Source organism: Shewanella sp. 10N.286.48.B5, from assembly GCF_002874355.2.
Lineage (GTDB): Bacteria > Pseudomonadota > Gammaproteobacteria > Enterobacterales > Shewanellaceae > Shewanella.
Map to the genome: position 1 here is coordinate 3229601 of NZ_MCVG02000001.1, position 57671 is coordinate 3287271.

45 protein-coding genes and 1 pseudogene (1 of these 46 cut by a window edge) are annotated in these 57671 nt (G+C 42.3%); 19 read left to right on the forward strand and 27 right to left on the reverse strand.

Annotated features, from left to right (window positions below; translation table 11 throughout):
- From BCU57_RS13800 to BCU57_RS13820, 5 genes are all read left to right on the forward strand, one after another.
- Positions 1–148 carry the 3' portion of a hypothetical protein gene (locus tag BCU57_RS13800; protein WP_102436628.1) on the forward strand. Its footprint begins 239 nt before the window's first position, so 148 of the gene's 387 nt are visible here — the last part of the coding sequence; its start codon lies beyond the left edge, outside the window; its stop codon occupies positions 146–148.
- Between the two features lie 87 nt (positions 149–235).
- Positions 236–1033 carry a response regulator gene (locus BCU57_RS13805; protein WP_102436626.1) on the forward strand — a complete coding sequence of 266 codons (798 nt, stop codon included), beginning with the start codon at positions 236–238 and terminating at the stop codon, positions 1031–1033.
- A 241-nt stretch (positions 1034–1274) separates the two neighbouring features.
- Complete coding sequence (locus BCU57_RS13810) at positions 1275–1547, forward strand: HU family DNA-binding protein (protein ID WP_102436624.1); 273 nt, start codon at positions 1275–1277, stop codon at positions 1545–1547.
- A 289-nt stretch (positions 1548–1836) separates the two neighbouring features.
- The gene (locus BCU57_RS13815; RefSeq protein WP_102436622.1) at positions 1837–2526 is read left to right on the forward strand and encodes a TorF family putative porin; all 690 of its coding nucleotides are present in this window, start codon (positions 1837–1839) and stop codon (positions 2524–2526) included.
- 293 nt (positions 2527–2819) lie between these two features.
- Positions 2820–2996, forward strand: a complete 177-nt coding sequence (locus tag BCU57_RS13820) for a PA3496 family putative envelope integrity protein (protein WP_198589898.1) — start codon at positions 2820–2822, stop codon at positions 2994–2996.
- A gap of 66 nt (positions 2997–3062) precedes the next feature.
- Here the strand turns inward: BCU57_RS13820 and BCU57_RS13825 are convergent, their stop codons facing one another.
- The 7 genes from BCU57_RS13825 to metB form a co-directional block, all read right to left on the reverse strand.
- Positions 3063–3455: a hypothetical protein gene (locus BCU57_RS13825; protein ID WP_102436620.1), complete on the reverse strand. Its 393-nt coding sequence runs from the start codon at positions 3453–3455 to the stop codon at positions 3063–3065.
- Positions 3456–3524: 69 nt separating this feature from the next.
- Complete coding sequence (locus BCU57_RS13830) at positions 3525–4892, reverse strand: alanine/glycine:cation symporter family protein (protein WP_102436618.1); 1368 nt, start codon at positions 4890–4892, stop codon at positions 3525–3527.
- 303 nt (positions 4893–5195) lie between these two features.
- A complete protein-coding gene (locus BCU57_RS13835) occupies positions 5196–5453 on the reverse strand; it encodes a cysteine-rich CWC family protein (protein ID WP_102436616.1) in 258 nt (85 codons plus the stop codon).
- Between the two features lie 112 nt (positions 5454–5565).
- Positions 5566–6609: a c-type cytochrome gene (locus BCU57_RS13840; protein ID WP_102436614.1), complete on the reverse strand. Its 1044-nt coding sequence runs from the start codon at positions 6607–6609 to the stop codon at positions 5566–5568.
- A 9-nt stretch (positions 6610–6618) separates the two neighbouring features.
- Positions 6619–7302, reverse strand: coding sequence for a c-type cytochrome (locus BCU57_RS13845; RefSeq protein WP_102436612.1), 684 nt, complete (start codon positions 7300–7302; stop codon positions 6619–6621).
- 338 nt (positions 7303–7640) lie between these two features.
- A complete protein-coding gene (locus BCU57_RS13850; protein ID WP_102436610.1) occupies positions 7641–10034 on the reverse strand; it encodes a bifunctional aspartate kinase/homoserine dehydrogenase II in 2394 nt (797 codons plus the stop codon).
- 62 nt (positions 10035–10096) lie between these two features.
- Positions 10097–11257: a cystathionine gamma-synthase gene (metB, locus tag BCU57_RS13855; protein ID WP_102436608.1), complete on the reverse strand. Its 1161-nt coding sequence runs from the start codon at positions 11255–11257 to the stop codon at positions 10097–10099.
- A gap of 207 nt (positions 11258–11464) precedes the next feature.
- Here metB and metJ point away from each other — a divergent pair, with 207 nt between their 5' ends.
- Both metJ and BCU57_RS13865 read left to right on the forward strand, forming a co-directional pair.
- Entirely contained in the window at positions 11465–11779 is a 315-nt protein-coding gene (gene metJ, locus BCU57_RS13860) for a met regulon transcriptional regulator MetJ (protein ID WP_076538901.1), read from the forward strand.
- A gap of 150 nt (positions 11780–11929) precedes the next feature.
- Entirely contained in the window at positions 11930–12670 is a 741-nt protein-coding gene (locus BCU57_RS13865; RefSeq protein WP_102436606.1) for a sulfite exporter TauE/SafE family protein, read from the forward strand.
- Positions 12671–12731: 61 nt separating this feature from the next.
- On the opposite strand, the gene BCU57_RS13870 is transcribed toward BCU57_RS13865, so the two are convergent.
- Both BCU57_RS13870 and BCU57_RS13875 read right to left on the reverse strand, forming a co-directional pair.
- A complete protein-coding gene (locus BCU57_RS13870; protein ID WP_413211437.1) occupies positions 12732–13925 on the reverse strand; it encodes a conjugal transfer protein TraF in 1194 nt (397 codons plus the stop codon).
- Between the two features lie 118 nt (positions 13926–14043).
- Complete coding sequence (locus tag BCU57_RS13875) at positions 14044–14949, reverse strand: LysR family transcriptional regulator (RefSeq protein ID WP_102436602.1); 906 nt, start codon at positions 14947–14949, stop codon at positions 14044–14046.
- A 137-nt stretch (positions 14950–15086) separates the two neighbouring features.
- On the opposite strand from BCU57_RS13875, the gene BCU57_RS13880 reads away from it, so the two are divergent.
- From BCU57_RS13880 to BCU57_RS13890, 3 genes are all read left to right on the forward strand, one after another.
- Complete coding sequence (locus tag BCU57_RS13880; protein ID WP_102436600.1) at positions 15087–15806, forward strand: SDR family oxidoreductase; 720 nt, start codon at positions 15087–15089, stop codon at positions 15804–15806.
- A gap of 349 nt (positions 15807–16155) precedes the next feature.
- Positions 16156–16533, forward strand: coding sequence for an ABC transporter transmembrane domain-containing protein (locus BCU57_RS13885; protein ID WP_241903466.1), 378 nt, complete (start codon positions 16156–16158; stop codon positions 16531–16533).
- A 21-nt stretch (positions 16534–16554) separates the two neighbouring features.
- On the forward strand, positions 16555–17622 hold the full coding sequence (locus BCU57_RS13890; RefSeq protein ID WP_241903465.1) for an ABC transporter transmembrane domain-containing protein: 1068 nt from the start codon (positions 16555–16557) through the stop codon (positions 17620–17622).
- A gap of 94 nt (positions 17623–17716) precedes the next feature.
- On the opposite strand, the gene BCU57_RS13895 is transcribed toward BCU57_RS13890, so the two are convergent.
- From BCU57_RS13895 to BCU57_RS13920, 6 genes are all read right to left on the reverse strand, one after another.
- Positions 17717–18706, reverse strand: coding sequence for a lipid A deacylase LpxR family protein (locus tag BCU57_RS13895; RefSeq protein ID WP_241903464.1), 990 nt, complete (start codon positions 18704–18706; stop codon positions 17717–17719).
- Positions 18707–19057: 351 nt separating this feature from the next.
- Complete coding sequence (locus tag BCU57_RS13900; protein ID WP_102436596.1) at positions 19058–20563, reverse strand: EAL domain-containing protein; 1506 nt, start codon at positions 20561–20563, stop codon at positions 19058–19060.
- A 74-nt stretch (positions 20564–20637) separates the two neighbouring features.
- A complete protein-coding gene (locus BCU57_RS13905) occupies positions 20638–20811 on the reverse strand; it encodes a hypothetical protein (protein WP_413211438.1) in 174 nt (57 codons plus the stop codon).
- Between the two features lie 174 nt (positions 20812–20985).
- The gene (locus tag BCU57_RS13910; RefSeq protein WP_102436594.1) at positions 20986–21951 is read right to left on the reverse strand and encodes a pseudouridine synthase; all 966 of its coding nucleotides are present in this window, start codon (positions 21949–21951) and stop codon (positions 20986–20988) included.
- 177 nt (positions 21952–22128) lie between these two features.
- Entirely contained in the window at positions 22129–22731 is a 603-nt protein-coding gene (locus BCU57_RS13915; protein WP_102436592.1) for an LON peptidase substrate-binding domain-containing protein, read from the reverse strand.
- Between the two features lie 338 nt (positions 22732–23069).
- A complete protein-coding gene (locus BCU57_RS13920; protein WP_102436590.1) occupies positions 23070–24125 on the reverse strand; it encodes an alpha/beta hydrolase in 1056 nt (351 codons plus the stop codon).
- Between the two features lie 158 nt (positions 24126–24283).
- On the opposite strand from BCU57_RS13920, the gene BCU57_RS13925 reads away from it, so the two are divergent.
- The 3 genes from BCU57_RS13925 to BCU57_RS13935 all read left to right on the forward strand — a co-directional run bounded on the left by BCU57_RS13925 (position 24284) and on the right by BCU57_RS13935 (position 28580).
- Positions 24284–24745, forward strand: coding sequence for a YhcH/YjgK/YiaL family protein (locus BCU57_RS13925; RefSeq protein WP_102436589.1), 462 nt, complete (start codon positions 24284–24286; stop codon positions 24743–24745).
- A 366-nt stretch (positions 24746–25111) separates the two neighbouring features.
- A complete protein-coding gene (locus BCU57_RS13930; protein ID WP_102436587.1) occupies positions 25112–27475 on the forward strand; it encodes an aminotransferase class V-fold PLP-dependent enzyme in 2364 nt (787 codons plus the stop codon).
- A gap of 178 nt (positions 27476–27653) precedes the next feature.
- Positions 27654–28580: a manganese-dependent inorganic pyrophosphatase gene (locus BCU57_RS13935; RefSeq protein WP_102436585.1), complete on the forward strand. Its 927-nt coding sequence runs from the start codon at positions 27654–27656 to the stop codon at positions 28578–28580.
- A gap of 115 nt (positions 28581–28695) precedes the next feature.
- On the opposite strand, the gene BCU57_RS13940 is transcribed toward BCU57_RS13935, so the two are convergent.
- Entirely contained in the window at positions 28696–29013 is a 318-nt protein-coding gene (locus tag BCU57_RS13940) for a GRAM domain-containing protein (RefSeq protein ID WP_102436583.1), read from the reverse strand.
- A 166-nt stretch (positions 29014–29179) separates the two neighbouring features.
- Here BCU57_RS13940 and BCU57_RS13945 point away from each other — a divergent pair, with 166 nt between their 5' ends.
- The 3 genes from BCU57_RS13945 to BCU57_RS13955 all read left to right on the forward strand — a co-directional run bounded on the left by BCU57_RS13945 (position 29180) and on the right by BCU57_RS13955 (position 31247).
- Complete coding sequence (locus tag BCU57_RS13945; RefSeq protein ID WP_102436581.1) at positions 29180–29542, forward strand: DUF4156 domain-containing protein; 363 nt, start codon at positions 29180–29182, stop codon at positions 29540–29542.
- Positions 29543–29622: 80 nt separating this feature from the next.
- On the forward strand, positions 29623–30636 hold the full coding sequence (locus BCU57_RS13950; RefSeq protein WP_102436579.1) for an aldo/keto reductase: 1014 nt from the start codon (positions 29623–29625) through the stop codon (positions 30634–30636).
- A 23-nt stretch (positions 30637–30659) separates the two neighbouring features.
- Complete coding sequence (locus BCU57_RS13955; RefSeq protein ID WP_241903463.1) at positions 30660–31247, forward strand: protein tyrosine phosphatase family protein; 588 nt, start codon at positions 30660–30662, stop codon at positions 31245–31247.
- 47 nt (positions 31248–31294) lie between these two features.
- Here the strand turns inward: BCU57_RS13955 and BCU57_RS13960 are convergent, their stop codons facing one another.
- The gene (locus BCU57_RS13960) at positions 31295–32314 is read right to left on the reverse strand and encodes a hypothetical protein (RefSeq protein ID WP_102436575.1); all 1020 of its coding nucleotides are present in this window, start codon (positions 32312–32314) and stop codon (positions 31295–31297) included.
- 308 nt (positions 32315–32622) lie between these two features.
- Here BCU57_RS13960 and BCU57_RS13965 point away from each other — a divergent pair, with 308 nt between their 5' ends.
- On the forward strand, positions 32623–34557 hold the full coding sequence (locus BCU57_RS13965) for a B12-binding domain-containing radical SAM protein (protein ID WP_102436573.1): 1935 nt from the start codon (positions 32623–32625) through the stop codon (positions 34555–34557).
- Positions 34558–35018: 461 nt separating this feature from the next.
- Here the strand turns inward: BCU57_RS13965 and BCU57_RS13970 are convergent, their stop codons facing one another.
- From BCU57_RS13970 to BCU57_RS13995, 6 genes are all read right to left on the reverse strand, one after another.
- Positions 35019–37691 (reverse strand): TonB-dependent receptor domain-containing protein, encoded by a 2673-nt coding sequence (locus BCU57_RS13970; RefSeq protein WP_102436571.1) that lies wholly within the window; start codon positions 37689–37691, stop codon positions 35019–35021.
- A gap of 161 nt (positions 37692–37852) precedes the next feature.
- Entirely contained in the window at positions 37853–40687 is a 2835-nt protein-coding gene (locus tag BCU57_RS13975) for a hypothetical protein (protein ID WP_102436569.1), read from the reverse strand.
- Between the two features lie 455 nt (positions 40688–41142).
- Entirely contained in the window at positions 41143–41412 is a 270-nt protein-coding gene (locus BCU57_RS13980) for a hypothetical protein (protein ID WP_102436567.1), read from the reverse strand.
- A 138-nt stretch (positions 41413–41550) separates the two neighbouring features.
- On the reverse strand, positions 41551–42777 hold the full coding sequence (locus BCU57_RS13985) for a TonB family protein (RefSeq protein ID WP_241903462.1): 1227 nt from the start codon (positions 42775–42777) through the stop codon (positions 41551–41553).
- Positions 42774–43148 (reverse strand): BlaI/MecI/CopY family transcriptional regulator, encoded by a 375-nt coding sequence (locus BCU57_RS13990; protein ID WP_102436565.1) that lies wholly within the window; start codon positions 43146–43148, stop codon positions 42774–42776. Before BCU57_RS13990 ends, BCU57_RS13985 begins: the two co-directional genes overlap by 4 nt.
- Before the next feature lie 401 nt (positions 43149–43549).
- Complete coding sequence (locus BCU57_RS13995; protein ID WP_241903461.1) at positions 43550–45106, reverse strand: ammonia-forming cytochrome c nitrite reductase subunit c552; 1557 nt, start codon at positions 45104–45106, stop codon at positions 43550–43552.
- Between the two features lie 871 nt (positions 45107–45977).
- Between BCU57_RS13995 and BCU57_RS14000 the strand changes: the two are divergent.
- Both BCU57_RS14000 and BCU57_RS14005 read left to right on the forward strand, forming a co-directional pair.
- Positions 45978–46139, forward strand: a pseudogene (locus BCU57_RS14000) (ISAs1 family transposase); the annotation flags it as partial.
- A 334-nt stretch (positions 46140–46473) separates the two neighbouring features.
- A complete protein-coding gene (locus BCU57_RS14005; RefSeq protein WP_102437645.1) occupies positions 46474–50415 on the forward strand; it encodes a rhombosortase-dependent M36 family metallopeptidase in 3942 nt (1313 codons plus the stop codon).
- A 112-nt stretch (positions 50416–50527) separates the two neighbouring features.
- Here the strand turns inward: BCU57_RS14005 and BCU57_RS14010 are convergent, their stop codons facing one another.
- The 4 genes from BCU57_RS14010 to BCU57_RS14025 all read right to left on the reverse strand — a co-directional run bounded on the left by BCU57_RS14010 (position 50528) and on the right by BCU57_RS14025 (position 57473).
- A complete protein-coding gene (locus BCU57_RS14010; RefSeq protein ID WP_102437643.1) occupies positions 50528–51160 on the reverse strand; it encodes a hypothetical protein in 633 nt (210 codons plus the stop codon).
- A gap of 252 nt (positions 51161–51412) precedes the next feature.
- Positions 51413–54580 (reverse strand): efflux RND transporter permease subunit, encoded by a 3168-nt coding sequence (locus BCU57_RS14015; RefSeq protein ID WP_102437641.1) that lies wholly within the window; start codon positions 54578–54580, stop codon positions 51413–51415.
- A 13-nt stretch (positions 54581–54593) separates the two neighbouring features.
- Complete coding sequence (locus BCU57_RS14020; RefSeq protein ID WP_241903496.1) at positions 54594–55943, reverse strand: efflux RND transporter periplasmic adaptor subunit; 1350 nt, start codon at positions 55941–55943, stop codon at positions 54594–54596.
- A gap of 162 nt (positions 55944–56105) precedes the next feature.
- A complete protein-coding gene (locus BCU57_RS14025) occupies positions 56106–57473 on the reverse strand; it encodes a TolC family protein (RefSeq protein WP_241903495.1) in 1368 nt (455 codons plus the stop codon).
- Positions 57474–57671: the final 198 nt, after the last annotated feature.

A 57671-nucleotide genomic window follows, 5' to 3' on the forward strand; every position in this document is an offset into this window, starting at 1 on the left:
AATCACTCCTGAAGATGTAAAAGTGGTGTTCAATGGCTTTAATATCCCTATTCCTGCCATTGCTGCGGTACTATTTTCACTGCTGGTGTTTCAATACTGGGTGGCATTTTGTAAAGAAACAGCGATTTATTTGAAGCCCAAAAGTTAACAAAGGCGCCCTGCTGACTATATTCATCCCTTAGCATAAGTTAACATGCGCCCATAAAACTCAGATCGAATAATAAGAAGCTATATAATGAGCCATTTATCGCCCAGTGAATTATCCATTTTGCTAGTTGAACCATCTGATGTTCAGAGAAAAATAATTATTTCACGCCTGCAACAAGAAGGCGTACATAGCATACAAACCGCCGCTAATCTTGCTCAAGCTAAAGAGATTATTGTTCGACACACGCCAGATCTCATTGTCAGCGCTTTACACTTTACTGACGGTGAAGCGACTGAACTACTCAGTTTTATTAAACAAAACTCTGACTATCAAGATATTCAATTTATGTTGGTATCCAGTGAATGTCGCCGTGAGCAACTGGAAATATTTAGGCAATCTGGAGCCGTCGCGATTTTACCTAAGCCTTTCGATGCCGATCATTTGGCCACAGCACTGAATTCCACTATTGATTTAATCAGTAATGACGAACTGGACCTAAGCCATTTTGATGTTCAGGATATTCGCACTTTAGTGGTTGATGATAGCCGCATGGCGCGAAACATTATCAAACGAACTATTACTAATTTAGGTATTCGGATGATAAGCGAGGCAACTGATGGCGCTGAAGCTATCGAATTAATGCAACAGCAAATGTTTGATTTAGTAATCACCGATTACAATATGCCAAGTGTTGATGGACTGGCATTGACCCAATATATACGCCACCAAAGCCAGCAGTCTCATGTGCCGATTTTGATGGTGTCATCAGAAGCTAACGATACCCACCTAAGCAACGTATCAAGCGCAGGTGTTAATGCGCTATGTGATAAACCCTTTGAACCTAAGTTAGTGAAGCAACTCCTGTATCAACTGTTAGAAGATTGATAGCTAACAAATTTTTGTAGGCCAAAGTTCAAAATGAGCAGCAACAAATCAATAAACTTGATAAAAACGGCAGAAGCAGTTAATTCACTCAGCCGAGTTTAAGCTAACTAGATCACTAAAAAGTTACTTATTTGCAATATAGCAGCACATTTATCAGATAAAATGCTTTCAAAGCCTTATGGCTTATGGCATGTTAATCTAGTTCTAAATAAATACATCTATGGAAAGCAGAGAATACAACATGAACAAAAGTGAATTAATTGCAAAAATTGCAGAAAATGCTGAGTTAACAAAAGCTGAAGCGGGTCGTGCACTAAAGTCTTTTGAAGAAGCGGTAACTGAAGCCATGAAAAACGGCGACAAGATTTCTATCGTAGGTTTTGGTTCTTTCGAAACATCAGTTCGTGCTGCACGTACAGGTCGTAACCCACAAACCGGCCAAGAGATCCAAATTGCTGAAGCAACAGTACCTAAGTTTAAAGCAGGTAAAACGCTAAAAAATAGTGTTAACTAAAAACCGCTAAAACGATAAAACCTCCTTTTTTGGAGGTTTTTTTATGTCTTTTTTTTGCATAAATAAGTAAAAACAACACTTAAACTGCACAATTAAAGTGCAACTACGCATCATCAAGTGGCAACATAAATGCAACATAAATGTGCAGTAATTTTTAAGCTATTGATTAATTTAATTTTATAAACATGGCACATCATTAGCAACACGTACCTCAGATAAAACAACATTTAGCGTCGACCCGACTTTATGCAAGATGCTAATTGAATAATAAAACTTTGAGGGAATGAAAATGAAAAAATCTCTGTATCAAGCTATTGCGCTATCAACAGGTTTACTTTTAAGCACTACAGCTTTAGCTGAAGTCACGGGTAATATTGGCGCGACGTCAGACTATATTTGGCGTGGTGTGTCACAAACTAGTGGTGCTGCGGTTCAGGGGGGCATTGATTATGGCCATGAGTCAGGTTTCTATGTCGGTGGTTGGGCATCAAATGTAGATTTTGGTGACGGCACCTCTTATGAGCTTGATGTGTATGCCGGTTTCGGTGGTGACATTACAGAAGACTTAAGCTACGACATTAACTACCTTTATTACGCTTACCCAGATTCACCGGGCAGTGTTGATTTTGGTGAAGTAACAGTTGGTCTCGCGTGGAAATGGTTAGATGTCGCATACTCTTACACAGTCAATGGCGGTGATGATATTGCTGAAAGCCCATTAGATTCAAAAGATATGATGTATGCTCAAGCTAACCTGACTTTCCCATTAACTGAAAAAGTGTCACTGGGTTTCCATTATGGTTACTCAAACGGTGATGTAATCACCAGCTGGTACGGCACTGATAGCTATTCTGAGTACAACGTATCACTAAGCACTGATACTGATTTCGGTACTATCTCGTTCATGGCAACAGATACTGATTTAGAAGATGATGATGCTAAAATTGTTCTTGGTTACTCATATAGCTTCGATCTATAACCATCAAAAGTATTAAATGATGTTAGCTATTTAATCTAAATTATTAAAAAATCAAAAAACGTCACCTTAGGGTGGCGTTTTTTATTGCTCTGAGCCTCAAAATCCTCACCACAGAAGTGCGCATTTTTTTTATTAGCTGCTACATTCAAATTATGAGGTTATTTTTCTGCTGCCTAGCAAATTATTGCTCAGCAATATTGTGCTCACGGTTTCAAGCCGTTCAGGCTGTGATTACCGTTTATGTAAAGCCATTAATTATGCTTTACGAGTACCACCCATGTGAGGATAAAGTGATGGCTAATATTACTGAGACTATCCCAAATGATACTGAAATCGAGGCAATGGTTTCACCAAAAAATCAACGCTCCGCTGAAATTATTGAACGTAAAAGGCAGGTTAAACGCCGCTTAGATGATTATCTAGAACAAGCTGAATTGCGAAAAAGCTTAGGGGAAGATGATTTATTTTAGCCTACCCCCCCTTTTACGGGGTCATCTGGCCAATACTTTTTATAAGGTTAAGACTTCACTTTAAGATTAAGACTTTAAGAGGTATGCAAGACCAGTGCACTCTAAATAAATTGAACAGGCTGGGTAAATCATTTTGCCGCAGTCTGTGATGATGAGTGCATTACCGCCCCTTTGTTGGGTTTGCACTTTCAATTCTTTTTTCAGCGTGTTGATACTGGGAACACCAACCTCTATTGCTTCAGGGTTGTTAGCGCAATAAGTCGTCACCACCTCACCTAGCGGTTCATTGTCATGATTATACAATTCACTAGGCAGATAGATATCAACCGTTGAAGCAGTCGCTTGATAAGTAATATATTCATCAGCATTGGTTCTAATAGAGATACCATTACAGCCACCGACGACCAATGAAGTCATCAGTAATAAACTCAATGGAAGTATTTGGGGTGAAAATTTCATCGATAGAATTCCTTCTCAGTTGAGGCATACACCCTCTGTGTATGCCATCATCATTCATCAACAGCGTTATTAGCTCTCTAATGCCTTAGCTTTTTGCTTGGCAAAATACTCTCGGGTTAAACCAAAGACCACAGGACTTAATAGGACTAGCGCAATTAAGTTAGGAATGGCCATCATTGCATTAAGCGTGTCAGCCAATAGCCAAATAAACTCTAATGAACTCACGGCGCCTATGGGTACCACAAGGGTCCATATTAAACGAAATGGTTTTACCGCTTTATCGCCAAGCAAGTATTGAACACACTTCTCACTATAAAAACTCCACCCTAGAATAGTCGTGAAGGCAAACACAGCAAGTGCTACCGCCACAATATAATTACCCATAGGTAATGCATGTGAAAAGGCATATGAAGTTAATGCGGCGCCGTTCTCGCCTGATGTCCAAGCACCGGAAACAATAATCGCTAAACCAGTAATAGAGCACACAATGATGGTATCAATGAATGTACCTAGCATGGCCACTAAGCCTTGCTTTACCGGATCATTGGTTTGCGCTGCAGCGTGAGCAATGGGCGCACTACCTAAGCCCGCTTCATTGGAGAACACACCACGGGCGACACCAAAACGAATCGCAGCCCAAACAGCTGCGCCAGCAAAACCGCCTTGAGCAGCAACTGGGTTAAACGCACTGTGAATAATTAATTCAAATGCTGCAGGAATTTGGTCTGCATATACCACTAAAACAGCTAAACCCGCGGCAATATAAAACAGGGTCATTAACGGCACGAGTTTACCAGCAACTTCTGCAATACGTTTAATACCGCCCATGAGTACTGCACCGACGAGTACCATTAAGACTAAACCAGTAACCCAGCTCGGCACGCCAAAGTTAGCACTCATGGCATCTGCCACTGAGTTAGTTTGCACGGTATTACCGATCCCAAAACCGGCAATAGAGCCCAGTATCGCAAACGCTGTCCCTAACCAGGCCCATTTGCTGCCTAAGCCATTTTTAATGTAATACATAGGTCCACCGACGTGATTGCCATTACTGTCTTTTTCACGATACTTAACTGCCAATACCGCTTCGGCAAATTTGGTCGCCATACCCACTAATGCGGTGCACCACATCCAAAATAATGCCCCTGGCCCACCAATAAAAATAGCGGTAGCCACACCAGCAATATTACCTGTTCCTATGGTGGCTGAGAGCGATGTCATTAGCGCATTAAAAGGACTAATTTCACCTTTATCAGTGCTATCACTGTCGGTTGCTCGACCCGACCACAGCAGTTTAAAACCAGTGCCTAATTTTAGGATTGGCATTAATTTTAATCCGATAGATAAAAATAATCCCACTCCTAAAATCATCACCAACATGGGTACGCCCCAAACGATGCTGTTTACTGCATTAATAAATGCCGTTAATCCTTCCATTGAAAACCTCATAATGAGTTAAATATTTATAGTTATTATTAATCGTTATCACTAAACGTTATTTTTACGGTTACTGCGTTCACACTACTAATACATCAGTGCGTGAATTTCAGATTACCTTCATTGGCACTAAATTGGAAACATCGGTACGATTCAAACCGAACAAATCAGCAAATAACAGTTTTTTATCAGCCAATTAAATTAATTTAATTATAAAAAAAGCGCTAACTAAATTAGCGCTTAAATCTTATTGAACCATTACAACCTAGCCTAAACACCCTGAATAAGCAGTTATTAAGGCCTTCACTGGGACAGTTTTTGATAGCAGCTTTGACAGACGCAGGCTTTGCCCTTTAACTCTGTGCGCAGCTTGTCACTGATCACAGCTTTAACTGAAGCGCTTAAACACCAGCAGTCTTCAATCGGTTTACCCGCACTAACCGCGCATTGATTAACCTGCTGGCAAACGGGGCACGCTAATGGCTCAAAAATCGCGTCTTGTGCCTCAGATACTAATGGTTCATTTGCTTGGTTTGGTGAGTATATTTCTACATCTTTCATCTGGTTCACTTTGTTTCGTTAACTGGTTTAATTTCCATAAAATGCTTTATGAGATAAGGCTATGCCTTAACGATTGTAGCTTAAAAGCATAAGCTTGAAACTGGTTAAAGCCCTACTTATTAACAGGAAAATTTGGATAAGCTTCGGCGCCTAAAACATTACCAAGCTGCTGCTTGCCATAAAAGCCATCATGTTGATGATAACTTTTTTGGGTTTGTGGCAGGTCTCCTTTAAAACGCGGATCTTGCGGCCTTTCATGGGCATTAACAAAAGCTGCCACATCCCAAGCCTGCTGCACTGTTAGCTGAATACTTTTACCCAGCGGCATATTCTCATAGATAAAATTAGCTGCAGTGTTCACTCTATGCATCCCTGCGCCCCAGTTGTAGCTTTGCGGCCCCCATAATGGCGGTAAAGCGCTCACATTAGCCATTTTAATGCCTTGACCATCAACGCCATGACAAGCCTGACAATGGGTTTGATAAACTATTTCGCCTCGCTCAGTTGAATAAGCTTGTTCTGGCGCTTCTAACTTGGGAAAACCTCGGCCAGCAAGTGAAGTTAAGGCTTTTTGATCCCATTTAGCTTTCACTGCAGCTGGAATTGGGAACTCTTCTCTATTGCCACCTTTTACCAGTTCTACATCACTCAACTCTGCTACTTTGCTATCGAGATTAAATTGATTCAGTAAACCGCTCATGGCTAGCCAATAAGAATAAGCTGAGATAGCCACAAGTTCCTTACTGCCTGATGCGGGGGCTGTACCATTCATTGAATACGTAAAGCAACCTTGAATCCGTTCCTGGTAGCTATTCACTTTGTCATTTTTCTTTCGATAAGCGGGATAAGCCATATAGGCAGCCCATAGCGGTGAAGCATTGGCTTTATTACCTGCGTTCATATGACAATTAACGCAATTAAGCTCATTGCCGACATATTTATCTCTTAATTGCTGAGTATTAACAAATATCTGATAGCCCAAACGTACTTTGTCGCCAAACTCACCCTCTGGAATAGCTGATAAATCGCTAGGTTGCAGATACTGCGCTGCGGGATCTTTTGCTATAGCGGGGATCTGAGCTTGCCTATCGGGTAATTCTGCAGCGCTAACTGAACTGATAAACACACCTGCGACTAAATAATTAAACAGTTTCATGGTATGTCCTTATTTTTGTGCCAAAGGCTGTTGAGCAGCAGCATTTTGAACCAGAGGTTTTAAAGCTGAAAAGTACGCTGACAATGCGTCAATTTCATCAGCAGTCAGCTTAGCGGCAATATTAGCCATCATATTATCGACATCACCTTTTCTAGTACCATTTTGCCAAGCCAATAGTTGGTTTTTTAAATAGCTAGGTTCTTGGCCTGCAAGTCGAGGGAAGTTGGCTGCGCCAATGCCTGAAGGTCCATGACAGCTAGTACAGGCAGGTATATCGCGGCCCCAATCTCCCTGATAAGCCAATTTTTCCGCCGTATCAGTTATCACAACCTTGTCACCGCGGTATTGCAATGGGATCTCAGCTACTGTTTTAGCGGCAAAGAAATCAGCAACGACTTGGATAGCATCACCTTGTACTGTCGCAGCCATCGCCGACATTGTGGGACTTTGTCGATTACCCATTTGAAAATTAACCAGCTGCGAGGCGATATACTCACTGGATAAACCCGCCAACCTAGGCCCTATAACACCTAAACCCTCACCATTAACACCATGGCAAGTTAAACAAACTTGCGCCTGTGTGGGTACGGTTTGCAATAACTCTTTGGGAGATTGAGCAGGAATATCGGCAATAGCCAAGTTACGACTTGCCCCTATTGCTATTATCGTGATGACTTGTAAAAGGAATTTCATATACCGCCCTCTCCTTGGATGATGTTTAGCTACTGGAATAATAAATGTAGTCCATCAGATCCACTTTATGTGACTTAATTGAATACTCTCCACCAAAGAAAAAGTAACCCAAATACGCTTACCAAAGAACAGACAGCGAACATTTGCAGGCTAAAGACTGATAATGAAAAGGTCGTTGTCGATTAATCATCAGCAAATCGACTGGGAGTGAAGTTAACTCTGAGCTTATGCTTTTAGCGCTATTTTATGACAATAAAAAAGGCCTATTCCGTTAGGGAATAGGCCTTTAAAGTTAATCTTTCAACCAAGTTAATCGTCGTTTAACTCGCGCTTAAGGATCACTCCTGCAGTAAATCCTTACAGATTTGTACTAAGTCAGACTGCACAGCTGCTGCGGTAACTTCTCGGCCAGCACCTGGGCCGCGAATAATTAACGGATTGCCCTGATAAAAAGTGCTGCGGATGACAAACACATTATCTCCAGGGGTTAAACTGGCATAGGGATGGTTCGAGTCGACCCATTGAATGCCTACTTCAGCATGCATTTTGCCATCGACTTTATCTAAAGATGCCACATACCTTAAGACTTTATTTTGCTCAAAGGCTGCACTATATTGCTGCAACATAAACTCATCTAACTCGCCAATGCGCGCTAAAAAGTCATCTAACGACAAGTCGGCTAATTCAGCTGGCACTAATGAATTTAATTCAATGGCATCAAGCTCAATCTCAAAGCCAATTTCACGGGCCAGAATAAGTAACTTTCGCTGCATATCTCGGCCAGATAAATCATCTCGAGGATCTGGCTCTGTAATGCCTAATCCGCGGGCTTCAACCACGAGTTCAGAAAAAGATTTTTGCCCATCGTAATGCTCAAACAGCCAACATAAAGTACCTGAAAAAATACCGCCAACAGCTTCGATATTGTCGCCACTATTGCGTAAATCGTTTAGGGCATGCTGTACTGGTAAGCCAGCGCCGCAACTGGCATTGTAACGCCAAAATAAACGCCGGTTACTTAGCTGCTGCTTAAGCTCACGGTAAAAAGGTAACGGCCCTGAGCCTGCAAGTTTATTGGCGCTCACCATATGAATCCCTCGAGCGAAAAACTCTGGGTATTGTAAGGTTAAGCTGGCGCTAGCACTGATATCCAAGGCCACCAGCTCATCGCAGTCGAGCAGCTCAAGCTGCTCAAATAAACTAGGGTAGTCCCATGTTGTTGCTGTGGTATCAAAGTCATCTTGCCAGTTATTGGCATCTATTCCTTGCTGGCAAATGAGCGCCTCTTTTGAACTCACTAAACCCACAAGTTGCACATTGGCTTCTAGTTCACGGTTAAGCATGGTGGATGAGCGCTGAAATAAATCAATCCAGGCTTCACCAATATTACCGACCCCAAGCAATAATACCCCAATACGCAATCGCGGGCCTGCGCAGCGTCGGTGTACTTTTTGGGTGAGTAAATTAACCTGAGATTTAGGCACTAAGGTCACTAAACTCAAACCATCTTGATACAGGGGTTTGGCATCGCGACTTAATAATCGGGCAAAGCTGCGGCGGTAGTGCTCTGCATCAGCACTAACCAAAGCGACTAAACCTAAATCAGTATGAGCATGGATATCGCTAATTAATAGCTCATGACTATGTAGCTCCAGTAACGCTTGTACCTGCTTTTGGTTTTCAGCAGTGAATGCCAGTTCAACTTTATGATGGGCAGAGCACCAATATGCTAGCGGCGCAATACCGGCTTGCTCAAGTAATTTGAGTGTGGTTTGAATTAGCGCTTGCTGCTTAAAGCGAAACAGCACCACTTCATTTAAACTGGTAACCACTGGAGCGCTAGCTGACGAACTTTGGGGCGCAATAAGGGTAAAGTCAGTATGTGATGCGTAACTTGAGCGCACCGCGAGACTAACATTAGTATCAAATAAGGGCTGTAAAGTTCGGCTGTGCAGTACTGGCGAGCCGAGTTTAGCTAAACGATCGGCTTCAGCAAGTGACATGCTTTCAAGTAATTTGGCATCATTAATTTTATTCGGATCAGCGTTAAATACCCCTTCAACATCGGTCCAAATAGTCACTCGTTCAATGTCCGCTAAGCTGGCAATTAAGGTGGCGCTGTAATCTGAGCCATTGCGGCCAAGTAATAATGTATCCCCTTTACTGTTGGCGCAGATAAAGCCGGTGATCACTAAGCGTGTATTTGGATTAGCATCCAGCAGCTTTTGGACTTTTTCGCGGGACTCATCAAGACGAATATTCGGCACAGGCCCTTCATCAGCCACCAGCAGTGAGCAGGCATCAATATTCGCGGCAGCAACGCCAGACTCTCTTAATAAGGCTGCCATTAATCGTGCTGACCAACGCTCACCAAAGCTTAATACATGATTGAGCTGAAATTCATTGCGCTCTTCAAGGGACAATAAACTGACTAATTGCGATTTATCGGTTGATAGGCGCTCACGTAAATCGCGCGCTTGTTCGTTTGAGAGAAGTTGCTCAATCAGGTTTTGCTGATAGCTCACCAGTACTTGTAGCTCTTCTTGCCACAAGTCACCGTTTTCTCTTAAGGAGAGTAATTTATATAAAAAGTTAGTACTTTTACCCGCAGCTGAAACAACGACTAAATCATCACTGTTGCCATGAGTCAGTAAAATATGGGCAACGCGGCGATAGCAATCTGCATCAGCAAGACTTGAACCACCAAATTTATGTAAATGACTGCGGGCCATTTTTCACTCCTTAAACAACATATACCAGCCTGACTACATGAATATAGCCAAGGGAGATTAACTTAAAGCGCAGCGACAGCAGCTAAGCCTACTTCAATATCGGCAACCAAGTCTTCAGCATCTTCAATCCCGACAGATAGTCGCAGTAAAGTATCTTTAATGCCAGCTTCATACCGTGCTGCAGGCGCCATTGCTCTATGGGTCATGGTTGCAGGTACGGCAACTAAGCTTTCCACTCCGCCTAAGCTTTCAGCAACACTGAAAATAGACAGTGCATTTAAAAAGGCGACCACTTCTGCTTCACCACCTTTAAGTTCGAAACTTAACATAGCGCCGAAGCCTTGTTGTTGCTTAGCTGCAATATCGTGACCTGGGTGGTCTTTTAAGCCTGGATAATACACTTTTTCGACAAGATTGCTGGCCTGAAGTACGTCAATAACTTGCTCAGCATTTTTTTGATGCTCGCGAATACGTACAGCTAAAGTACGAATGCCACGTAAGGTTAGGTAACTATCAAAAGCCGAGCCTGTTAGCCCTAAGGTGTTTGACCACCAGTGTAGTAACTCACCCAGTTCAGGGTCTTTTGCCACCACAGCGCCACCTACAACGTCACTATGACCATTGATATATTTGGTGGTGGAATGCATGACGATATCAGCGCCTAGCTCTAATGGCTGTTGCAAAATTGGCGATAAAAAGGTGTTATCAACCACAACTAAGGCATCGACTTTATGGCTTTGCTCAGCAATAGCTTTGATATCAACAACACGTAATAATGGGTTTGACGGCGTTTCTAACCACACCATTTTAGGTTTCTGAGCAATCGCATCACTGAGTGCTTGCTCATCTGTTTGATCAATCACCAGTAATTTAAATTGGCCTTTGTTGGCAAGATTTGTGAACAAACGGTAACTACCGCCATAACAATCGTGAGGCACAATCAGTAAATCATCGGGGCCTAATAAACTAGTGACCAAGGTAATCGCAGCCATACCGGTACAAGTAACCACCCCAGTAGCGCCATGTTCAAGTTTGGCAATGGCTTCACCTAACACGCAGCGCGTCGGGTTTCCTGAACGACTATAATCAAACTCTCTAGGGTTTTTATGGCCATCAAAAGAATAGTTTGTTGATAGATAAATCGGCGGGACTACAGCGCCGTATTGGGTATCAGACTCGATACCTTGGCGTACTGCTAGCGTAGCTGCGCGATGTTTGCTCATTGTAAACTCCTAAAGAATACACACTAAAGAGATGTCTAGATGGCTAAATGTACCTAAGCTAAGTCACATCGTCAATACAAATCAGCCGTTTAGACGTCTAAACATAAAGAAATCTATTTCCATTCGTTATAGAATAACCGCAATAATTTGACTGTTATTATTTAGCGGTTAAAATCTGCCACGAATCTATCGTATAAAGGTGAGTTAATGACTGAATGGAATGGCGACTATATCAGCCCATATGCCGAACATGGCAAAAAAAATGAACAAGTTAAAAAAATCACGGTATCCATACCTTTAAAAGTTTTAAAAGTATTGACTGATGAACGTACCCGCCGCCAGGTTAATAACTTACGTCATGCAACCAATAGTGAACTACTGTGTGAAGCATTTTTGCATGCCTACACTGGACAACCACTGCCAAATGACGGTGACTTATCAAAAGAAGGGCCTGATAGCATCCCATCTGAAGCAAAAGCTTTGATGGATGCCATGGGAATTGAGTGGGAAGATCTTGATTAAGTCAAGCTAGCGACTAGCGCTGAAGTACTTGCGCTAAAGTACTTGCGCTAAAGCATAAGCCTACTCAATTAATCAAACACTGCTCGTCATTTAACGTATCGAGCTCTCAAGCTGAGAGTGAGTTGCAGTATTGCGCCTAAAGAGTCGACAATGGAATTTATCGATCCGCAGACCTTGATGCTTGCATCGGTTATCATTTTTATAGGCGCATTAACCCAAGGCCTTATCGGTTTTGGGCTTGCGGTTGTTGCCAGTCCACTTCTCTATATCATCGACCCACAATTAGTCCCAGCCCCTGTGATTATGATGGGTTTTTCCATCGCCTTATTGACCTTATTGCGTGAACGTACTCAACTGGAGTTTAATGGGCTGCAATATGCGCTGCTGGGGCGAATACCTGGTGGCTTTATGGGCGCAGGTTTATTACTGTTTGCCCCCCAAGCAGTACTGGGGTTAGCCATTGCCTTTATTGTCGGCGCAGCGGTGTTGCTGAGTATTTTTAAGATCACAGCGCCAGTAAATCGGCTTTCGCTATTTATTGCAGGTGTCTTGTCGGGGGTATTTGGAAATATTGCCGCCATTGGTGGGCCACCATTAGCGATTTTATTAGCCGGTAAAGATGCGCCGCAGTTTAGAGCCGCGCTATCGATCTTTTTTGTTTTCAGCTCAATGATCGCACTGATTATTTTAATGCTTGCAGGCTTAGTGGAAGAAAAGCATCTGTGGTTGTCATTGATGCTATTGCCATCTGTCATACTCGGAAATATTGCCGCAGGAAAGCTAACCAATAAGGTTGATAAAAATAAGACTCGCATCGCCACTATGGTGTTATGTAGCTTAAGTGCATTATTGCTAACCCTTAAGTCGTTAATTGAATTATCAGCAGGCTAGTCGATCATCTTTTTGTGGCAGATATAAATGCAACAATGATGACAGCTAAAAATGATAACGCTTAAAAGTGATAAGAAGTTTGCAGCACAGCGCCAATGGCATCATCACCATAGCTGCCGCTCATATCCAGCTTAAAGGCTTGGCCGATGGCAAAGCCGGTGCCGAAAGAGTAAATATCTACGCTATTATCTTTTAAGTCATGGCGGTAGCCCATGCGTAAAAACAGCCAGTCAGTGGCTTTAACTTCACCGCCCACTCGCCAATACTGCACCGCATCAAACTCGCTAAAACGGCTTTGCTCCACCAGATCAATATCCGTGGTTAAGGTGACTCTGGACCAATCATAAGCAGCTCCCACTGTGACTAACGGCTCAATTTGGTATTCAAATGTCCGTCCTTGAGCTTCAACTGTGGTTATTTTTTTACTGAATAAATTACGAGCAGACAGCCCTAAGGTTAAGCTTTCTGTTGGCTCAATAGCCACCCCAAGATCAAGGTTAAATAAGCTGTCATCATTTCGATATTTATCATCATCAAAATCATCGACATCAAAGTTATTGGCACTGGCACTGTAATGATAGGTATCAATGCGTTGAAACTTAGGTGAAATCCCAACTTTTACAGGCATGTTAACTATAGATAGTGGAAAGCTTAACGCCACCCCAAAATCTGTGACTCCGGCGGCTAATACAATGCCTTGAGAGTCTAAGTCAGTGAGATCTGCAGGAGGGTTGGCGGGATCGAGATTAGTCAGCATATCAATATCACCTTGAGCAATATCAGCAACGCCCATAGCGTCAAGATGACTTTTGTAAAATAGCGCCATTGGCACGGTTTGAGTTGGCAATACTAATGCTGCGCCAATTGCGGCTGATACCGAGGCGTTAGTGCCGTTGAGGGCATTTAAATTAATAACTAAATCATCACGAAAACCAGCAATATCATCAGTATCATTGCCGTTTATGGCCGTTTCTAAGTCATCAAAACTGTCTTGTAGTGAGTCAAACTTATCAAGCATATTGTCGCTATCATCCACTTCAGCAGCCACAACCGGTAACAGTAAGGAGAACTCATTGGTTTTTGGGGCGTAAATAGCCAGTAAAGCGGGATTAATAAAACTTGCGCCGATACGGCTAGATGAGGCTACACCTGTACCGCCCATGCTATCACTGCGAGCTTCAAAATAAAGCTGACCCGCTTGCGTATTTATCGCAAACAGCAGTAAAAACAATAGCAGCGCTAAGGATCTCATCATTCACCATTTTCATTTTTAATTATCTAATAAAGATAGTCGAAAAATTAAAAATAGGCTTCAATCCCGTTAGACTTTTACGGCATAGATGAATTTAATCAGCCGTTTTTTAAATGTTATTCTATGAATCAGGTAGATAGCGCTTAAAATTTTCCATGGTGAATTGAATAAATTTTTTCAGCCTTTCTGGTTGGAATTTATCTTTATGGTAAAGCATATAAAAAGGCGTGTCGGGAATATGCCAATCATTAAACACATTCACTAATTGACCCGCTGCAATTTCATTAGCGCAATATAAATAAGGTAATCGCACAATGCCATTTCCTGCTAAGGCGCTGGCTTTCATAGCGCGGCCATTTTTACACTTAAAACCGCCCTTAATGGCAACGTCTACAGCTTGAGCATCTTGCCTATGGCCAAAGCGCCAATGGCTGATCGAGCCAGTAATACACAGGTGATTATTAAGCTCGCTTGGATGCTGCGGTTGACCATATTTCGCTAAGTATTCAGGGGCGACTAAAGTGCGGTTTTCGATGTCCATCAGCTTTCTGGCCACCAAGCTTGAATCTGCCAGTTCGCCCATGCGAAATACAATATCAAAATGGCCCTCGATTAAATCAACCCGCTGGCTACTAAAATCAAGATCGATAGTAATTTCAGGATACTGTTTAATAAAATCATTCACCAAGGCCACTAAAATATCTTCACCAATCACCCCGCCAACGCAATTAATGTGAATATTGCCCTGTAATGTTTCAGCGCTGTCTAATGTCATTGCCACCACCTGATCGATTTGCGCTAACGCTTGCTGGCATTGCAACAGCAATTGCTGACCTTGCTCTGTCAGTCTTTGGGTTCTGGTGGTTCTAATAATTAGGCTAACACCAAGAAATTTTTCTAAACTTAATAATTGCTTTGATAAATGCGAACGTGAGCAGCCTAATACCTGTGCAGCTTCAGTAAAGTTACCTTGCTCAGCAATCACCACAAAGGCTCTGATATCAATCAAATTTATGTCTAAGTTCATAATAATGTCTATTTTAGTGTGTGGTCATCAACAAGCGATTAGGAGCCATGTGTAAACAATGATGTTCTTTGTGGATTATATATCAACAATGAGCCATTACCTATAATGGACACAACTTAACGAACGAGGTAAAAATCATGAAATCACTTGTTGTCATTACTGGCGCATCATCAGGTATTGGCGCCGCTATGGCGAATGCATTTAGCGCTAAAGGTCACCCACTACTTTTACTTGCTCGTCGCGTTGAACCAATGCAAGCACTTAACCTGCCCAACAGCTTATCTGTTAGCGTTGATGTTACTGATGCTGCAGCGATGAAAACAGCGATTGCGACTGCTGAAGCAAAGTTTGGCCCTGTTGGCTGTTTAGTCAATAACGCTGGCGTAATGCTACTTGGTCAAGCAGATGTACAAGATCCTGCCCAGTGGAGCCAAATGCTCAACATCAATGTGATGGGCGTGCTTAATGGTATTCACGCTGTGCTTGCTTATATGAAAGCCCGTAAAACAGGCACTATTATCAACGTAAGCTCTATAGCGGGTCGTAAAACATTCCCTAACCATGCAGCATATTGTGCCAGTAAGTTTGCTGTGCATGCGCTAACTGAAAATATCCGCGAAGAAGTGGCGATGGATGATGTGCGAATGGTGACTATCGCTCCAGGCGCTGTTGAAACGGCCCTGCTTAGCCACACAACCGATGAAGATATTAAAGCCGGCTACCAAGAATGGAAAGAGTTCATGGGCGGCGTTATCGAGCCTACAGCAGTTGCTGATGCGGCTGTATTTGCCTTTGAAATGCCGCAAAATGTTTGTGTACGAGAAATTGTCTTAGCGCCAACTCGCCAACAACCTTAAGAATATATCAAGTCTAGATAGGTCTACATTTCAGCTAAAAACCATGAGTTATTACTCATGGTTTTTTATTATCTTTGCATTAATTTTAATAAGCGGCCTCCCTTTACATACTCCACGCGTACCTCATGCAAACTCATTCTCTTATCCCTCGTAATAATGCCGCCATTTCTAGCAAACTCGCTGCATCTGATTAAAAATCAGTTTAACCCCAAGATGTTATATTGATTGCTTAATATTTAAACTAAGTTAGATTAAGGTAAGGAAAACTGACTAAAACAAGCTACGCTTAAATCATTGGTTTATTGATTGCTTAGTCGTTACGCATTGCGATAAAAAGGACATTTTTTGTATGCAGGAAAACTTCAGTTTATTTTCCAGGAATAAAGCCTTTCCCGAGCTATTATTGTCATCGACATTTATCAATTTATTGTCGCTTGCACTGCCATTCACCATGCTACAAATCTACGATCGTATTCTGCCAAATCAAGGTTATGGTACTGCCACTATTATTGTTTCTGGTGTGGCGATTGCGATTTTGCTGGAATTATTACTCAGATATGGCCGCAGTTGGCTACTTGCGGCATCAGCAGCCAATTTTGAATTAGAAACCACAACCAAGGTGGTTAACAAGCTCATGCAAGCGGACTATCACCATGTTGAATCCATGGGAACAGGTAAAGTTACTAATGGTTTAGCCAGTATTGCGAGTATGCGAGAGCTCTATTAAGGGCAAGCAATTGTGGCACTCATGGATTTTCCATTTGTGCTCATTTTTCTTGCATTGGTTGCCTATATTGGTGGCCCGCTGGTATTCATTCCGATAGTCGTCTGGGTACTTGTTGGCGCTCTGGTTTATGTCATTGGCAAAAAACTCGCCATAGCCACTGAGGATCTCGCTCTTTCAGATGCTGAACGAACCCGAATGTTGATACTGGTGTTATCAGGGCTAACCACAGCCAAGGCCCTATCTTTAGAAGACCGATTAGCCAGTATTTATAATAAAATAAACCACCAGCGACTAGCACAACAGCAACAAGTCGATTGGTTATCAGCTAAGTTACAAGAAGTCATCCAAGCAGCATCGCAAGGAACAACACTAATATTAGTGATGCTAGGTTGTTTAGAAGTCCTTAACGGTTCGCTTACAACGGGTGGACTGGCTGCATGTTCAATATTAGCGGGTCGCGCCATCGCACCATTAAGTGCAATTATTAGCCTTCGTTCTCGACTTGTGAGTGCCAAAACGGCGATGTCACACGTAGATGATTTGACCGCCATTCCAGCCGAAGCGTTTAGTGCTGAAAAAATCTATCAACAAAAAATCCCTAACGGCCCTATTAGGTTTCAAAAAGTCGATAGCAGTAATTTAGGCACTGTCATTCAACAGTTGAATTTAGAGATCCTCCCTAAAACCTTAGTTACCCTGCAATCAAATCCCCTGAGTCATGCTAGCCACTTACTCAGTATCATTGCTGGATTTCAAAAGATAAGTACAGGTGAAGTCGCCATTGATGGGGTTTTACTTCATGCACACGATAGTAAAGAGTTTCGACAGTCCGTTAACTATGTTGCCCCTTGGCCAACCTTATTTGCAGGTAGTTTACTTGAGAATATGACGATGTTCCGAGCAGAGTATGAACCACAAGCAATGGCAATTGCTGACAGTTTAGGCTTAACAGCTAAAATTGCCGAATTGCCCAATGGTTATCAAACTTCAGTCGGTGAAAATGACCAACCTGATCAAAGTGATACTAATCAGGCTAATGACGATGATTTGCTACATCAAGCATTAAATGACATGCACAATCAGGTCTAAAAAACTTTAGTCATAATAACTCTGTAATAGACTGAAAAGGCGCACCATGATGAATCATGGTGCGCCTTTTAAACATCGTTTTTTATAACCAGAATTAAAGCACTTTAGTGTAACTAATCACCCCATAGCCATGCCAGTCATCGACATCTGATTGATATTCTTTGCTATAAAAATCAAAGCTCCAACTCACAGACCATGTGGGAAATGCCCATATCACCCCTAAACTTGCTTGCGCTTGTTCATGCTTGATTTCAAGCGATGAGTCATAGGGTAAATCACCATCAATGGTTAAATCATTAAACCGATATCCAGCCTGCACCCTTGCATAAGCCGTCCAGCTACCATCACAGTTAGCGGAATGAGTATAATTTCCTAAGTGACCAGCCTGACTTGAAAGTTGGCCAAAGGTTTGGTCTAAGTCATCACCCCAACGCAAGGTGAGACCGACACTCGATTGAGAACGAAAATTCCCAGCCATCGAATGATTAAATGCGCTTAAATCCCACTGACTATTTTCAAATGCTTGCTGACGAGTGAGTAAAGCTTCGACTTCATAGGCAAGTTGAAATGTCAGCTGATTCTCTATTTGATAATCCCAGCCACCCGGTTTAGTTGATGAGGTAATTTTATGCACCACTGATTGCAGCATTTCAGCCCCTGACGCAGGTCCCATAACACCAACAGACAACCAATTTTTTTGTGCCAGTGATGGGCTAAACACACCGGTATAGCTTTCTAACTCCAATAGACCTGCATAAGGTCTTTCTTCTGATTGTGGATAGTCATAGGCGATTTCAATTGGGGTCCACATTCGGCTATATAACTGAGCCCCACGGTGTGTTTGCTGTGTTTGTTGAGGGAATAATAGTGCCGATTGCCATTGAAAGACCGATGAGGCCGCTGAAAAATTGTGTTCTGGCTTTGCATGCCAACCTATGACAAAACCATTGGAGTAATCACCATCTGAGCCGGTAACGATATCATTATCGAAGCTAAAATAAATTTGATCTGCTGTTACGCTAATCGGCGCTAAACTCGCTGATAACAGCAATACACCTGCCGCATTTAGGCTTTTTCTGCTCAATATACCCCCCTTATCAAATACGTCAGTTCACTACGTTAGCTCGACAACGTAAAGTTATCACCAAAATCTAAACATTACTGTCATTAAAATGAGTAAGCGATTTTAGTTTACCTCTTTAGCCTCCCCACTCAATGATTACTAATTAAGCAGCCTCGGCAACGGCTTTTATAGTCAGCCCGCTCTACAAAGCATTCCAATTTAAGCCATATTTATGCAATTTACATTTCATTTAGCACAATAAAACGCCAAACATTACCAGATGTAACCATTAAATTACTGACAATAAAAAGCCGCGATTCACTCGCGGCTACATACGTTAAAATAAGCACTGGTCGCTAATATCATTCACTGTTAATGGCTGTAACCAGCACAAAAATCATCAAATGATAAAGGTTTAGAGAACACATAGCCTTGAATAGAGTAAACACCATGCTCACTTAAATAAGCCACTTGCTCATGGCTTTCTACACCTTCTGCAATGATGTTTAAATTGGATTTTTGCGCAAATGAAATAATGGCTTCAATGGTTTTCGCATTAAAGTTATCTTGATGACCTATGGTATCAACAAACATTTTGTCAATTTTGAGGGTACTAATGCCTAAATTTTGCACATAACTAAAACCACCATAACCCGTGCCGGCATCATCTAATTTTAAATCTATGCCGATAGCATAAAACTTATCTAACATTTTACGCGCAGCAACTAAGTCACTAATAGGATGACGCTCAGTGATTTCTAATGAAATACGATGTTGTTTCAACTCGCCTGATTCAACAACGCCTTTTAGCAGTTGATACAAATCATCATTATCTAAATGCTCTGGCACAATATTAACGCTAAAAAATAATGGTTCTCGTGTAACCGCAAGTTGCTTAACATCATTAAAAACATGCGCCAACAATACCTTGGTCATATCAACAATTAAGCCATTGGCTTCTGCGTAAGGAATAAACTGATTCGGTGGCATTAAACTGCCATCTTGCCGTTGCCAACGCATGAGCACTTCTGCGCCAATGACTTTTTGACTGCGAGAATCGACAATAGGCTGATAAAAAGGAATAAACTCAGACCGCTTAATCCCTTGAATAATTTGGCTATGAACAGATTGACTATGGTTAAACCATAAACGGGCGATATACGAGACCCAAGCAGCCAAAATGCTGGCAATGATTAAAACAATCCACCAAGAAAAGTAGGTATATTGCTCATAAAACTCACGATTACCTGATAATTCAAAGGTTGCGTCAAAATAGTCAGTGGTTAAGTTAACCGCCTCACTCACGTAATAATCACCATCAAAGCTTTCATAACCAAATGTTAAAAAAGGACTCGAATCGAACGATAATCGATATTCTAAACATTTCTCGCAGCTCATCGGAACAAAATAACTCGGCTCTAACGGGAGTATGCTCGCGGCGTAAAAAATATCCCCCATATTGCGAATAAGCACTAATTCCAGATGCTGATCACTTTCAGACTCTAGTATCCCTAAACTATAGGTTTCACTAATTTGATGATGTTTCACATCGTGAAGTTCTCGAATAATCTCGTTAGATTCACAATATATATTTAGCCCTTTCGTTACGCCAATCCAACGAATAAAGCTTGCATCAAATACTGCGCGCTTTAACTGCGCCTCTACCTCAGTGCTACACACAAACGAATCAAAAGTGATTTCGGGTAATTCATTTAATTCTGCCGCACTGGTTTTAATTAAGTGCTCAAACTTATCCGTTAAAATTGCTGCGTCACGGGCAATGACTTGCTTGGCCAATAAATGATCGACACCACGCAGTAAACCAACACTGATAAGTAATGCAACTAAAAAAATCAGGCAATATGTGATTCGTTCCATGACAGCACCTAAATCCTATAAATTAGTCACAATATAACCTGACTGAGTTTGTTACGGTAGTGTAAATATCTATATTAATTGAAATTTAATTCATCACAGCGCCAATCATTACTTTGCTGTGTAATAGGATCAATAAACTGTAATCGTTGTGCCAATAACTTTAGTGGATTAGCAAAGTTATCAGGTCCTTTCGGTTGTAGCACAGGGTAAAACCTGTCGTTAAGCAATGGCATACCAATGCTTTGCATATGCACTCTTAATTGATGAGTTTTACCTGTAATCGGACTAAGCTCAAACAAACCACTAATAGTGAGTCATTGGTCGACAGTCGTTCGTCACAGCTCATAAAATTCATATATTCAGCGCACTAAACAGTTATCGCTGCGCGTGACTCATGCTGATATAGCATTTAATCAAGCAGGTTAAAGATCAAATTCAGCTTCATAGCCTTCGCAGCTCAGCTGACGCTCAATATGGCTAATCGGGTCAATAAACTGCAGTGATTTAGCAATTAACCGTAACGGTTTTGAAAAATCATCGGCACTCTTTGGCGCTAAAGTAGGATAATTAGTATCGTTTTCTAACGGCATTCCCAACGACATCATGTGTACCCTAAGTTGATGCATTTTCCCGGTGATCGGGCTCAGCTCAAATAAACCTTTATCGCCTTTTATGGCAATAAGGCTAATTTCAGAATGGGTATTGGGCTCACCTTCGGTCACTTTCATTAAAAAGCTTGGGGTTGAGCGCACCATCCTATTTTTAACCGTCCAGTGTATTGGCAAGGTTAATTCACCCGCTTGGGATTGTGCCAATAGTGCCGCTGTTAACTTAGCAATCGCTTGATATTGCTTTGTAATTTTGCCATCACTAAAAAGAGCATGATACGCATGCCTAGACTCAGGGTTAACTGTCATTAGCATGACGCCTGCAGTTGGCCTATCAAGGCGGTGGGCAGGAGTTATAGTGTCAATGCCGGTGCCAATCCTTAGCCTATGGATTAAGCATTCATTAACAAAGTTTCCGCTGGGGGTTACTGGCAAAAAGTGTGGTTTAAACACCAGCATACAATGCTCATCTTGATGCAAAATTTTCTGCACAAAAGGGATCTTGGTTTCCGCTGTCACTTCTCGGTAGTAATACACCCTTGTTGCAGGTCTATAGGCAGTATCGACAGTAATTAAGCTGCCATCTGCCCAATGCACTTTGCCGTCCTCAATCCGCTTTAACCACACTTGCGGTGGGATTTGCGCAAAATGCGACACTAAAAATTCCACCACGGTTTTTGGCGCTGTTGAACTTGCAGCTGCATTTTTCGAAGGATGAGTCAGTTGTGGTAACACCACATAAGAAGGTTGTGCAGCTCTAGCTGAGGTATCAGAAGACATAGTTACAATGATTAGTGACTTACTTATCCCGTCAGTATAACGGACATGAGTAATATAAATGAACCTAAGCTTTCCTGTTAACGAGCCACTTGAAGTAAAATCCAGCACAGTTAGCCCAAACTTGGCGAGTTAAATACAATCACAGCGACTTGCTCGTCATTGCTGTAAAGCGGTAACTTAGGCATCTACATGGGACTTTAATAGCTGCAGCACAAAAGCCATAGTCTTGTGGCAATTAGGTTGCTCAACAAGCTGTAATTTATCCTTGTTATACATAGGTAACACTTCTAACCAACGCTGGCTTACCCAGGTGGCATCTTCTAAATGCACCTGATTATATAATTCCAATAAATCTGGGTTTACTTCATAAAATTGCTCTAAAGCGGCACTAATAATTTCAAACTTTTCGCCTATGGGTTCATCTTGCCAATTTTGACAGGCTAATGTGCGCGCAATCCAACTTCCATCCCTTAGTTGCGCCGCAGACAGAATTTTTACCCTTTGGCGACCTTCAATCACAATACTTAATGAGTCATCGTCGAGTTGATGAAAGTCGATAATCTCACACTCTGTTGCTGTGCTATAACATGGCGGACTGCTATTAACTTTACCGCTACTTTTACCGCTACTTTTGCTCGCAGCTAAGGCTAAGCGGTAGTCTCCTTTCAGCACACTAGCAACCATTAACAGCTGATTTGGCGATACCACTCTGATCTCTTGGCGGCCGCCAGGAAGAATAACCGCCTCTTGAATAACCAAGGCCATTTCTAATGTTTTCATAGCAGCCTCCAGACCATAGAAATGCTGATAAATATTCATTTAGGGCTTACACCACAAGGCGCAGCATATTTATATCGCCGATGACAACTAGCTCGCTTCAGCCTATATAATCAACTAGTTGTCACAGATATGAGCAAATTAAGTTTAGTGCTTGATAGTTTATTTGCTAGTCACCATCCGCTTATCATTCTTTTTAATGATAGCTGTAATTAACAAATAACGCAGACTTAAGCGATTAATTATTAGACAGGGTGTTTTACGAAATAGTTTCAAAAAGCGATCAGATAGCGCTTAAGATAACCCTTAAATAGGAGGTTAAAAACAATCAATAAAGCAGCTTAAAGCCGCTCTAAATGACTCATCACCGACTGGTTTTCAATGATGCCGGCAAACTCAATCGCCAGTTGCTCACTGCGCTTAACTGACTCGCGCCAATAAGCGATACGACTGTCGCTATCAAGCTTTTTAAAGTCTTCACGATCAGGAATTTTCTGGTAAGGCAAAGAAGCAATAAACTCTGGGGTCGGCGCCAGGATCAGCGCATTATGATAATGCTTTTTAGCACGGCGCCATTTTAGTGATTTATCGAACCAGCCAGGGCTCATGTAAGGATAAAAGTGCGGATATAAACTTAAGCCTTCTGCGGCAGGTAAAGGCATATCAAAGTGATAATCAGTAATGCCGCCATCGTAATAATGACCGTCACTAACGCCATTGATTTGGGTCACTGGCGAGAGCAGTAATGGAATAGAGCCAGTGGCTAGCAGCACTTGATTGATATTACTGCGAGTTAATTGAGCATGCTCGGTGGGCAGATCGGATAATTGTGAAAAAGGCGATTTAACTTGCTGATGACTAAATACCAGTCTTTCAAAGTGCCAAGCTAAACTGCGACGGCTAACAGCATTAGACACTGCAGTAGCAGCCAGCCCCATTGCTAATTTTCCCTTGGAACGCCCAGCATTTAAATGCTTGGCCTTACACACCACAAAATGACTTTGAATAATACGGTTATTGACTATATCCATGGCGCCATTAGCACCTAATATGCCAGCAATAATTCGCTCTACCTGCTCAGTCACCTCTTGACGAGAAGGCACAGTCTCGTAGCGCTGATCGATATAATAGTCTTCAAAGCGATGATAGGCCTCTAACGGATTCTTTTGCGCTAAACAGCTTAAACGCCAGGCTCCAGATGAAGCACCCATGGTATAAAGTGGTGCTTGCCTGTCACTAAAAAACTCACTGAACAAGTATTTATCGAGCCCTGCGACGCCAATCCATTTGGGGCCACCTGATGCTGCAAACAATTGATTAAACATCGACTGCTGTATGCCGTTTTGTTCAATTTGTTCAAATGCCGTTTTGCCTGCTAATAATCGTAATGCTGCCACTTGATATCCTATTCATGTCAACCGCACTATCATCATAACCAACTGATCGCCGCTTTGTCTAAGCTGATTATTTTCACAGCCCTGTATAAATATATCTGTCATGGTGCAGCATGCTAAATTAAGCGATAATGACTTATCTTAACTTTTAGAGACTTATCATGATTGTCGATACCCTAGCAAATCATCAGCTTTATCATGCTATTAGCCCAAGATTAGCCACTGCACTTGCTCACCTCGCAGCCACTGATTTTAGCCAATATGAATTAGGTAATTACCCCATTGAAGGCAAAGATATATTTGCTATCGTCAATGATTACCAAACTAAGCCGAAACACACCGAGTCTTTTGAAAGTCATCAGCGTTATATTGATGTGCAATTTGTGGTTAGCGGTGAAGAAGAATTTGGCTATTTACCACTTGCAGATCAAGCGCCGTTAGCGCCTTATCACAATGAGCATGATTACAGTAAGTACGATTATGAAGCCAATAAAGCTAATGCGGCTTTTATACCCTTAAAGGCGGGTATGTTTGCGATTTTCTTCCCTGAAGATATGCATATGCCCGGCACCAGTGATACAGCCAAAGATGTCAGAAAAGTAGTCATCAAAGTGAGAGTTTGAGTTTCAGTCAGCTGTTGAGTTTACGTCTGCTTCAAAATCTGAAGCAAAACTTAAGCCTAGTCTGCTCATCACAAATAAAAAGGGAATAAGCGCTAACCGCCTTATTCCTTTTTTTTATCGTTCTTAAAATCAATAACAAAACAACTTCAAATCTTAGTTCACTCTAGTGACCTTTGGTTCCATACAAAGTTGCCGCCACACCAATTTAAAAACTCTCTTTACTAAAATGACAATTTATAGCTGTATTTTTTAATCTAAGCAAAAATGTGATCTTGATCGTTGTTATTAAGCTGTTAATATAACCACAAGAAATTAGTTATAATTAAAAGCTATATAACAACTAATCAACATGCGAGTCTTACCCCTATGAAAAGCGCCACTGAACTAAGCCAAATATATCTCGATGCTAATGCCACAACTCCTGTGCTACCCCAAGCTGCAACGGCAGCATTAACTACAATGGAAACCCTATTTGGTAACCCAAGTAGTAGCCATATCAGCGGCCTTAAAGCCAAAAACCTAATGGAGCAGACTCGAGTAAAAGCTAAACAAGTGATTGGCGCTGACACAGGTACCGTAATTTTTACCAGCGGCGCCACAGAAGGGATTCAAACCGCGATCATTTCCGCCTTAGTCGCGGCTAAAGCTGCCGCTAAAACTAGCCTCAAGCAAGATCAAACATACAGCTTGTTATATGGCGCCACTGAGCATAAAGCGGTGCCAGAATCCTTAAAGCATTGGAATGTCATTCTTGAAATAAACGCAGAAATTAAAGCGATCCCCGTTGATCATATGGGTAAACTTGATCAGGACTTTATTGCTAAAGAAGCGCCCAATGCATTAATGATTTGCACCATGGCAGTAAACAATGAAACCGGGGTTTACCAAGACTTAACTCAGCTTGATCGCATCATCCGCCAAGCTAACCCTGATATTTATTGGTTAGTTGATTGTGTCCAAGCACTGGGTAAAACGGCATTAAACTTAGCCAACACCAGTATCGATTACGCGCCTTTTAGCGGACATAAACTGTATGCCCCTAAAGGCATTGGCTTTGTTTACATCCGCGAAGGTGCTCCATTTACGCCGATTATTGCTGGCGGCGGCCAAGAAAGCGGCCTGCGCTCGGGTACTGAAAACCTGCCGGGAATGGCAGCCATAAGTGTCATTTTCGATATGCTGTTAAATAACTCGCAATCGATGGGTAAAAACCAGTTTGCCGATGTCGACACCTTAAGGGCTTATCAACAACAATTAATTGATACCCTTAAAAGTGCTTTTCCTGCTGTAGTGTTTAACCACCGTTTTAGCAATAGCGTGCCAACAACCATCAACTTTGCTATTGCAGGCTTTAGTAGCAAAGAGATTATGGATTTATTTGATGCCGCCAATATTCGCGTCAGTTCAGGCTCTGCTTGTTCATCAAAAGTCACCCGTAGCTTTGTATTAGATGCCATGGGATTACCCAAGTGGCAAAGCGAGTCAGCCATCAGAATGTCTTTTGGCCCCGCCATGACTCAAACGCAGGTGGATGAAGCCTGCATCAGAATTCAATCTGCCGCCAATGCATTAACCCATAGCTGTATGATTTTAGACAGTGGTGAAATAAGCGAAAAACAGCCATTAAATGGTTTGGTTCAATTACGCTCAGGCCCGAGCTGTAGTTGGATTTATGCCGATCAACAAAGTAAGCAAGCAATCATCATCGATCCACTGCCAGAACTAAATGAACGCTTAGATACCCTATTGCAGTGTCAGCAACTTGAATTAGTGGCGGTGATCGACACCCATGGTCATGCCGATCATGTCTCTAGTCGCCAATACCTTGCCGACAAACATTTGCCGGATCAATTAAGCGATCATTTAGGCTGGCCGCAAAACTGCAGCAACGTCACCCAAGCGGGCGAGTTGTTTGAGTACATCACTATTGGCAATCAAGCACTGCTGAAAGTTGCCACCCCAGGCCATACCGCCGACAGTATTAGCTTGCTGTTATGTGACCCATTTTCTAATGAATTATCTAATGAATTACCTAATAAATCGACTGATGAATTACCTAAGGCAGTATTAAGCTCTAAACCACTTAGCCAGCAATGCCGCTTTGCCTTTGCTGGCGACACGATTTTAATGGGCAGTCTCGGTAGAACCAACTTTGACAGCAGCTGCGCTAAAGCGATGTTTACCAGCCTTAAGCGACTGCATCAGCTTATCGGTGACAATACCCTGATTTGTGCCAGCCATGACTATAACAATGAGTTCACTACCTCATTAGCAGCAGAATCTAGCCGTAATGCACTGCTGGCCAACACCTTAAATGGCCAATTAAGCCAAAGCCAATTTGAAAGCCTAAAAGCCCAGCTTGATAGTCAGTTGTGTGATGAGTCTGGCAGTGAAATTCTTTGCGGCGCATTGCCAGCTAACGCTGCAGCTAAAGTGAATATTACCGAATACAACACAGAGAGCTTAACCAGCGCTTTATCAGCACAGCAAGTTAGCGTCATCGATATTCGTGAGCCCCATGAATACGCGCTGCAACCCACCAGTAGCACCACTGAGAATGTGCCACTAACCCGCTTAGTGCAGTTTATTCAGCAGCATCAACACCAAAAGCACAAGCCGTGGGTTTTAGTGTGCCGCAGTGGTAGCCGCTCCATGGTGGCCGCCCAAGCCATGCAGCGTTTAGGCTTTGATAATATTGCCCACCTTAAAGGTGGTTATGCTTTAAGTTAACAGCCATTGTGAATGCATTGACCACTGAGTAAATAACTAGTCAATAGCTGACAACTTAAGATGAATATTGCTTGATTTGAATCGCCCCAGAATTTTCTCTGGGGCTTTTTTATTGGTAAAGATTGGTCAGGCGGTTATTTCTTGTTAAAATCGCTGAAAATTTATAGGAGCGTACCAAATGGCAATGTATGTTGTGGGTCATAAGATCCCTGATTCAGATTCAATCTGCGGTGCAATCGCACTTGCTTACTTAAAAAATCAAATTGAAGAACCTGCTATTGCAGCACGTTTAGGTGAGCTTTCACCAGAAACAGCCTATATCCTTGATAGATTTGGTTTTGAAGCACCAGAGTACAAAACAAGCTACGCTGGCGAAGAAGTGTATATCGTTGATCACTCTGAATTAACTCAAGCACCAGATGACATTGCCCAAGCGACCATCGTTGGTATTGTTGATCACCATAAATTAGGTGACTTAACCACTTCTACTCCGCTTGAGTGCTGGATCCGTCCAGTAGGTTGTAGTAACACAGTGATTAAAATGATGTACGATTTCTACCAAGTAGAAATTCCAGCTAACATTGCTGGCATCATGATGTGCGCTATTTTAAGTGACACTGTGATTTTCAAATCTCCAACCTGCACTACTGCTGATATCCGCTGCGTTGAAGCGCTGGCTGAAATTGCCGGTATTGAAGACTTCAAAGCAGTGGGCATGGAAATGTTTAAAGTTAAATCAGCTGTTGAAGGTACGCCAGCACGTGACTTAGTCATGCGTGATTTTAAAGACTTCAACATGAACGGTAACCTAGTGGGTATCGGTCAATTAGAAGTTATCGACTTATCAGTATTTGACGATATCAAAGCTGATTTAGAAGCTGATATCGCAGCGCTGAAAGCTGAAGGTAACCGTCACAGCGTATTATTATTGCTAACCGATATCATGAAAGAAGGCTCAGAAATGTTAGTGGTTTCAGATGACGCTGACTTAACTGAAAAAGCCTACGGTAAAGCAACCGTTGAAGGCCGAGTCTGGCTAGACGGTGTATTAAGCCGTAAGAAGCAAGTGGTGCCATCGCTACAAGATGTATTTGCTAACGCTTAATATGCGTTTTTAGCAATATAGCGAGTCGCCCAACTAAAAAGCTGAATCAATGATTCAGCTTTTTATTACCCTAAATTCATCAGTAAGCGGCTCTCACATAGCTTAAGGTAATGAGTTAACGATTCAATCGCTCCAGCCATTCAGCAGAGTCAGCCACCATAAATTTATAGGACTGATGGTTTTTAAGTTCCACTTTAATCGCATCTGCGGTAAGGGGTAACACTCCACCACCGGTCCCCCAACATTTTTCAACACTAACAATATCCTCAAGGTCTATCTCATAAGGACCCATTTCAAAGATTTTATTAAAGGCTTCAAAACATAACCGAGTTTCAGTCAAATATAGTTGTCCATCACCGCTAAAGGCACCGTTTTGCGCAGTAGCAAAAGTAGACTTAATCACGGTTTCATTGGCTAAATTGATGCTACCCATGTGTATATCCCTATGTTTACTCTTTCATGAAACAGTGAACGCCAACATGCTGATTGCATAGCGAAGCTTAACCAAGTAAGTTGACTTTAACTCTACTACGCTGCTGATTAAGTATAGACTTGCTATATGAACATGGCGTAATTAACAGCAAATTTTTAAGGCCTATATGAATCCAGTCAATCGCAGTGCCAGATTAATGGGGTTATTAATGATACTCATGCCAATAGGACTCACGGCTTGTATTAACGTCCCTCATTATCAAAGCGAACATGTGCAAATTTTATGGCAAGGACAACAGCTTGATGATTGCCAACTAAAAGGGCCAATAATTGGCTCCCAAGGGCATTGGTATGATTACTTGTTTATTTCGAATAAGGATTTAACTCAAGGGGCGATTAATCAGCTGAGAAATGAAGCATTAACGCTAGGGGCAAATACGGTTTATTTGCTTAAGCCGCAGTCGTTTACCACTTCAGTGACGATATTGGGCAATGCTTATAATTGTTCTAGTACAGTAGATTTGAAGTAAAGATTTAAAACAGATATTTAAAACACGCCTTAAATTCAAAGCTAATTCAATTTAGTAACAATTCATTTGTAGGATGATAAATGATTACCCACGATCCAAACCCGCAGTACCTTGCCAGCGACGAACGCTATACAAAAATGGCTTATGCCCGTTGTGGTAACAGCGGTATTCGCTTGCCAAAAATTTCATTAGGCTTATGGCAAAACTTTGGCGCATCAGACCCCCAATCGAATGCGAGAAACATCCTGCAAACAGCTTTTGATGCTGGTATTACCCACTTTGATTTAGCCAATAATTATGGTCCCCATTACGGCGCGGCGGAGTCCACCTTTGGTGATATTTTCAAACAAGACTTTAAGCCATATCGAGATGAGTTGATCGTTTCTAGTAAAGCGGGTTACGACATGTGGCCAGGGCCTTATGGTATTGGCGGCTCGAGAAAATATTTGATCGCTAGCTGCGATCAAAGCCTTAAACGTACTGGGCTAGATTACTTTGATATTTTTTATCATCACTGCATGGATCCTGACACTCCCATTGAAGAAACCATGCAAGCGCTAGATTATATTGTCCGCTCAGGCCGGGCGATGTATGTGGGTATTTCAAGTTATCAGCCAGCAGAAACGCTGCAAGCGATCAGTATCTTAAAACAGCTAGGCACGCCATTATTAATCCACCAGCCACGCTACAATATGTTTGATCGCTGGATTGAAGATGGCTTAACCGAGGTATTAAAAGATCAAGGCGTTGGCTCAATTGTATTCTCGCCATTGGATCAAGGTGTGCTCACTGATAAATACCTCCATGGTATTCCCAAAGACTCGCGGGCAGCCCAAGCCCATCAAATCTATTTAGCTGATAACGATCTAACTCCAGAGAAAATCGCCAAAGTGCAGGCATTAAATACCATTGCCCAAACCCGGGATCAATCTTTAGCGCAAATGGCGATCGCATGGAACCTTAACAATGATGCGGTAACCAGTTGCTTGATTGGTGCAAGTCGCCCAGCACAAGTTCTCGATTCGGTGGCCGCACTAGATAACCTTAACTTTAGTGCAGCTGAATTAGCCGCCATTGATGACATTGTTATGTAATTGCTCAAATCCAAGGATTACAGATGAAAGGATTACAGATGAAAAACAGCATCATGGGAGCCGCGTTAATGACAATGGTAACCAGTAGCTTATTAAGCGTTAGTTTAGTCAATCCTGCAGCGGCGCAAATTGACCCAAGCCAGCTTGATAACATCAAAGCGCTCAAGCTCAATAACAGCCAAGTGATAACCGCAGGCTTGCCCACAGCAGAGCAATTTCAGACGCTTAAAAATTCAGGGGTAGAGGTGGTGATCAATTTAATCCCCAAAAACAACTCAAACTATTTGGCGGCTGAAGACAAACTGGTCACAGATGCAGGTATGGTTTACCACAACATTGAAGTCGACTGGCAGCAGCCCACCATGGAAGATGTAGCGCAGTTTATTAGCATCATGGAGCGCAATAACGATAAATCAATTTTAGTCCATTGTGCGTTAAATTATCGCGCCTCAGCTTTTTACTATTTATATCAACTGAGCCAAGGCGCTGATCACTCAGACAATGCCATGAGCCAAGCGTTATCACCTTGGGGCGATTTACCCCAAAGCTTTGCTAAATATCCGCAATGGAAGCGCTTAATCGATGAGGTGCGCGGCAAATATCAGCAATAAATACTGATATTTCAACAGTGAGTTTTTCAGTAGCTAGCTTTCAGTAGTTAGTGATCAGAACTCGCCAATACAGCAGCAATATTTACTTCATATATTGGCGCTGGGCTGCCCTCTGAGGTGATATAAAAACGGCTGGCATCGTGATTAAAACTCACCGCTTCTGCTTGAAATAGTTTCGGAAAATCAATGATTGTTGGCGTAGTTGATAATAGTGATAAAGCGCCTGTGGGCTGTTGCTGCTTATAGTAATAAGCGTGACCATAGGTTAACACTACCGCAGATAAGCCATCCTTTGAAAAGCTCATTGCTGTCGAATTTCCGGAAAAAAGTGCTAAGCGTATACTCCCGAAATAATCTGAGAATGTTTCTGGTAATGCCGGCGGTGCCCCTAAAGGTGTTGCCACTAGCGTGTCCCTTTCTTGCTTAGGTAATGGCATAGGTAATTGCGAAGGAAATTCTGAAGGCAATAACGCCGGTGATTGCGCTAACTGTAACGGCAATTGATATAGGGTTTGTGGGGTGTGCCGCTTACTCAGTAATACAATTTGCTGGTTAACCACATCAACAGCAACAGACTCACAATCCTTGGGGCCATCTTGGTAATTAAATGCCAATGACACAAGCGGGGTGAGCTTAATTGATGCGGCCAATTCAAGTTTGCTGACATCTGGCTCTGCAATGATATGAATAAAATACTGACTTCGATTGGCACGATTATCACCGACATCGGCGATTAACAGATACGCTTTACCATCGATAATAAACGAGCTCATATCTTCCCAATCGATATTTTTTACCCCTTCAATGTTCACCGTCGCCAGCACGTCACCGGATAAATTTATCGCATACACTGCGGCGCTATCGCCGCCATCATTGTGCAGCCACAGCACATCATGGTGTATATTTGAGTAAGCTAAGCCACTGGCTTCAGCAATTTTTTTATGGCTAATATTGCCCACTTGGCTAATGTTAGCTTGCTCGGTTTTGACCGAACACGCCGTAATAGCAACGGCAAATACTAAATATAAACAGAGACGTAAAAACTGATTTAGACATTTTGCGGCCATGTGTCAAACCTAATCCATTAGCTGAGATGCGAAATTTGATAATGACACAGTTAGCGTGATATTTAACCGCCTTGCTAATATTTAAATCTAGACTGTGCTAGAAAGAGATTAAATTCGATCTAAAAACAAACAAACAGACAGTGATAAATTAATCTTCAATTGGCTAATTTACGGGTTTTTCCCTTGGCCATTTGTTAGAATCCCAGCTTATTTTTTGGCAACTGTATTATTGCCACATTCTTTACCTAGCTCGGGCTGACAATCAGTTTAGTTCAGTGCACTCAAGTTTTACTATTTAAAGGCAGGCTATGACCGTTCTTCTAATGACTCCACCTATGACCCAGCTGAATACGCCCTATCCGGCAACAGCCTATTTGACTGGTTTTTTGCGTACGAGAGGCTATGAAGCAGTGCAGCGTGATCCTGCCATTGAGCTTTTCCTAGAAATGATGACTGCGCCTGCGCTGGACATTATTCGTCAACATGTGGAAGCTAATTTCGAGCACTTTGAAGACGATGAATTACCTGATGCTATTCATAATTTTCTGGCTGAATTTGATCGTTATCATTTGACTGTTGAGAGCGCGATTCGGTTTTTACAGGGTAAAGATCCCAGTCTTGCACTGCGGATTAACTCGCGCCGATTTTTACCTGAAGGCCCAGCATTTGAAGCCATTGCGCAAATGGAAGCGGTATCAGGCGATGTACTGCAAGCCGCTTTTGGTAATCTTGGCGTTCAAGATAAAGCCAAATATCTCGCGACCTTATTTATTAACGATCTCTCCAGCGTCATCACTCAAGGGGTTGATCCTTACTTTGAAGTGAGCCGCTATGGCGAGCAGTTAGCTGCGGCTAATCCAAGCTTTGATAACCTTTACGATACCTTGATGGACGAGCCAACCTTTAGCTCAGAAATTTTAGCGCAATTGGTTGAGCACTATTTAGAAGAAACCCAACCTAGCGTTGTAGCCTTAACCGTGCCTTTTCCCGGTAATATGCTCGGCGCGTTACGTATTGCGCAAACCTGTAAAGCCATTAATCCAGAGATCCCCATCATCATCGGCGGTGGTTTTATCAATACCGAACTACGGGCACTCAAAGATCCTCGGGTATTTGAGTTTATCGACTTTATCTGTCTTGATGACGGCGAACGCCCGTTAATCACCCTGCTGGAATACTTTCAAGGCCAACGTGAAGTCGATGATTTAGTGCGAACTTACTTCCTTGCCGAAGATGACAATGGCGAGCCTTACGTTCACTTTAATGAAAACCCAGAACTCCACGATATCCCGCAGGTGGAAGTCGGCGCTCCGATATACGATGGCTTGCCATTGAGCGAATATCTGTCTTTGTGTGAAATGCTCAACCCAATGCACCGTATTTGGAGTGATGGCCGCTGGAATAAACTCACCATCGCCCATGGCTGTTACTGGCGTAAATGTAGCTTTTGTGATGTCAGTTTGGACTATATCGATCGCTACGATACTGCTGGCGCTGATATTCTGGTTGATCGCATTGAGCAACTCATTGAAGAAACCGGACAAACAGGGTTCCATTTTGTCGATGAAGCGCTGCCACCAAAAACCTTATTTGCCTTTGCAAAACGCTTAATTGAGCGCAACGTGGTGATCAGTTGGTGGGGTAATATTCGTTTTGAAAGAACCTTTAGCCAAGCCCGCTGTCAATTGCTAGCCGACTCTGGTTGTATCGCGGTCAGTGGCGGCCTTGAAGTGGCGTCTGATCGTTTATTGAAACTGATGAAAAAAGGCGTCAGTGTTGAGCGCGTTGCCCAAGTCACTAAAGCCTTTAGCGATGCCGGTATTATGGTGCACGCATATTTGATGTATGGCTTTCCGACTCAAACCGAGCAAGAAACGGTGGATTCATTGGAAATGGTGCGACAGATGATGCAGCAAGGTTGTTTCCAGTCTGCCTATTGGCACCGTTTTGTGGCCACGATCCACAGCCCTGTTGGTATGAATCCAGAAAAATTTGGTATTACTCTTAGCGATCGCCCTGAAGTTTTATTCGCTGAAAATGATGTCGATTTTAGCGATCCTACCGATACTGATCATGAGATGTTAGGTGAAGGGCTGCGTAAAGCGATTTACAATTACATGCATGGTATTGGGTTTGATCAGCCGATGAGTTTTTGGTTTGAACAAGGTGTCGCTCGCACTAGCATGAAAAAAGATCTGATCTCAAAAGCGATTAGCAATCTGATCGACAGCAGTGAAGAATGATCTGCTATTAAGGCTCATAGCTAACGAGCTAATTTTATAACTCACAGCGCTTATAACTAATAGCGCTTATAACTAATAGCGCTTATAACTAATAGCGCTTATAACTAATAGCGCTTATAACTAATAGCGCTTATAACTAATAGCGCTTATAACTAATAGCGCTTATAACTAATAGCGCTAGCCAATAAAAAGGCCACTTTCTTGTTCCAAAAGAAAGTGGCCTGTTACTTTTACAGCTTATTTTACATACTGCATACAGCCTTTTGCAAAGCTGCCAACTTCTTTGTTAAGTCACGTAGTCTTAAATAACGCTTACTGATAAAGAAGCGTGCGATATTGGCGTGTTCCAAACACCTAGATATCACACTGTGCACTTGGCTTTTAGCATTTAAAGGATGAGGTAAAAATGCTAAAAACCAGTACCTGTTGTCACTCTGTTAATCGCGAACTCATTATCAATATTAGTATTGATAATCAAATTGCAGAGTGAATTCTGTGCCAGGCTCTTTCGCGTATACCACCACATCTTGTTGGTCGTATTCGGTGGTTTCACCTAGGATATTTTTCACTTTAAATTTCACCCCAAAGCTTTCAGTAGGTAAAAAGCTATAGCTAAAATCTAAGCTGTGAAAGGGTTGCTCGTACACATCATCTAAACCACCACGGCCACCATAAGCAATACGCTCACCAAACACGTTATACACTAAGGTTGCACTGTGAGACTCATTAGACGAATCAAAGCTTAACTGCATGTTGGCAACCCACTCAGAATGGCCTGTCATGCGGCGCTTATTATTGGTTGGGTCAATTTCACCATTACTGGCAATTTCAATTTCTGAGTCACTTAGGGTTAAGTTACCCGCTACGAAAAAGTCTTCCCAAACACTACCATTGCTGCCAATAAAGCCTAAGTCATGTAAAAACTCAGTTTCGATACCGTAGATATAACCTGACTCAGCGTTGTAAAACTTAAGCTGACGACCCGCTTCTGAGATACGTTGAATCGCTTCTATGGGTGCTGCAACGTCTTTATAAAAGCCACCAACACTTAAGTTTGCGCCATCTTCTGAGTAGTATTCCCAGCGTACATCTAGGTTATAGATATCTGAGCTTTCAAGTTCTGGGTTACCGAAGAAATCAAAACCGGTAATTGGGTCTTGAAACCGCACTGGCGCCACTTCACGTAAGTCTGGGCGAACCAAGGTTTTACTGGCACCAAAGCGCCATTGGCTTTCATCTGATGATTTCCAGGTTAATGCCAATGAAGGAAACCAGCCGTCTTCTGCGATAGCATAATCTTCAATATCGTAACGACCACCTTCATCTGAAACCTCACCATCTGGGGTTAATGGCAATGTCACGCGGCGAAAATCTTCATAACGCACACCTGCGGTTAAGCGCCATACATCATCAAAATCCACATCAAAATTGACAAAACCGGCGTCTATCATTTCAGCGGCGACATAATCTTCGGTGTCGGTTGAGGCGTCTTTTAATTCTAAATCAAGCGTGTCATTGGCAATGTTGTCATCAGAAAATATATTGTCAAAGTCACCCGCTAGAATATCGCCATTGGGGTCTGTTGGGCTTAAGCCGACATCAAATCCCAATCGCGTGGCATAGCTTTCACGGGTACGTTCAAAGTACTCATAACCACCACTGATTTTTAGCACGTTCATGCCAAACTCAAAGGGTAGGGTTAAATCAAATTTGTAGTTTTCGGTATTATCATCAAGGCGGCTATAAACATATTTAGGCGCATCTTGGGTATTTAAGTTACGGCTAGTAATGCTATCAGCATCATCAAGTATTACATTGTAAGTGTAAGATAATTCGCTCGGTGCATAGCGCTTTGATCTGGCGTTTGAATACATCCAGTTGGCTTCTAAATCCCACAGATATTCAAAGAAATGCTCACCTTGAATTTGATTGCTGATAAGGTTACGTTCTTCATAAGCAATATCATAAACCTGCAGTGCATTAGGCTCGGCGATGGTATCAATGGTTTCTTCGATGGCCACTGAAACATCATCAGATGTATCACGTAAATAAGTCGAGAAGGTTTGAATTTTATGGTCGTAACCAATTTCTAAACCTAAGTTAACCATGCCTGACATTTGTACAATTGAATCGGTGCCCATGACGTCTTTTGAGTTTTCGATTTGTACCTTGTTCTCATCACCATCTAGCTCAACTTCGCGCTTGGTGTAGTTTTCAGCTTGTTGTTTATATGAGCCTGCTGCCATCATCCCGAAAATGATGTCATCGCTTAAGTCCCAGCGATCGCCAATGGCGATATTACCGCGAACTCCAGGGTCCGTACTTTCAGTAAATACCGTCATGTCGCGATACATATCATTGGCTAAACCACGGTTAATGGCTTGAGCACTGGCAAAATCAATTGTGCCATTTGAACCAGTAACAATATCAATGGGGCTAATTCCGCCATATTGATTGGTCACCTCGTTAATGCTGTTTGGCATTGCCCGAGTGCCATCATCTTGGCCAGTCCAATCATCGCCGCCACCGTTATAGGTATAAGTGTCATCGCTATCATTAGTGTTATAACGGCCACCTATTGACGCTTTAAAGAAAAAGTCTGCAGGAATAGATTTAGTACGAATATCAACATGACCACCGCCAAATGCAGCTGGCGTGCTGGCTGAACTGGATTTTTGTACTGATAAAGATTCAATGATAGAGGCTGGGAACATATCCAGCGGTACCACATTACGGGTAGGGTCTGGCGATGGTACAACCGCACCATTTAATGATGTACTAGAATAGCGCTCACCTAAACCACGTACATAAATGAACTTGCCATCCTTCAGGGTTAATCCGGTAACACGTCGAAGCGCGGCGGCGGCATCACTATCTCCGGTGCGAGAAATCTGGTCTGCGCCCATAATATCAACCACGGCGGGTTGCTCACGGCGCTCTTCCATCGCTTCTGAGGCAGAGCTACGTAAACGCCCAGTTACCGCAATGACTTCAATAGGGAAATCTTCACCAGGATCATAAGCTGGTGTCTCTTCCGAGTAAGCTGGTAGTGTTGCAAAAAGAGAAGCTGCAGAAATAGCAGTAACAACAGCTAGGCTTAGCTTATTAGCGATAAAACTCGGCTTGGTTTTCATAACGTTTTTCAATCCTGTACACAGTTCAGGTCGCGCCACTAAGATGTGATACACCGGTGACAATTAATGTAAATTTAACTAACTATTTTGATTATCTAATCGGACTTTAAGCAGCATCGAGGAGTACTCACTCCCCGATGCCTAAGGTTTACTACTCGCTTTTATTTAATAAAAGCCCAACCTTCACGCCAATCAGTTTGGCCATCGAATGCACCGATATAATCAGTTGATTCGAAGAAGGTGTCAGTCGTACTCATATCAAGACCCGTACCCAATAACACAGTGTCAGTGCCAGCAGGCATGCCATTAGTTAACGTCACTTCTTGAGCAGAGTTACCTGTTTGAGCTAAGAACCAGGCCTGCGTGTCTACCGCATCGGTTGTATCTGTGTTGTCAGAGCTGTATTTGAATGGCTCGTTACAGTCGATAACAGAGTGAGACATCACTAATGTTTCATCGTTAACGTTGGTAACAAGACCTGCGTAAGTACCGTCTAGTTCTAAACACTCACCTGATTCAGTCTCAGAAGTTGCACCTTTGCGACCTTGAATCAATAGGTTGTGAATTGATGCACGAGTAGCAACACGAAGAATGATGCCTTCGCCTTTATCGCCACTGGCATTTTCAATATCAGCACCAGGAAGAATTGTTACGTTAGAGATAGTTGGGTTTGAAATCGGCGTGTCGTCAGTGCCTTTATGACTATCGCCTTCAATACCACGGTTAGCTTGACCATCTTCATGGGTGATATACACGTACTGTGCTTTACCCTGCCAGCCGTTAGTCCAATCTAAGCTGTCATCAAAGTTATCCGTTAGGTAAACATATTTAAGATTGACTGCACCGCCCCAAAACTCAACACCATCATCGCCATTTGCATGGACTTGAATATGGTCAACTTGGGTTCCACTGCCCACTGCCGCAAATGAGATGCCGTTCATTTCTTGGGTATCATTGACTTTAAAGCCGGCGTATTTGACTACCACATAGCTGATTTGACCGCTGTTATCAGCATTGTCATTACCGCCGTATGGGAAGTCGCCCACTTCAAATGACACATCACAGTTGTCTTTATCAGGACACTTGTTGGTTTCGCCATTACCCAGAATAACTAAACCGCCCCACTGACCACGCTCACCTTCTGCGCCAGCTATTACATCTTGCTGAGAGGTCATAACGATTGGATGCTCAGCACTGCCTTGGGCCATGATTTTAGAGCCACGGCTAATGGCGATGTAGCTGTTGTCGGTCGCAAATAATTGCGTACCCGCTTGAATTGCCAGTGTTGCAGAGTCTGCGTTATCACCACCTACAATCACCGCGCCGCCATCTACTTTGTACATCACGTTTTGACCAGCAAGCAGTGTTGTATTGGTGGTGATGTTACCTTCGATTGAACAGACTAAAGTCACGCTGTCATCTTTATAAAGGCCTGCAACCACATCTTCTGAAGTTGTGCCTACAGGGCAAGATGTTAAAACTGGTAATTCAGTTGGTGCAGGCGCTGCATCTTCATGAATGGCCGTGGTCCAGCCTTCCGTCCAGTCAGTGCTGCCATTAAATGCGCCGATATATTGGGCATCATCTAAACGGTCATCCATGTTAGCTAAATCAGCTGCGCCGCCAGTTAAAGCAACAGAAGATGAATTAGGCATATACCCTGATAAATCTGCAGCACCGGCTAAGTTACCTTCTTGGGCCATAAACCAAGCTTCAACGTCGTAAGCTTTGGTGTAACCTTTATCAGCATCAACCTTGGCACTCTTAAACGGCTCAACACAATCGATTAAGCTGTTTTGCATGTTTAAGTTGCCAGCTTCAGCGGTATCAACTGTATTGTCGTCATTGATTTCTAAACATTCGCCAGAATCAACATCGCCTTTAACCAGCATGTTGTATGCGTTAACAGCCGTGCCTTTGCGCAGTAAAATACCTTCAGCGTCATCACCACCACTGTTAGTGCCGTTAGCCACTTCAATGGTGAAGTTAGCTAATGTAGGCATAGACTGTGGTTCAGCATCAGCGCTGCTGTTGCTGTCACCTTCGATACCACGGTTTGAACCGTTATCCTCTTGACGGATATAAACGTGCTGGGCACTACCTTGCCAACCGTTAGTCCAATCTAGAGAGTCATCAAAGTTTTCAGTTAACACCACATGTGAAAGCGAAACGTTACCGCCCCAAAACTCAACACCGTCATCGTTATTTTTATGAATTTGGATATGATCAACAGTTGTACCTGCGCCAACTGCCGCGAAACTAATACCGTTCATTTCTTGGGTGTCGTTGATTTTAAAGCCACCAAACTCAACCCGAACATACTGAATAACACCTGAGTTATCTTCAGTGTTATCACCACCGTAGTTGTGGTTACCCACTTCAAATGCAGCATCACAACTGGTTAAATCAGGGCATGAGTTAACAGGTGCGTTACCTAAAACTACTAAGCCGCCCCATTGACCCGCTTCGCCAGTTTGGCCTAGCGCCGCTTCAAGGGAAGTAAATACGATTGGCGCGTCAGCTGTGCCTTCGGCCATAATTTTTGAATCACGGCTAATGACTAAATAAGACTCGCTACCACCAATAATTTTAGTGCCAGCCATAATTGATAATTCAACCGAGTCAGCTTTATCGCCGCCAGCGATAACTGCACCATCAAGCATCCACACCACATCGTTTCCTAAAATGATGTTCGCGCCATCTTGACCACCTACCTTTACTGTTGAAGCTGCAGTAGAAGGTGCCAGTGTGCCTGTTAACACCCACACTTCTTTACCATCGATAGCCGCTATCGTAGTGCTTTTTTCTGCAAAGCCGCCGTAAGCAAGTTGTTGGTCCGTTTCAGTCGGTGTGGTTGGATCCGTTGGATTTGTAGGGTTAGTCGGCTCTTGTGAACCCGTATCAATATTGATATCGCCACCACAGCCCGCAAGTAATAAGGTTGCAGAAAGCGCAGCTGATACAGCACTAAGTTTAAACATTTTTTTCAGTTCCATTGTCATCTCCGAAGACGGGTGTAAGCGAGTTAAGTTGTTTCAATGGACGACAAACTAACCCGCAAAAATGACAAAAAGACTGCGTTAAAATGACAGTGAAATTTCACTAATATGATATAAATATTAATAGATAATAAAAACAGAGACTTACCGAGCGGTTTGAGTTACTTTTTATTGTCACATTATTAACAATTATTTTACCTAGGTGTCTTGTGGTGTGTTTTTTGGAGTTGAAAAAGTCTGTTTTTTGAGTTGAATAAGTGACGTTTTATCATTAATAATTGAATTATCAATATAGTCATCATTCAATTAGACAATTGTTACTACCCTAAGCAGATTTGAGGTTGGAATAAAAATTAAACGCAAGATACACAACAAACCGATTTATTAAAATAGCCTAAAAATACTGCTTAATAACAGTATTTTAGAATAAACTGGTTCGCTATTATTTCGATTTAAGCCGCTACCACAGCACGTGTTTTCCACTGCACGCCAATCAGACCTAAAATCACTAATACGCCCACAAAGCCAGTACTTAACGGGTTAAACAATACCCAAGGTACCACGGCTATTGCCAGCACTCGCTCAATCGGTTTAAGCGGTCGTAATAGATAACCTTCTATCGAAATGGCTATCACGACAATAAAGGTCGCGGTTTGCACTATGGCAAACGTAAACGCCATTAAACCGGCATCAGGGTTAAGTAAATCAGTGTAAGCCATCATGATGGGGATAATAAATAAGCCTTATCTTAACCAACAACCTATATATCACATGCTAATTTATGATCAATTCAGGTTTAGGTGATCAAGCTAAACCTCTCAGTTAATACTCAAAAAAACGAGTATTGCTGACACTTATCATTAGTTCACTTTAATGCGCTCTACATCTGCAGCAGGCTCATGGATGACAAAATCAAGCTGCACTTGTGCATTTTTAACGCCATTTTCTGATTCGTTATAAACCCATTGTGATAAGGCATCTTTAGCTGATTGGTCAAATACACCTGTAGGAGATGACTTAATCACTGCAACATTCGACACTTTACCGGATTGACTAATATCAAACTCCAGTTGCACATAGCCATTGAGCCCTGCAGTTGCCGCTTTAGCAGGATAAATAGGGTCTATACGCATTGTAGGGACAACATGTGTCTCCGCTTGCTTAGCTTGTGAACCGGCATGAACTTGCTGGTTTATTATTAATCCACTGATACCTAATGCTAGGGTGATCCCCATGATGACGAGTGTGTTTTTTCCGTGCTGTTTTTTCATCTGTATAATCCTTTCTTTTAAGATGGTTTTATCTCCATAGTGAGTGTGTAACATGCTCAAAGGAACATGTTGCGAGTAGGCCAATAGCGCATGGCTATAGGCAATTTTATTATTTTTATCCATTTCTGATGTTACTTGAGCATCACACGACAACTCTTGGTCATGTCTAAAACGCCTGTAAGCAAACCACATCAACGGATTAAACCAGAACATCAATAGCACGCTACAACCAATGACATTGCACCATAAGTCTTTACGCTGATGATGGAACGCTTCATGAGCGATGATTGCTTGCTGTTGATTAATATCTAATGATTTGAAATTTAACGGCACCAGAATACAAGGTGACAATAACCCCACCAGCATTGGAGACTGAACGGATTCATGAGCCAATATATCAACCCCCTTATTGGTTTCAGCGACTTTAACCGCTGAGGCCACAATGGGATTAAATTGAGTCTGTTGGTACACCATACTCAATAATAACAAGCTCATAATCGCGATGTATAAGTAGTCGAGATACAGTGAGCTAATGAGCATAGAAGATAGCTTGATAGTATCAGTGGCAAGCACTTGATAATGCTGCATGACTGCAGCAGGCTCAGGCAATGACAACCATGAAAGCTTTAGGTGCATAAAGCCCTCAGGAAACCACAGCTGACCTACTGAAATTAGCAATAGTATCGGCACTGAACTCCATAACACATAAGTATAATGGGCACCGATTTTTGCCAAAATAACCCGATGAAACACCATCATCGGTAAACAAAATAGCGTTAATATTACGGTTTGTTCCATAAACCAATTCAGCATCATTTTTGCTCCTGCTGCCAATCATCAAGTAATGACTTTAATTCAGCAACATCTTCAGCTGATAACTTATTGTTCTTTGCAAAACCCGCCACTAAAGGGGTTAACTTGCCAGAGAACATACGTTCAACAAATGATTCGGACTCTTTAGCTGTGTAGTCATGCTCAACAATCAATGGTGAATAATGGTAAACCCGACCTTGCTTCTCAAAACTAATCGCCTGCTTTTTTACTAAGCGGTTAATTAAGGTTTTAACGGTTTTTTCATGCATGTCATGACTTAATGCCAGAGCATCAACCACTTCAGTTGATGTTAAAGGTGCCCGTTGCCAAAGTTGTTTAAGGACTAATAGTTCGCTATTGCTGATGTCTTTCATCGTTTACTTCCAATGCTATTTGTTTTCGATGCTATTTTTTCAATACTGTTTTTTCAATGCAGTGTTGGATAAAAGATGTTTGAAATACTGCTTCTTTCAATAAAGTTTGCTTCAAACATTAGGATTACGGTTGTAATCTCCAATTAAGATTACAATCGTAATCCTAATTAAGCAACACCTTATTTGCAGTTTTTTTGAACAGCTATATTCGTGAATGGAGACTATGGCCAACATGCCAGTAAGTGAAAATGCTGCTTAAGCGACAATAAAGTGATGTAAATCAAAACAAAAATGCCAGTCGATTTACATCGACTGGCATTGGTTTTAATGGCTACCTGTACTGTGATTGAATTTAAATAAACAGTATGGAAAGTCTATTTCATTTCAATCAACTAGCGAGCTTACTTAAGCTCTGCTGGCCATTCTTTTTTAACGCGCTTATCTAAGAATATTTCTTTAGACGCTTGCATTGCTTCTAAGTCAAGACCCACTAAAGGTTGTACCTTCGCTTTAGTGTCGTACTTAGTCGCATCATACTTGTAGCTAGGTGCGTACTTGGCTAGTAATGCATTAGCTTCAGTCAATGCTGCATCTAAAATGCTATTAGATTTTTCAAGCAAACGTACTGCTTCAGTCGGGTTATGCGCATGAATACCGTGAGATGCTGTTGCACTATCCCAGAACCATTGCGCATTTCTGACTTTAGTCAGTAAGCTATTCATTTCACCGGCTAATGGTGTTTTCGCTTTAAGTGCAGCTTCATAGTTGCCTTTTGCTTGTGGAATAGTTTGACCAGCTTCTAGGCCTTTAATGCCATTAGCAGCCCAAATAGCTTGTGCTTTAAAGTGTACTTCAGTTAACCGTGGGTCGGTGCCATTAGCATCGAAACGTAACTTAGTGATCTCAGCTTTACGCTCATCAAGGATCTCTTTAAAGTCACCGGCTTCATGACAAGATTGACAGTCTGCTGGCAATTTATCAGCTTCAAAAGTCACTTTATGGTTAGAGAATTCAGCGCCTTTAGCGTTAGTCGCTTTCGGCATATGACAAGTGGTACAACCAAACTCTAAATGGTCATCCATTGCATGTTCTGTTCTATCTAACATGTTTTCAAATTCTGGATGCTGCGCTTTAATCATTGGCGCACCAGATACTGCGTTGGTCCAATCTTTAAAGCCGCGTTGGTCAAAATACGCAAGTTGTGCTTCAGCAGCAAAACCTACATATAAACCGTCAGTACCTGTGTAATTAACAAACTTTTTGTAATCAGTTTCAACGCCTGGTACCCAGTAATCCATTGGGTATTTCACTTTTTTGCTATCAGTGCCATCAAAATAGTATTCAACATGACACTGAGCACATGTTTGGCTAGCTTGCATGATTGAATCTTGCTTAGCGAAATCTTTACCAATTGTTTTCATCGCACGATCGGCATACGGACGGCTCAATCTAAGCTCTTCTTTACCTAACTCATGACAATCAGCACAGCCGATTGTGTTAGACATTTCATGACCCCAAGTTGACCAAGCATTGTCAGAGAATTTACCTTCACCTACTTCGTCATACATGCGAGCAACATCAGGGGTTTTACATGACCAACAACTAGCAGCCATTGCTTCACCAACCACTTTGCCGTCATGACCAACAACAGGGTGGCCTACACGTAATGTTTCGATAATATCGGTCAAAGCATAGTGATGACCACGAGCACGGTTATAGTCTTTAGCAAAACCATAGCCAGCCCAAGCTGAAACTAGGTTTGGGTTAGCCGCTAAAAGATCGTCAAGTTCACCAGACGCTGGTGTGCTTTGCTCAGTTTCAGCCCAAGTTTTATATTGCTCAGGGAAGGTTTGCTGCCAGTTTTCACTCTTGTATAGATCAACATCTTTAGCAACTGCAGTACCTGTAAAAACTGCAGATACCATCACCGCTAGCGCTAGCTTTTGTAATTTCATCATCACTCCAAATGGAACTTTATTTATATTTATTAGCATTCATCAATTGCTATAACTTTAATACTTACTTATTAAAGTTTAATAAGTAATATCACAGGAAATATAAACTCACATTTATTTAAATCATTAATGTGACAATGTTCTAATCCAATACAATAACCTTGCATCAAAGCAATACTACTTTTGAGGTATTGATAATACTATTATATAAAAAACCTTTGAATGAATCATGAATCTATCTTTTAAAAAGTAGCCGCCAATAAAAAATAAAAAATAAAAAATAATCAATAACTAATACATTGAAACCAAATACGCCATCAAGTGTTAAATAAACATTAATAAAAGCTTAATTCAAACTTAAATAGACAGGATTTTAATTGACAGATCAAAAAATGAGAAAAACAGCAATTCATACACTCATTAAAAATAGAACGTCATATATCAAACCAATAAAATAGCAGATAACTAATAATCAATTGCTAGCAGAACTAATAAACTCAATAATTAATTAGTATTAAGTTTATAAGGTGGAGGTAATATTAATTTTAAAATTAATACTTAATGGCAATCGCGCCTTGCTTCAGCAATTTTATGATGAGTTTCATTAGCCGCGGTGAGATTGGTATCACAAACAAAATACTTGCGACTTAACTGGGTTAGCCAGTCAGTTTAGTCATCACACCAGCTAATATTGCCAATGTTAATTCACCTTCAAGTGACTCCTTTATCCATGGGGAGTTCGCGAACGTTTTATGAACAATAAAATCTGATTTGACCTAAAGGTTGAGCTGTGATCATATGCTCTCTTTTTCTAGAGTAGCAATCATGAGTACCGACGCATTTTCTCAACATTTTAGCAAGCTGAAAGATCCCGGCGGAGAATTTGGCCTGCATGAGGCATATAACGTTAAGCATGTTGCGTGCGGAAACAACAAAGAAGGCGAGTATTCGTCGGAAACAAAAGATAGCAGCTATGAATATCGACTATTTTGAGAAGGTATTTATGGCTGGTTGCAAAGCTTTGAGCAAAAAATAAACACTCATGCTCTCACCCTGCTCCTTTATCGCTCCATTAGTTCCAGTAATAGAAACTTTACACTAACCCGACCCTACCATTTTTTAACATAAATTTTAGTAAAAATTTATGTTAGATGATTTATTACCCCCGTGAGCATTAAAGTTTTTTTTGCAACTAAAACAACACTATGCGTGCGTAACAAATCTAAATCAAGTCACCAATCCCACAAAAAACATATAGCCGATAATCCGCAAAAAAAACAATTATTTAACACATCCCTATCTTATGTTACAAAGTGTACACCCTCAGTTTATAGAGGGGCCGTAAAAATTTTAAGGATTAAGGATGAGACATGAACTTTAATAAAACAGCAATAGCCACCGTTATTGGTGCAACTCTTTCAAGTATGTCATTTAGTGCTTTAAGCACTGAATTGAACGAGGCACCAAACTATAAATCATTTGATAAAGCTCAACTTGTTAAAAAGTATAATAAAATTGAAAATGCCGCGACCGTCAGCGGTATGAAAAATCAATTTGATGCTCAGCTAGGTAAAACCACATTCCAATGGGCTGGTAAAAATCAGTCTACGCCAAACTTAGGCGCCCTAAAAACAGCCAACAAAACGGCTTATGCCGCCGATTTTTATTTGGCTCAATTAACGGGTATGTCATCAGCTAAAAGAGGACTGGCTCAAGCGGTTCTAGCAAATACTCATGATATGGGTCGCGGCCCGATTATTGCTAAATATAAGCAAGAAATTGCCGGTGTTGAAGTATTTAACAGTGAATTCAATGTCATGATGGACAGAGAACTAAACCTTGTTGCTTCTTCTGGTTACTTTAGTTCTTCAGCCAATACTAAGTCAGCAGCTTCTATTTTAAAGAATACTGACTCTGCATTTGGTGATGCTGCCAATTCAATAAACGCTGCATTTAAGGCAATGGGTGGCAACAGTAACGCAATAACCCTAGCCTCAAAGTCTTCGAATGGAAAATATGAAACATTTGCCGTGACTAACACAGCTAATGATAAAGTGTTGGTGGGTGAACCTCGCGCAAAGAAAGTATTCTTTGAATATAAAAACAACTTAGTTGCTGCCCACTACGTCGAAATTGAAACAGGCTCTGTGGATAGCCGTGAGTCTGAGTATTTCAGCTACGTCATTTCAGCTAAAACCGGTGAAGTCCTATTTACGAAAAACTTAACCAGTCATGCCGCTGATTTTGATTACCGTATCTACGCTGATGCTGACGGCAAGCCTTGGGATAGCCCACACGGCAATGTGATGCCAGCTCCAGAAGGCAGCGATGTTGACGCTTATCTAACCGCACCTTACTTAGATGCACCATTAGTAGGTTTAAGCCACGGGCCAATTAGCACAATGGACCCTTGGTTAGCAGATGATGCAACAACTACCTCAGGTAACAATGTGAATGCCTATGTTGATGCTGTAGCACCTCAAGGCTTCACCAATGGTGATTACCAAGCAGAAACCACCAGCGCTAACACATTTGATTATGTATACAATGTCAATGAACCTGAGTACTCAATAAACAACCGCAAAGCCGCTATTGTTAATTTATTCTACATGAACAACTACTTACACAATGATTATTATGATCATGGTTTTGATGAAGCAGCAGGTAATGCCCAAGCAGTAAACTATGATCGAGGTGGTATTGAAGGCGATCCGCTCAATGTAGAAGTACAAGATAACTCAGGCTTTGATAACGCTAACATGTCGACCCCTGCTGATGGTGCGTCACCACGCATGCAGATGTATTTATGGGAAACCACTCAAGCTGAAAACGGCGTTGATTATGGTTTAACCATCACTTCTCACGCTGCATTGGGTTTATTAGACATTGTCCAATTTTCAAGTTTTGGTGCCGATGTTTATGAGATCTCGGGCGATTTAGTTCGTATTGAAGATGGTGTTGACCCAATTAGAGATGGCTGTGAAGCTTCTGTGAATGGCGCTGATATTGCTGGTAAAATTGCCATTATTGACCGCGGCGCGTGTAACTTCACCGTGAAAGTTAAAAATGCCCAAGACGCTGGCGCAGTGGCGGTGATTATTGCCAACAACATCGATGATGGTACCCCTGCACCAATGGGCGGAGCTGACGATACAGTCACAATTCCAAGCATGGGTATTAACTTCAGTGACGGCGCTGCTATATATGCGCTTTTAGATGCAAATGAAACTGTTTCTATTGAAATGTTCAAGAATGACCTAACCCGTAACTTTAAAGACAGTTCTTGGGATAACGCCATTGTTGCCCATGAGTGGGGGCACTACATCAGTAACCGTTTAGTCGGTAATGGTTCGGGTTTAAGCAGTAATCAAGCACGTTCTATGGGTGAAGGTTTTGGTGACTTCCATGCATTATTATTTGGCTCAGATGCTGCAGATAACTTAGTAGCAGGTAACGAGGATTACGCTGGCGCATATGGCGATACTACTTATGTAGCAAGCTTTGTAAACGGTATCCGTGAGTTCCCATATTCAACTAATATGGACATTAACCCATCGACATTTGCTTATGTTGAAAGAAATCCACAAGTCCATGGTTCGGGCTCTGTCTACGCTGCAATGTTGTGGGATTCATTTATCGGCTTAGTTAACGATGAACGTCATACCTTCGACGAAGCTAAGAGCTTGATGAAAGACTACTTAGTTGCCGGTTATAAAATGATGCCAATGGCGCCAACCTTTACCGAAGGTCGTGATGCACTCCTTGCTGCAGCCTATGCTAACGATATTGAAGATTATAAAGTGATCTTAGCCGCTTTCGCTAGACGCGGAATGGGTGTCGGCGCGAAGTCACCAAGCCGTTTCTCCACCGACCACGCAGGTGTTGTTGAGTCATATGAAACTGAGTTAGCCACTTACGCAGTAAGTGAACACATGCTCAATGCCAACTACGAAGGCTTGATGTCAGGATATTGTTCAAGCGATAACATTCTTGATAAGGGTGAAACTGGCACCATTAGCTTCACTATTCAGAATAATGGTACTGAAGCATTAGCAGGCCTGACAGGGACTGTTATGGTTGAAAGTGATCATACTGTCACCTTCGCCAATGAAGGAGTTATTAGCTTTGATGATATTGCGCTATTTGGCTCAGCAACCAGTTCACCATTAGAATTTACCCTAGATAACGCAGGAACAGGCGAAGAGCTAGTACTGAAATTTGTACCTGATGTTGCCGAGGGAGCTGAAGCTGATGAATATATGCTATCAACAACGGTTAACGTCGACTTCGAAACTCGCGAGTTAACGGGTACAGAGCAATACGAAGATCTTAACACCCTTTCTAGGTTGAATGACTTTAGCGAGAATGTGATGGCTGGCGGTGATATGGCTGGTGGCACTTTCGGTTTAGATCAATGGGATGAGTTCGATGGGCTCATCTCAGCAACAGGCAATAGCTTTACTTCAGATGTCGCCTATGAAACTCGCCCAATGACTGTGGGTTTCGCAGGGGATTACACCGTTAGTTTCTGGCATTTATATAATTTAGAAGAAGGTTTCGATGGCGCAGTAGTTGAAGTCAGTATCAATGGTGGTGACTGGGTAGATGTTATCGAGGCTGGCGCCACATTTGAAGGCGACGGTTATACGGATACTGGCCTTGAATATACAGAAGCAGCTATTGCTGACCGTGACATGTACTCAGGTATAAACTGGGGTTTTGAAACCATTAACTTTGGTGAATCACTCAACGGTAACCAAGTACAGTTTAGATTCCGCGTAGCCACTGACTCAGCCGTTGTCCCTGACCCATTCTCAGGATTTGCTGCAGGTTGGTATATTGATGATATAACCTTTAGCAATATCCAAACGAGCATTTTCTCAGATGTAGTCGCAGGTGACACTTACGCGTGTGAAAACCGTTTACCAAGCGTCTCGGTCATGGCAAATGCCGCAGAAGTTAATGAAGGTGAAGAAGTGACCTTCACTGCGACAGCAATTGATGCTAATGCTGCAGATACTTTAACCTATGTGTGGGAACAAACCGCTGGTACTGCAGTAACATTCACCACTACAGATACGGCTGAATTAAGCTTTACAGCACCATTAATTGACTCTGGTTCTGAAACACTTGAGTTTACATTGACTGTAAATGATGGTGTAGCTGATGTAGTAACACCTATATCTGTGACGGTTAGTGACATTCCAGTTGTAACAGAGACCCCAAAAGCTAAATCACCTTTTGGTGGTGGCTCTATGGGTTGGTTAGGATTGATATTATTACCATTTGCAGCGCTTCGTCGCCGTAAATAAGGATTAATAAATGCTAAAAGCCACAACAACTTGTTGTGGCTTTTTTATTTGTTCGCTGATTTAAAATCTTATTTACTGTCGTATTTTAAAACTCGTATTTAAAAATTAGCATTTAAAACTCCGGAACATGAGCTTTGCCACTATAGTCGACCTCTAACTCAACCACGCTAAATCGCACATCTTTGGCTAACTGTTTATACCAAGCATACAAATCTTCATCAGCAGAATGGGGAGCAAGTCGATAGGTTTCTTTAGCTATGTTATCTATAGAAAAGTCGCTTTCAAGCCACTGCGGAGTGACAGTTGAGATAATAACAAAAGAGCCTTTCACAACGCCGTAGTCATTCATTTGCATATTAAACAGTGACTGACCGGTTTTGATAACCACATTATCCGTAATAAATTTTTCATTATTGATTGCCACAGAATACTGAGATGGCTCACCTGCTGCAGAAGTTTGAGCTGTAGATAAAGCGTTGATCTTTTTCTGTTTTTCAGTTTCAATGTTGGCAGTCAGGGGTTCTGTCAGGCTTACTGTATCGACAGCATTTAACGTCGCGGGGTTTGCCTCACTTTCCTTACTGGTACTCTTGTTACTAGCCTTGTTCATGTCTGAATTAATGTCCGAGTTAGCGGCTGAGTTAATGGCAGAATTAGCGGCTGAGTTAATTTCCACTTCTTGAGGCTTATCAGCACTGCAGCCACAAAGTGCGACCAATGACGCTAGCATAATTACTTTTTTCATTACTTCCCTTAACGAAATAGATTATTCCCTTCCACTTTACCCTGCCTTAGTCAAAGTAACAAATACGCAAACTTATATTTGTTCAACCCAAATATATGAATTAAAACGAGACAGTTTTGTCGATTCAGTGAGCTTATAAACGCCTTATTGATGATGATTAATCACCAATAGAGAAGCCGGAGCACTGCAACTACACTGGTAGTTACAGTACTCACACCCATACAGGAAAATTGTTACCTGACTTAAAGCTGGCTACTTTCTGCGATAGATCCACTGATACATAGTCGGTAATACCAACAGCGTCAGTGCGGTTGAACTAAACAGTCCGCCGATAATCACTATCGCTAAGGGTTGCTGAATTTCACTGCCGACACCTGATGAGATCAAGATGGGAATTAAGCCTAAAGCAGAGGTTAGCGCGGTCATTAATACCGGACGTAATCTACCAACAGTGCCCTCATAGACGCTATCAAATAGACTTTCATCACCGTCAGTAGCTTCAACAGTTAACCGGCGTTGGTTAATCGAATCCACCAGCACCACCCCGTTTAGCACCGCAACGCCGAATAAGGTGATAAACCCGATAGAGCTAGGCACAGACAGATAAGTGCCCGTGACATAAAGCGCTACTACACCACCAATCAAGGCTAACGGCACATTAGCCATAATCAAGGCGACTTGTTTGATCGAGCCAAAGGAGAAAAACAATAACAAGGCAATTAGGCCAATTGATATTGGCACCACTAACATCAATTTTTGTTGCGCGCGTTGTTGGTTTTCATATTGACCGCCAACGACAACGGTATAGCCTGCAGGCAATTCAGCTTGCGGCACAATGGCATAGATATCATTAACCACTGAACCCATATCACGACCCGAAACGTTTGCTTGTACCACAACACGTCTTTGCACATCATCACGGCGAATATTCGGTGGCGCCATTTCAACGCCCACTTCAGCCACTTCCCCTAATCTCACTTGGGTGCCATTTACGCCCATCATGATCAAATTACCTAATACATCAGGTGAGCTACGGTACTCTTTCGCTAAACGTACGTTAATATCGTAGCGTGCATTACCATCAATCACTTGGCCAGCACTCACACCACCAATACCTTGGCTAACAAGGTTCATCACTTGATCGACACTTAACCCATATCGAGCCAGTTGATCGCGAAGTGGCCTAATAACCAATTGCGCTTCACCACTGACTTGCTCAAGTGATACATCTACAGCGCCAGGAATAGCACTGACAAGCTCAGTAAGTTGTTGACCTTTTTCAGATAGCACATCTAAATCTGGACCAAAAATCTTAATGGCTAATTGCGCTTTAACCCCTGACAATAATTCATCAACGCGGGTGGCAATAGGCTGTGAGAAAGTAAACAATAATCCAGGGAAGATACTCAGCTTTTCTTCCATCAAATGTTGTAGCTCAAAGCGATCGCTGGCGCTTTGCCATTCACTGACGGGCTTTAAGCCAATGTATATTTCAATGTTACTCACTGGTTCAGGATCGCCGCCTAGCTCAGGTGCGCCAATACGACTTAGCGCATATTCCACCTCAGGAAAGTCCATTAGCATGGCTTCAATTTTAGGAGCAATGTCGAGCGATGTCCCTAGACTTGCCGTTGGCGCAAGCGTGACACGTAAGTTGATGGTGCCTTCTTCAAGTTCAGGGACAAACTCTGTGCCTAAACGTGGCACTAACATCATGCTGGCAATAAACAACACCACGGCGGTGCCCATCACTGTCACTGGACGATTCATGATTGATGCGAGTAATTTACGGTAACCTGCTTCAATCGGCGCTAAAACCACGCTTTTTTTGATGGTAACGCCACGATTAAATAGATATACCGCCATCGCGGGTACGGCTATTAATGCCACTAACAAGGCTGAAATCATCGCCAGAATGATACTTACCGCCATTGGCTGGAATAATTTACCTTCTACCCCCTCAAGTGCAAATAACGGAGCAAATACCACAATGATAATCGCAGTAGCAAAGAAGATTGGGCTACATACTTCTTTAGCTGCTTTCATCACTTTGGCAACGGTAGATGTTAAGTCAGTCGTTTTGGAATCAGTATTTGATCCATCCGCTAAGGTGCCTTCCTTTCTGGTTAAATGCTTGAAAATATTCTCAACCATCACCACTGAGCCATCAACTAACATCCCGATGGCAACAGCTAAACCGCCCAAAGACATCAAGTTAGCAGACATGCCGTAATACGACATGATAAGTAGTGCCATACCAATAGAGATCGGGATAGACAGTAATACCAGTAAGGTCGCTCTGATGTTGACTAGAAATAACGCTAAGATGATGACAATAAAGAAAAATGCCATTAATAAAGCATTCACCACGGTCGTCACTGCTTGTTTAACCAGATCAGATTGATCGTAAAACACCTCAAACGATACGCCTTCCGGTAGCGATTGTTCAATTAAGGCCACTCTGTCACTGATATCATCAATGGTCGCTTTAGTATTTGCGCCCATGCGCTTAAGTACGACACCCGCGACCACTTCACCCAAGACTTCGACTTTATCATCTTGCTTTCTAGTCATAGTCACGGCGCCAACACGAATTTCACTGCCATAAGCCACTGTCGCAATATCTGCTACCCGTACAGGCGTGCCGCTGACTTCGGTTAATGAAATTTGGCCAATGGCTTTAAGCCCTGCATCACCAGCAGGCAATAAACCGTAGCCACGAACAACTAGCTGTTCCTGACCTTGATCCATAAACCAGCCGCCCGCATTACGGTTATTGCTTTCTAATGCATCGGTGACTTGCTGCATTGTCAGGCCATAACTGAGCAATTTATTGGGATCAATTTGTACTTGATATTGACGAACATCACCGCCAAAAGATAACACTTCAGTGACACCACTCACTGGCATCATGATCAATTTGACTAAGTAATCATTAAGACTACGAAGCTCTGCAGCGTCGACACCTGACTCTGGTGTTGCACGCAAAATATATTGATATATCTGCCCTAGCCCTGACGTATTAGGGCCAATTTCTGGCACCCCGACGCCGTCTGGGATCATTTCACGGGCAGCTTGCAGTTGTTCAAACACTTGCTGACGAGCAAAGTAAATATCGGTGCCTTCAGCAAATACCACTGTCACTATCGACAAACCGGTGCGAGATAATGACCTCACTTCAGTCACTGCAGGCAAGGCATACATTGCCGATTCAACCGGGTAACTGATCAGTTTTTCAACTTCTTCTGCCGCCAAACCTTCAGCCGCGGTATTGACAGTGACTTGTACATTGGTGACATCCGGAAAAGCATCGAGATTGAGTTTGGGTAACATAAACGCACTGGCTACAGCGATACATAGCAAGGCTAAGCCGACAAGCAATCGGTTACGGATGGCAGACTCTATCAATTTAGCTAACATGGCTTATTCCTTCCTAGTGGTTGTGGATATCAAAACCGGCTTTCGCCAATTCAGATGCCAACAGGAAAGCACCGCTAATCACTACCTGACTGTTTGGTGCCAGTCCGGTAACCATGTTCATGCCACGTTGACGTTCAACGACTTCAACTTCTACCGCTTCAAAGCCATCCTCAACTTGAATAAACACCTGCCAATCTCCATCACCGCCGCGAGTTAGTGCTGCGTCGGGTAACACCACACCGCCATTAAGCGCATTAGGTAAATATAATTCGGCAAATTGCCCTGCATGCAAGCCGTACTCAGTATTATTGATACTGACAAGCACTTGCTCGGTACGTGTAATCGGGTTGAGTTCATGCGAACGACCAATAATCGTGCCTTCAATCGAGACCTTGCCCACCTTTACCATGGCTTTATCGCCAGATTCAATACCATCAGCTTGTATAGCTGACAGTTGCGCTTCAACCCATAAGTGCGACTCATCAGTTAACTGCATTAATGGCGCACCGCCTGCAGATACTTGCCCTAACATGGCGACATCTTGTTGAACACGGCCACTAATGGGTGCCAGTAATTTGAAACTACCTATTTCACTCGGCTTTGAAGTTAACGCCACTATCTGTTCAGGCGACATTTTAATTGCTTCAAGGTTTGCTCGGGTTAACTCGGCTTGAACTTGAGCCAGTAAGCGCCGACTGGCCGTTACGGTATTCTTATTCATGCGATTTACTCGGCTCAACTCAGCGGCCGCTGTAATATAATCAGCCTGAGCTTGCGCAACTGCGACCCCCCCTAAGGTCAACAGTACTTGTCCTAGAGTCACTTCTTGCCCCGGTACGACGTGGCGCTTTAATACTCTGACATCTAATTGCGGCGCTATGGTCATGGTGCGATCGCGATCGACAATCAATGTGGCAGTAGCAACATCATCTAAATTAAACGTGCCAGCACTGAGGCTGACAACATTAATACCAGCAAGTTGTTGTTGCTGTTCGCTTAATACCAGCGCTTCATCACTGTGATCATCGACTGTGTCATTACTTTTTTCGACTAGAGCTGCAGCTGTCTCAGTTACGCCTTTTTCATCTTGGGGTTCATTATTTTCAGGAGCCTGCTCTTCTGTCACATGAGCTTCTGCAGCATGCTCTTCACTGCTGTGGATATTTGCCTGTGCAGCATCCGTATTAGCGTAAACACATCCGCTCATACCAACAGCCATACCAACAGTCACAGCCATCAATAACCCAAAGCTAATACTTCTTAAAAAACCACCTTTGAGACGGTTTGAGTAGGTCGCACTTATGTCATCCGATTTAAATTGATAAATCGCCTGTGTAGAAGGATTTAGTTGCATATTTTTCATCTTTATTACCTATGTGTCCCGCAGTTATTGCGGGGGTTTACTGATATAAAAGCGGTTATTGATAACGCTTTGCGATAGCGTTCATTTGCGACTGTTTATCGGTTCATAAACGTCAATCAACAACATAAGAATGCTTAATATTCAGTAACTAATATAGTGGGTTTAATTGGCTATTTTTAGTGATTGGGTCATATCCCTTGAGGTCAATTGCTCACGCAATATTTGCTCAAGCTGACCACTATTGCCCATCCAAGCAAGCCAATTTTCATACAAGCTTGCCTCCAGCCTTAAGCCGGCAATGTAGCTACTGCTCATTTGCTGCTGACTTTGCAAATAGTCGCTGGTGGCAATATCGCCACTACGCCATTGCGTCGATAAAGCAGAGGATGCAGCCTGACCTGATTTTTGCACCAAATCCTCCCACTGCTGATATCGTTGTAACAACCGCGGCACCGCTCGATTAAATTGCATCCATTGCTGCTGCATGAGTCGCTCTTCCACTAAATAAGCTTGCTCTGCGATGCTAATATCTTCGCTGGCGGTGGCGATTGCATCACTGTAGTTATTGCGAATTTGCAATGGAATTGAGACACCAACAGCAAACTTATTGTCACTGCCTTCGCGCTCAGCACTTAAGCTAATGCTTGGGTCTTCAGCGAGATCAGCTTTCATTTGGTTTACTGTCAGCTTGGTGAGCATCACTTGTTGATAAGCACTTTTTAATGCTGGCAATTGCGGCGATACCGATTGAAAACTCGGAATTTTAGCTAAGGCAAGGTAGTCAATATTCAGTAAATTATGGGTCATGACTTCAGCAGATTGAGATGGGTTTGAAAATAATATTGGCCCTAATAGGCCATAAACGGCAGTTTCTGCGTTGAGCATTTCTTGCTCTGCAATCGCTAAGTCAGCAGCATTATTGGCCACATCCAATTGCATCAGTTGCAGCTCAACCATTGAGATATCGCCCACTTCAGCACGCTGTTTAGCAAGCGCTAATTGCCTTTGGGCTGAATCAAATTGCTGCTGATTAAATGCCAACAATTTCTGATTCTGTTGTAGGTTAGCCAATGCCAGTAACTGCTGCGATAATAACTGACTGCGGTTAAGTTCAATTGACGCTAGCACCATTTCAGATTCTAACTGTGCCACTCGAACCGCTTCACCGCGTTTATCACTCCAATCAATGGTTTGACTCACTGCGATTGAGTAAGTGTCATCACCGGGGGCGTTTTGATAATCCAAGCCAAGCTCTGGATTATAAATGGCATTATCTGCCGAAGTTAACGCCAGCTTAGTTTGCTTCATCAACACTTTCTGGGCTCTCACCTCAGGCAGTTGCTCAAATTGCGTCATTAACTCGGGGAGCCACACATTCACACTTGAATGAACTGCTGTTTGTGATTGCGTTAGTGCCGCGAGACTCCCATTAGAGCCAATATTTTTGTCGACATCAGGTGTCGAACTATGCGCGTTAGCTGCAAATAGCGGTATCGCAATTGCAGTCGCAATGAGGGTTTTTCTCATCATAAATCCTAGATTTCAGTATTAACTGAAACGCTATTGTCAAATTTACGATTAATATTTTTCAGTAAAAAATTATCTAAGTTCAGTGTGTTAGTACTGCTAAAAGCGACAGACACATACACAGTTTCTCATTTAGCCAATAAAGACTAGATGGCACTACTGAGCTGAATTGATACAAATTAGATAATGGTGAGAAATAAT

Coding starts and splice junctions, on each gene's coding strand:
- BCU57_RS13805 (WP_102436626.1), top strand. CDS start 236: ATGAGCCATTTATCGCCCAGTGAATTATCCATTTTGCTAGTTGAACCA.
- BCU57_RS13990 (WP_102436565.1), bottom strand. CDS start 43,148: ATGAAAGACATCAGCAATAGCGAACTATTAGTCCTTAAACAACTTTGG.
- BCU57_RS13835 (WP_102436616.1), bottom strand. CDS start 5,453: ATGAAAGATGTAGAAATATACTCACCAAACCAAGCAAATGAACCATTA.
- BCU57_RS13915 (WP_102436592.1), bottom strand. CDS start 22,731: ATGAAAACATTAGAAATGGCCTTGGTTATTCAAGAGGCGGTTATTCTT.
- BCU57_RS14010 (WP_102437643.1), bottom strand. CDS start 51,160: ATGAAAAAAGTAATTATGCTAGCGTCATTGGTCGCACTTTGTGGCTGC.
- BCU57_RS13930 (WP_102436587.1), top strand. CDS start 25,112: ATGAAAAGCGCCACTGAACTAAGCCAAATATATCTCGATGCTAATGCC.
- BCU57_RS13950 (WP_102436579.1), top strand. CDS start 29,623: ATGATTACCCACGATCCAAACCCGCAGTACCTTGCCAGCGACGAACGC.
- BCU57_RS13810 (WP_102436624.1), top strand. CDS start 1,275: ATGAACAAAAGTGAATTAATTGCAAAAATTGCAGAAAATGCTGAGTTA.
- BCU57_RS13910 (WP_102436594.1), bottom strand. CDS start 21,951: ATGTCTTCTGATACCTCAGCTAGAGCTGCACAACCTTCTTATGTGGTG.
- BCU57_RS13945 (WP_102436581.1), top strand. CDS start 29,180: ATGAATCCAGTCAATCGCAGTGCCAGATTAATGGGGTTATTAATGATA.
- BCU57_RS13820 (WP_198589898.1), top strand. CDS start 2,820: ATGGCTAATATTACTGAGACTATCCCAAATGATACTGAAATCGAGGCA.
- BCU57_RS13905 (WP_413211438.1), bottom strand. CDS start 20,811: ATGCAAAGCATTGGTATGCCATTGCTTAACGACAGGTTTTACCCTGTG.
- BCU57_RS13865 (WP_102436606.1), top strand. CDS start 11,930: ATGGAATTTATCGATCCGCAGACCTTGATGCTTGCATCGGTTATCATT.
- BCU57_RS13870 (WP_413211437.1), bottom strand. CDS start 13,925: ATGATGAGATCCTTAGCGCTGCTATTGTTTTTACTGCTGTTTGCGATA.
- BCU57_RS13825 (WP_102436620.1), bottom strand. CDS start 3,455: ATGAAATTTTCACCCCAAATACTTCCATTGAGTTTATTACTGATGACT.
- BCU57_RS13940 (WP_102436583.1), bottom strand. CDS start 29,013: ATGGGTAGCATCAATTTAGCCAATGAAACCGTGATTAAGTCTACTTTT.
- BCU57_RS13850 (WP_102436610.1), bottom strand. CDS start 10,034: ATGGCCCGCAGTCATTTACATAAATTTGGTGGTTCAAGTCTTGCTGAT.
- BCU57_RS13830 (WP_102436618.1), bottom strand. CDS start 4,892: ATGGAAGGATTAACGGCATTTATTAATGCAGTAAACAGCATCGTTTGG.
- BCU57_RS14005 (WP_102437645.1), top strand. CDS start 46,474: ATGAACTTTAATAAAACAGCAATAGCCACCGTTATTGGTGCAACTCTT.
- metJ (WP_076538901.1), top strand. CDS start 11,465: ATGACTGAATGGAATGGCGACTATATCAGCCCATATGCCGAACATGGC.
- BCU57_RS13975 (WP_102436569.1), bottom strand. CDS start 40,687: ATGGAACTGAAAAAAATGTTTAAACTTAGTGCTGTATCAGCTGCGCTT.
- BCU57_RS13980 (WP_102436567.1), bottom strand. CDS start 41,412: ATGATGGCTTACACTGATTTACTTAACCCTGATGCCGGTTTAATGGCG.
- BCU57_RS13955 (WP_241903463.1), top strand. CDS start 30,660: ATGAAAGGATTACAGATGAAAAACAGCATCATGGGAGCCGCGTTAATG.
- BCU57_RS13960 (WP_102436575.1), bottom strand. CDS start 32,314: ATGGCCGCAAAATGTCTAAATCAGTTTTTACGTCTCTGTTTATATTTA.
- BCU57_RS13935 (WP_102436585.1), top strand. CDS start 27,654: ATGGCAATGTATGTTGTGGGTCATAAGATCCCTGATTCAGATTCAATC.
- BCU57_RS14020 (WP_241903496.1), bottom strand. CDS start 55,943: ATGAAAAATATGCAACTAAATCCTTCTACACAGGCGATTTATCAATTT.
- BCU57_RS13885 (WP_241903466.1), top strand. CDS start 16,156: ATGCAGGAAAACTTCAGTTTATTTTCCAGGAATAAAGCCTTTCCCGAG.
- metB (WP_102436608.1), bottom strand. CDS start 11,257: ATGAGCAAACATCGCGCAGCTACGCTAGCAGTACGCCAAGGTATCGAG.
- BCU57_RS13985 (WP_241903462.1), bottom strand. CDS start 42,777: ATGATGCTGAATTGGTTTATGGAACAAACCGTAATATTAACGCTATTT.
- BCU57_RS14015 (WP_102437641.1), bottom strand. CDS start 54,580: ATGTTAGCTAAATTGATAGAGTCTGCCATCCGTAACCGATTGCTTGTC.
- BCU57_RS13890 (WP_241903465.1), top strand. CDS start 16,555: ATGGATTTTCCATTTGTGCTCATTTTTCTTGCATTGGTTGCCTATATT.
- BCU57_RS13995 (WP_241903461.1), bottom strand. CDS start 45,106: ATGATGAAATTACAAAAGCTAGCGCTAGCGGTGATGGTATCTGCAGTT.
- BCU57_RS13900 (WP_102436596.1), bottom strand. CDS start 20,563: ATGGAACGAATCACATATTGCCTGATTTTTTTAGTTGCATTACTTATC.
- BCU57_RS13880 (WP_102436600.1), top strand. CDS start 15,087: ATGAAATCACTTGTTGTCATTACTGGCGCATCATCAGGTATTGGCGCC.
- BCU57_RS13815 (WP_102436622.1), top strand. CDS start 1,837: ATGAAAAAATCTCTGTATCAAGCTATTGCGCTATCAACAGGTTTACTT.
- BCU57_RS13875 (WP_102436602.1), bottom strand. CDS start 14,949: ATGAACTTAGACATAAATTTGATTGATATCAGAGCCTTTGTGGTGATT.
- BCU57_RS13840 (WP_102436614.1), bottom strand. CDS start 6,609: ATGAAACTGTTTAATTATTTAGTCGCAGGTGTGTTTATCAGTTCAGTT.
- BCU57_RS13965 (WP_102436573.1), top strand. CDS start 32,623: ATGACCGTTCTTCTAATGACTCCACCTATGACCCAGCTGAATACGCCC.
- BCU57_RS13925 (WP_102436589.1), top strand. CDS start 24,284: ATGATTGTCGATACCCTAGCAAATCATCAGCTTTATCATGCTATTAGC.
- BCU57_RS13970 (WP_102436571.1), bottom strand. CDS start 37,691: ATGAAAACCAAGCCGAGTTTTATCGCTAATAAGCTAAGCCTAGCTGTT.
- BCU57_RS14025 (WP_241903495.1), bottom strand. CDS start 57,473: ATGATGAGAAAAACCCTCATTGCGACTGCAATTGCGATACCGCTATTT.
- BCU57_RS13845 (WP_102436612.1), bottom strand. CDS start 7,302: ATGAAATTCCTTTTACAAGTCATCACGATAATAGCAATAGGGGCAAGT.